The 56,472-nt window shown below is 70.4% G+C and carries 52 protein-coding genes and 1 pseudogene (1 of these 53 only partly in view); 30 read left to right on the top strand and 23 right to left on the bottom strand.

Features of this window, described 5'->3' with window-relative positions; genetic code table 11:
* Both ACFWW9_RS14390 and ACFWW9_RS14385 read left to right on the top strand, forming a co-directional pair.
* A protein-coding gene (locus tag ACFWW9_RS14390; RefSeq protein ID WP_390376383.1) for a hypothetical protein crosses the window boundary here: on the top strand, window positions 1-1,062 show its 3' portion. It extends 666 nt beyond the left edge of the window; only the last 1,062 of its 1,728 coding nucleotides appear in the window; the start codon falls outside the window, past its left edge; the stop codon is at window positions 1,060-1,062.
* 109 nt (window positions 1,063-1,171) lie between these two features.
* Complete coding sequence (locus ACFWW9_RS14385) at window positions 1,172-1,447, top strand: hypothetical protein (RefSeq protein ID WP_390376380.1); 276 nt, start codon at window positions 1,172-1,174, stop codon at window positions 1,445-1,447.
* Window positions 1,448-1,469: 22 nt separating this feature from the next.
* Here the strand turns inward: ACFWW9_RS14385 and ACFWW9_RS14380 are convergent, their stop codons facing one another.
* The 8 genes from ACFWW9_RS14380 to ACFWW9_RS14345 all read right to left on the bottom strand — a co-directional run bounded on the left by ACFWW9_RS14380 (window position 1,470) and on the right by ACFWW9_RS14345 (window position 7,733).
* Window positions 1,470-1,787 carry a hypothetical protein gene (locus tag ACFWW9_RS14380; RefSeq protein WP_390376377.1) on the bottom strand — a complete coding sequence of 106 codons (318 nt, stop codon included), beginning with the start codon at window positions 1,785-1,787 and terminating at the stop codon, window positions 1,470-1,472.
* On the bottom strand, window positions 1,784-2,374 hold the full coding sequence (locus ACFWW9_RS14375) for a toll/interleukin-1 receptor domain-containing protein (protein ID WP_390376374.1): 591 nt from the start codon (window positions 2,372-2,374) through the stop codon (window positions 1,784-1,786). The genes ACFWW9_RS14380 and ACFWW9_RS14375 overlap by 4 nt, the downstream gene beginning before the upstream one ends.
* Window positions 2,375-2,572: 198 nt before the next feature.
* Entirely contained in the window at window positions 2,573-4,951 is a 2,379-nt protein-coding gene (locus ACFWW9_RS14370) for an ATP-binding cassette domain-containing protein (protein ID WP_390376371.1), read from the bottom strand.
* Window positions 4,952-4,973: 22 nt separating this feature from the next.
* Window positions 4,974-5,384: a VOC family protein gene (locus ACFWW9_RS14365; protein WP_390376367.1), complete on the bottom strand. Its 411-nt coding sequence runs from the start codon at window positions 5,382-5,384 to the stop codon at window positions 4,974-4,976.
* Between the two features lie 10 nt (window positions 5,385-5,394).
* The gene (locus tag ACFWW9_RS14360) at window positions 5,395-5,838 is read right to left on the bottom strand and encodes a helix-turn-helix transcriptional regulator (protein WP_390376364.1); all 444 of its coding nucleotides are present in this window, start codon (window positions 5,836-5,838) and stop codon (window positions 5,395-5,397) included.
* A gap of 115 nt (window positions 5,839-5,953) precedes the next feature.
* Window positions 5,954-6,739, bottom strand: coding sequence for a hypothetical protein (locus tag ACFWW9_RS14355; RefSeq protein ID WP_390376360.1), 786 nt, complete (start codon window positions 6,737-6,739; stop codon window positions 5,954-5,956).
* A gap of 42 nt (window positions 6,740-6,781) precedes the next feature.
* Window positions 6,782-7,510, bottom strand: coding sequence for a Crp/Fnr family transcriptional regulator (locus ACFWW9_RS14350; RefSeq protein ID WP_390376358.1), 729 nt, complete (start codon window positions 7,508-7,510; stop codon window positions 6,782-6,784).
* An 88-nt stretch (window positions 7,511-7,598) separates the two neighbouring features.
* Window positions 7,599-7,733 (bottom strand): hypothetical protein, encoded by a 135-nt coding sequence (locus tag ACFWW9_RS14345; protein WP_390376355.1) that lies wholly within the window; start codon window positions 7,731-7,733, stop codon window positions 7,599-7,601.
* Between the two features lie 98 nt (window positions 7,734-7,831).
* On the opposite strand from ACFWW9_RS14345, the gene ACFWW9_RS14340 reads away from it, so the two are divergent.
* The 4 genes from ACFWW9_RS14340 to fxsT are packed head-to-tail and all read left to right on the top strand — an operon-like array spanning window position 7,832 to window position 15,576.
* The gene (locus ACFWW9_RS14340; protein ID WP_390376352.1) at window positions 7,832-8,722 is read left to right on the top strand and encodes a hypothetical protein; all 891 of its coding nucleotides are present in this window, start codon (window positions 7,832-7,834) and stop codon (window positions 8,720-8,722) included.
* Between the two features lie 58 nt (window positions 8,723-8,780).
* A complete protein-coding gene (locus ACFWW9_RS14335; RefSeq protein WP_390376349.1) occupies window positions 8,781-10,271 on the top strand; it encodes a hypothetical protein in 1,491 nt (496 codons plus the stop codon).
* Window positions 10,268-11,305, top strand: coding sequence for an AAA family ATPase (locus ACFWW9_RS14330; RefSeq protein WP_390376346.1), 1,038 nt, complete (start codon window positions 10,268-10,270; stop codon window positions 11,303-11,305). The genes ACFWW9_RS14335 and ACFWW9_RS14330 overlap by 4 nt, the downstream gene beginning before the upstream one ends.
* Window positions 11,306-11,340: 35 nt before the next feature.
* The gene (gene fxsT / locus ACFWW9_RS14325) at window positions 11,341-15,576 is read left to right on the top strand and encodes an FxSxx-COOH system tetratricopeptide repeat protein (RefSeq protein WP_390376343.1); all 4,236 of its coding nucleotides are present in this window, start codon (window positions 11,341-11,343) and stop codon (window positions 15,574-15,576) included.
* Between the two features lie 6 nt (window positions 15,577-15,582).
* On the opposite strand, the gene ACFWW9_RS14320 is transcribed toward fxsT, so the two are convergent.
* Complete coding sequence (locus ACFWW9_RS14320) at window positions 15,583-17,241, bottom strand: aKG-HExxH-type peptide beta-hydroxylase (protein WP_390376340.1); 1,659 nt, start codon at window positions 17,239-17,241, stop codon at window positions 15,583-15,585.
* Between the two features lie 79 nt (window positions 17,242-17,320).
* Window positions 17,321-17,620, bottom strand: coding sequence for a hypothetical protein (locus ACFWW9_RS14315; protein WP_390376337.1), 300 nt, complete (start codon window positions 17,618-17,620; stop codon window positions 17,321-17,323).
* Window positions 17,621-17,816: 196 nt separating this feature from the next.
* On the opposite strand from ACFWW9_RS14315, the gene ACFWW9_RS14310 reads away from it, so the two are divergent.
* Window positions 17,817-18,950: a serine hydrolase domain-containing protein gene (locus ACFWW9_RS14310; RefSeq protein ID WP_390376334.1), complete on the top strand. Its 1,134-nt coding sequence runs from the start codon at window positions 17,817-17,819 to the stop codon at window positions 18,948-18,950.
* Here ACFWW9_RS14310 and ACFWW9_RS14305 read toward each other — a convergent pair.
* The 3 genes and pseudogenes from ACFWW9_RS14305 to ACFWW9_RS14295 form a co-directional block, all read right to left on the bottom strand.
* The gene (locus tag ACFWW9_RS14305; protein WP_390376331.1) at window positions 18,947-19,765 is read right to left on the bottom strand and encodes an alpha/beta fold hydrolase; all 819 of its coding nucleotides are present in this window, start codon (window positions 19,763-19,765) and stop codon (window positions 18,947-18,949) included. The two genes, ACFWW9_RS14310 and ACFWW9_RS14305, sit on opposite strands and share 4 nt — an antisense overlap.
* A gap of 9 nt (window positions 19,766-19,774) precedes the next feature.
* On the bottom strand, window positions 19,775-20,524 hold the full coding sequence (locus ACFWW9_RS14300) for an ABC transporter permease subunit (protein ID WP_390376328.1): 750 nt from the start codon (window positions 20,522-20,524) through the stop codon (window positions 19,775-19,777).
* Window positions 20,525-20,567: 43 nt separating this feature from the next.
* Window positions 20,568-21,221: pseudogene (locus ACFWW9_RS14295) on the bottom strand (ABC transporter ATP-binding protein); the annotation flags it as partial.
* A 142-nt stretch (window positions 21,222-21,363) separates the two neighbouring features.
* Here ACFWW9_RS14295 and ACFWW9_RS14290 point away from each other — a divergent pair.
* Window positions 21,364-22,452, top strand: coding sequence for a sensor histidine kinase (locus tag ACFWW9_RS14290; protein ID WP_390376325.1), 1,089 nt, complete (start codon window positions 21,364-21,366; stop codon window positions 22,450-22,452).
* Complete coding sequence (locus ACFWW9_RS14285; RefSeq protein ID WP_390376322.1) at window positions 22,449-23,105, top strand: response regulator; 657 nt, start codon at window positions 22,449-22,451, stop codon at window positions 23,103-23,105. The genes ACFWW9_RS14290 and ACFWW9_RS14285 overlap by 4 nt, the downstream gene beginning before the upstream one ends.
* A gap of 2 nt (window positions 23,106-23,107) precedes the next feature.
* On the opposite strand, the gene ACFWW9_RS14280 is transcribed toward ACFWW9_RS14285, so the two are convergent.
* Window positions 23,108-23,611, bottom strand: a complete 504-nt coding sequence (locus tag ACFWW9_RS14280) for a GNAT family N-acetyltransferase (RefSeq protein ID WP_390376319.1) — start codon at window positions 23,609-23,611, stop codon at window positions 23,108-23,110.
* 275 nt (window positions 23,612-23,886) lie between these two features.
* Here ACFWW9_RS14280 and ACFWW9_RS14275 point away from each other — a divergent pair, with 275 nt between their 5' ends.
* Window positions 23,887-24,888, top strand: a complete 1,002-nt coding sequence (locus ACFWW9_RS14275; protein ID WP_390376317.1) for a hypothetical protein — start codon at window positions 23,887-23,889, stop codon at window positions 24,886-24,888.
* A 1-nt stretch (window position 24,889) separates the two neighbouring features.
* Here the strand turns inward: ACFWW9_RS14275 and ACFWW9_RS14270 are convergent, their stop codons facing one another.
* The gene (locus ACFWW9_RS14270; protein ID WP_390376314.1) at window positions 24,890-25,459 is read right to left on the bottom strand and encodes a TetR/AcrR family transcriptional regulator; all 570 of its coding nucleotides are present in this window, start codon (window positions 25,457-25,459) and stop codon (window positions 24,890-24,892) included.
* A gap of 99 nt (window positions 25,460-25,558) precedes the next feature.
* On the opposite strand from ACFWW9_RS14270, the gene ACFWW9_RS14265 reads away from it, so the two are divergent.
* The 4 genes from ACFWW9_RS14265 (at window position 25,559) to ACFWW9_RS14250 (ending at window position 30,184) form a co-directional block, all read left to right on the top strand.
* Entirely contained in the window at window positions 25,559-26,593 is a 1,035-nt protein-coding gene (locus ACFWW9_RS14265; RefSeq protein ID WP_390376448.1) for an aldo/keto reductase, read from the top strand.
* Between the two features lie 70 nt (window positions 26,594-26,663).
* Complete coding sequence (locus ACFWW9_RS14260; protein ID WP_390376311.1) at window positions 26,664-27,134, top strand: SRPBCC family protein; 471 nt, start codon at window positions 26,664-26,666, stop codon at window positions 27,132-27,134.
* 138 nt (window positions 27,135-27,272) lie between these two features.
* Window positions 27,273-27,479 carry a hypothetical protein gene (locus ACFWW9_RS14255; protein ID WP_390376308.1) on the top strand — a complete coding sequence of 69 codons (207 nt, stop codon included), beginning with the start codon at window positions 27,273-27,275 and terminating at the stop codon, window positions 27,477-27,479.
* Window positions 27,480-28,084: 605 nt separating this feature from the next.
* Complete coding sequence (locus tag ACFWW9_RS14250; protein ID WP_390376305.1) at window positions 28,085-30,184, top strand: putative bifunctional diguanylate cyclase/phosphodiesterase; 2,100 nt, start codon at window positions 28,085-28,087, stop codon at window positions 30,182-30,184.
* On the opposite strand, the gene ACFWW9_RS14245 is transcribed toward ACFWW9_RS14250, so the two are convergent.
* Both ACFWW9_RS14245 and ACFWW9_RS14240 read right to left on the bottom strand, forming a co-directional pair.
* Window positions 30,171-30,590: a nitroreductase family deazaflavin-dependent oxidoreductase gene (locus ACFWW9_RS14245; RefSeq protein ID WP_390376302.1), complete on the bottom strand. Its 420-nt coding sequence runs from the start codon at window positions 30,588-30,590 to the stop codon at window positions 30,171-30,173. The genes ACFWW9_RS14250 and ACFWW9_RS14245 overlap by 14 nt on opposite strands.
* Before the next feature lie 54 nt (window positions 30,591-30,644).
* Complete coding sequence (locus ACFWW9_RS14240; protein WP_390376299.1) at window positions 30,645-30,905, bottom strand: hypothetical protein; 261 nt, start codon at window positions 30,903-30,905, stop codon at window positions 30,645-30,647.
* A gap of 137 nt (window positions 30,906-31,042) precedes the next feature.
* Here ACFWW9_RS14240 and ACFWW9_RS14235 point away from each other — a divergent pair, with 137 nt between their 5' ends.
* From ACFWW9_RS14235 to ACFWW9_RS14225, 3 genes are all read left to right on the top strand, one after another.
* Entirely contained in the window at window positions 31,043-32,185 is a 1,143-nt protein-coding gene (locus ACFWW9_RS14235; RefSeq protein WP_390376296.1) for a sensor histidine kinase, read from the top strand.
* Window positions 32,173-32,841 carry a response regulator gene (locus ACFWW9_RS14230; RefSeq protein WP_390376293.1) on the top strand — a complete coding sequence of 223 codons (669 nt, stop codon included), beginning with the start codon at window positions 32,173-32,175 and terminating at the stop codon, window positions 32,839-32,841. The genes ACFWW9_RS14235 and ACFWW9_RS14230 overlap by 13 nt, the downstream gene beginning before the upstream one ends.
* A gap of 140 nt (window positions 32,842-32,981) precedes the next feature.
* A complete protein-coding gene (locus tag ACFWW9_RS14225; protein ID WP_390376290.1) occupies window positions 32,982-33,758 on the top strand; it encodes an alpha/beta fold hydrolase in 777 nt (258 codons plus the stop codon).
* Window positions 33,759-34,132: 374 nt separating this feature from the next.
* Here the strand turns inward: ACFWW9_RS14225 and ACFWW9_RS14220 are convergent, their stop codons facing one another.
* The 3 genes from ACFWW9_RS14220 to ACFWW9_RS14210 are packed head-to-tail and all read right to left on the bottom strand — an operon-like array spanning window position 34,133 to window position 38,757.
* Window positions 34,133-36,697 (bottom strand): helix-turn-helix transcriptional regulator, encoded by a 2,565-nt coding sequence (locus ACFWW9_RS14220; protein WP_390376289.1) that lies wholly within the window; start codon window positions 36,695-36,697, stop codon window positions 34,133-34,135.
* 37 nt (window positions 36,698-36,734) lie between these two features.
* A complete protein-coding gene (locus tag ACFWW9_RS14215) occupies window positions 36,735-37,712 on the bottom strand; it encodes an aldo/keto reductase (RefSeq protein ID WP_390376287.1) in 978 nt (325 codons plus the stop codon).
* Window positions 37,713-37,737: 25 nt separating this feature from the next.
* Window positions 37,738-38,757, bottom strand: a complete 1,020-nt coding sequence (locus ACFWW9_RS14210) for an LLM class flavin-dependent oxidoreductase (RefSeq protein WP_390376284.1) — start codon at window positions 38,755-38,757, stop codon at window positions 37,738-37,740.
* Between the two features lie 54 nt (window positions 38,758-38,811).
* Between ACFWW9_RS14210 and ACFWW9_RS14205 the strand changes: the two genes are divergently transcribed.
* Window positions 38,812-39,318, top strand: coding sequence for a MarR family winged helix-turn-helix transcriptional regulator (locus tag ACFWW9_RS14205; RefSeq protein ID WP_390376281.1), 507 nt, complete (start codon window positions 38,812-38,814; stop codon window positions 39,316-39,318).
* A 16-nt stretch (window positions 39,319-39,334) separates the two neighbouring features.
* On the opposite strand, the gene ACFWW9_RS14200 is transcribed toward ACFWW9_RS14205, so the two are convergent.
* A complete protein-coding gene (locus tag ACFWW9_RS14200; protein ID WP_390376278.1) occupies window positions 39,335-40,537 on the bottom strand; it encodes an MFS transporter in 1,203 nt (400 codons plus the stop codon).
* Entirely contained in the window at window positions 40,534-41,757 is a 1,224-nt protein-coding gene (locus tag ACFWW9_RS14195) for an acetyl-CoA carboxylase biotin carboxylase subunit family protein (RefSeq protein WP_390376275.1), read from the bottom strand. Before ACFWW9_RS14195 ends, ACFWW9_RS14200 begins: the two co-directional genes overlap by 4 nt.
* 298 nt (window positions 41,758-42,055) lie before the next feature.
* Between ACFWW9_RS14195 and ACFWW9_RS14190 the strand changes: the two genes are divergently transcribed.
* From ACFWW9_RS14190 to ACFWW9_RS14135, 12 genes are read left to right on the top strand one after another with little or no spacing between them, the layout of a single operon-like run.
* On the top strand, window positions 42,056-44,584 hold the full coding sequence (locus ACFWW9_RS14190) for a PEP/pyruvate-binding domain-containing protein (RefSeq protein ID WP_390376445.1): 2,529 nt from the start codon (window positions 42,056-42,058) through the stop codon (window positions 44,582-44,584).
* Window positions 44,581-45,792 carry a hypothetical protein gene (locus ACFWW9_RS14185; protein WP_390376272.1) on the top strand — a complete coding sequence of 404 codons (1,212 nt, stop codon included), beginning with the start codon at window positions 44,581-44,583 and terminating at the stop codon, window positions 45,790-45,792. Before ACFWW9_RS14190 ends, ACFWW9_RS14185 begins: the two co-directional genes overlap by 4 nt.
* Window positions 45,793-45,811: 19 nt before the next feature.
* Entirely contained in the window at window positions 45,812-48,481 is a 2,670-nt protein-coding gene (locus tag ACFWW9_RS14180) for a DUF6001 family protein (protein WP_390376269.1), read from the top strand.
* On the top strand, window positions 48,478-49,029 hold the full coding sequence (locus ACFWW9_RS14175) for a DUF6031 family protein (protein WP_390376265.1): 552 nt from the start codon (window positions 48,478-48,480) through the stop codon (window positions 49,027-49,029). Before ACFWW9_RS14180 ends, ACFWW9_RS14175 begins: the two co-directional genes overlap by 4 nt.
* 10 nt (window positions 49,030-49,039) lie before the next feature.
* Entirely contained in the window at window positions 49,040-49,450 is a 411-nt protein-coding gene (locus ACFWW9_RS14170) for an SRPBCC family protein (RefSeq protein ID WP_390376262.1), read from the top strand.
* Window positions 49,447-50,508 carry a hypothetical protein gene (locus ACFWW9_RS14165; RefSeq protein ID WP_390376259.1) on the top strand — a complete coding sequence of 354 codons (1,062 nt, stop codon included), beginning with the start codon at window positions 49,447-49,449 and terminating at the stop codon, window positions 50,506-50,508. Before ACFWW9_RS14170 ends, ACFWW9_RS14165 begins: the two co-directional genes overlap by 4 nt.
* 10 nt (window positions 50,509-50,518) lie before the next feature.
* Complete coding sequence (locus ACFWW9_RS14160) at window positions 50,519-51,055, top strand: hypothetical protein (protein WP_390376256.1); 537 nt, start codon at window positions 50,519-50,521, stop codon at window positions 51,053-51,055.
* Window positions 51,052-51,597 carry a deoxycytidine triphosphate deaminase gene (locus ACFWW9_RS14155; protein ID WP_390376253.1) on the top strand — a complete coding sequence of 182 codons (546 nt, stop codon included), beginning with the start codon at window positions 51,052-51,054 and terminating at the stop codon, window positions 51,595-51,597. The genes ACFWW9_RS14160 and ACFWW9_RS14155 overlap by 4 nt, the downstream gene beginning before the upstream one ends.
* Window positions 51,597-52,922, top strand: coding sequence for a cation:proton antiporter (locus tag ACFWW9_RS14150; protein ID WP_390376250.1), 1,326 nt, complete (start codon window positions 51,597-51,599; stop codon window positions 52,920-52,922). Before ACFWW9_RS14155 ends, ACFWW9_RS14150 begins: the two co-directional genes overlap by 1 nt.
* Complete coding sequence (locus tag ACFWW9_RS14145) at window positions 52,919-54,169, top strand: ATP-grasp domain-containing protein (protein WP_390376247.1); 1,251 nt, start codon at window positions 52,919-52,921, stop codon at window positions 54,167-54,169. The genes ACFWW9_RS14150 and ACFWW9_RS14145 overlap by 4 nt, the downstream gene beginning before the upstream one ends.
* Before the next feature lie 13 nt (window positions 54,170-54,182).
* Window positions 54,183-54,917, top strand: a complete 735-nt coding sequence (locus ACFWW9_RS14140; RefSeq protein ID WP_390376244.1) for a phosphodiesterase — start codon at window positions 54,183-54,185, stop codon at window positions 54,915-54,917.
* Window positions 54,918-54,928: 11 nt separating this feature from the next.
* A complete protein-coding gene (locus tag ACFWW9_RS14135; protein ID WP_390376241.1) occupies window positions 54,929-55,696 on the top strand; it encodes an HAD hydrolase-like protein in 768 nt (255 codons plus the stop codon).
* On the opposite strand, the gene ACFWW9_RS14130 is transcribed toward ACFWW9_RS14135, so the two are convergent.
* On the bottom strand, window positions 55,693-56,301 hold the full coding sequence (locus ACFWW9_RS14130) for a TMEM175 family protein (RefSeq protein ID WP_390376238.1): 609 nt from the start codon (window positions 56,299-56,301) through the stop codon (window positions 55,693-55,695). The genes ACFWW9_RS14135 and ACFWW9_RS14130 overlap by 4 nt on opposite strands.
* Between the last annotated feature and the right edge of the window lie 171 nt (window positions 56,302-56,472).

The following is a 56,472-nucleotide window of genomic DNA, read 5'->3' as shown; positions in this document are numbered from 1 at the left end:
ACCGGCGAGCCGAAGCGAAGGGCAGCCTCGGCCCAGTCGTTGATGACCGAGCTGAAGGCGCTGCGGCGAGGGCGAGGTGTTCAGGTGCCGGGCCTCCACCGGCAGGTCGGCCCCGCACTGCGCGAGGCTTGCGGTATCGACGAGTCCGACGGCGCCGACGTGGTCCGGGAAAAGATCCGCGCCTGGGTGCTCACCACGGTCCACGCGTTTCCCGAGGAACTCAAGCTCGCCGTCACGACCCCGCTGGCGCTGCACGACGAGGCGCAGCACGCATTCCTCGCGCACCGGATCCAGTGGTTCGCCGACAAGATCGGCCGGGATTCGCGCACCACCCGTCGTCGCATCGACGAGGGGCTCACCCGACTCGTGGAGGCCGCCGCGAGGGAACACGCCCCGCTGACGACCAGGCCGTTCGCTACGGAAGACGGTTGGCACACCACCGTGTTCGAGGCGCTGCTGCGCTTGGACCGCTCGTCGCCGACGTGCACCGAAAGACGCACCATCCAGGCCGATCGGGATGGCATCGACAAGGTCACCTGGTCCCTGACTCTCCCCCCGGCCACGCCTGACGGGGGACCGGGTGACTTGGACGTCCAAGTGCTGCAAGGGGTCGAGTTGATCTCCGCCGACCGGCTGTCACCCCGCCGCTTCCTCCTGCACCTGAGGTTGCCCCGAACGCTCACCGCCGGTGAGACGCACCAGTTCTCACTGGAGGTGGGGATCCCTGTGGGCCAACCGATGCGCCCGACCTACACCTTCTGGCCGGAACGGGTATGCGAGCGGTTCCGGCTCGCGGTCCGCTTCTCCCAGGACGCACTCCCCACCGCGGTGTGGCGGACCGACGGCGCGTTTCCTGGAGACACCGATGACATGGTCGAGAGCGACGACCCGCTGACGATCAACGACATCGGCGAAGTCGAGGTGTCCTTCGAGGACCTCGAGGAGCACAGGGGATACGGCGTGCAATGGCGACCGGGAGGACAGGACTCACGGGTCCCCGGTCCCCCGCGCCTCGTGCCGCTCTCCGTCCACGGCGGCACGAGTGCCGCGTCAGGAACCTAGAAGACCTCCGCGCCGATTTCCGGATCACGGCGGCGCCGCAACGATCGATGCGGGCGGGCGGCCACCCGCAAGCAGTCCACATCGTGACGTCAAGAACCCGAGGAACACCATGCCCGCACCACACCTGTCCCGCGTTCCCGCGCAGCGCGTCGAGCACGCGGCGAAGACTTCGCTGTCCTACCCCGCCGTTCTGCTGGTCGGCGCGGTGTTCGGGTTCGCCGCGCTGCTGATCCTCGCGGCAGGCTGCTCGCCGCTCGCCGCGGTCGGTCTTGCGGTGCTGGGTGCGGGCAGCACCCTCGCGCTGGTCGGCATAGGCAAGGGCGTCGCCGCCGTGGGCCGCCAGCTAGTCGGGCCGGGCCGAGTCCCGGACGGAGATGCGGTGTAATCGGTGGGCGGTGGACATCACGTCACAAGCGCTGGCGGAACCACCTGCGGATCAGGCTCACGGTGATCACGAAGAGGAGCAGGGCGATGCCTGCTCGCCAGAGGTCACCGGAGTCGCCCTCGCGGCCGGTGTAGGCGCTCTTGCCGTAGAAGAAGTAGGCGATGTCGACGACGAAGAAGACCAGGATCGTCCACCCCGTCCAGGTGCGGACCTTGTTGGCGTAGGTCTGGCTGACGCTGACGTTGCCGCCCTGGGAGGCGATGACGGTGCCGCGGCCCCTCGCCCTGTTGCCCTGGTGGTAGTGGTTCCCCGCGCCACCGGGGTTCTGCGGGTTGCTCATCGTGAATCCCGGCCTCCGTTGTTGAAGGTGAAGACGTGGTTACCGCCCTGGGTGGCGATGACCCTGCCGTTGTCGCTGGCCGTGTTGTGCTGCACGTACTGGGCCACCTCCACTTCTGACCCCGCTTGGTCCTCGTGAGCGGAAATGCCCGCGATCAATCCTCGAAGATCGGATTCGAAGGACTTCTGCCGAACCTGCCAGTAAGCGCAATTGCTCAGTTGCGCGATGACCGCGGGCAACTGGTCGAAACTCGGCAGTGGCGTGTTGTCGAGGAGCACCGGAACCACCGGGATGTCCCGTTCAAACGCCATCTGGAGTTCGGTCCGGACCCAGTCCTTCGGGTTGTCCAGTCGACGCCTGCCGAACGCGTCCTCGACATCCAGCCAGGTCGGCCCGATCACCGCCAGAACCTTGTCGCAACGTTCCAACGCTCGCCGGATCTTCTTCGGGTACAACGCTCCCAACGCCAACGAGTCGCGGTCGCGGAACACGTTCTCAGGGCCGAAGTGCCGCGCCAGCCGGTCGGCGATCGCCGCAGCGGAATGCACGCTGTCGACAGTGCGGTAGTTGACGAAGAATTTGGGCATGACACGCCTTTCGTGTTGTGACGGTTGATCGACAAGTCGCCAAAACCGACTCATGCCTTCGTCATCATCACGAACGCCACTATAACCAGCGGGCCAGTGAATGCGACCTGCCAATTAGTGGACAAATACGGCCCGCCCGATGATCGTTCCGGTACCCGCGCCGCTGCCGGGCCCGCGCTCGGGCCCGGCACGCACAGGTCAGAGGCCTACGTAGGTGGCGAGGTGTTCGGCGGTGAGGGTGGAGCGGGATTTGACCAGGTCTGTGGGGGTGCCCTCGAAGACGATTTTGCCGCCGTCGTGGCCTGCTCCCGGGCCCAGGTCGATGATCCAGTCTGCGTGGGCCATTACTGCCTGGTGGTGTTCTACGACTATTACGGATTTGCCGGAGTCGACTAGGCGATCCAAGAGAGCCAAGAGTTGGTTCACGTCTGCCAGGTGTAGGCCTGCTGTGGGTTCGTCGAGGACGTAGGTGCCGCCCTTGCCTGCCATGTGGGTGGCTAGTTTGAGGCGTTGGCGTTCGCCGCCGGACAGGGTGGTGAGGGGTTGGCCGATGGTGAGGTAGCCGAGGCCTACGTCCGACAGTCTGGTGAGGATGGTGTGGGCCGCGGGGAGTTTGCCTTCTCCCTCGGCGAAGAAGTCCTTGGCTTCGGCTACCGGCATGGAGAGGACCTGGCTGATGTCGCGGCCGCCGAAGTGGTAATCCAGGACTGAGGTGTCGAAGCGTTTTCCCTCGCAGACCTCGCACGGGTTTGCGACTCCGGCCATCATGCCCAGGTCCGTGTAAACAACGCCTGCGCCGTTGCAGTTGGGGCAGGCGCCCTCGGAGTTGGAGCTGAACAACGCCGGCTTGACGCCGTTGGTTTTGGCGAAGGCCTTGCGGATCGGTTCCAGCAGGCCGGTGTAGGTGGCGGGGTTGCTGCGGCGGGAGCCTCGGATCGGGGTTTGGTCCACCGAGACGACGTCCTCGCTTGCGGGGATGGAGCCGTGGACGAGAGAGCTCTTGCCGGAGCCTGCTACGCCGGTGACCACCACCAAGACACCCAACGGGATGTCTACGTTGACGTTCTGGAGGTTGTGGGTCTTCGCGCGGCGGATCGGGAGTTTGCCGGTGGGTTTGCGGACCTGTTCCTTCAACGTTGCGCGGTCGTCGAAGTGGCGGCCGGTGATGGTGTCGCTGGCTCGTAGGCCCTCGATGGTGCCTTCGAAGCAGACCGTGCCACCTGCTGTGCCCGCGCCGGGGCCCAAGTCGACGACGTGGTCGGCGATGGCGATCGTTTCGGGCTTGTGCTCCACGACCAGGACCGTGTTGCCCTTGTCCCGCAACTGTTCCAGCAGCTTGTTCATGCGCTGGATGTCGTGCGGGTGGAGGCCGATCGTCGGCTCGTCGAAGACGTACGTGACGTCGGTGAGCGACGAGCCAAGGTGGCGGATCATCTTGGTGCGCTGGGCCTCGCCGCCGGAGAGGGTGCCCGAGGGGCGGTCCAGGGAGAGGTAGCCGAGGCCGATCTCGACGAACGAGTCGAGCGTGTGGCGCAGGGTGGCGAGCAGCGGGGCCACCGACGGCTCGTCCAACGCGCGCACCCACTCGGCCAGGTCGCTGATCTGCATCTGGCACGCGTCGGCGATGTTGACCTTGCCGATCTTCGACGAACGGGCGCCCTCGTTGAGGCGGGTGCCGTCGCACTCGGGGCACGTCGTGAACGTGACCGCCCGTTCCACGAACGCGCGGATGTGGGGCTGCAACGAGTCGACGTCCTTGGACAGCATCGCCTTCTGGATCCTCGGGATGAGGCCCTCGTACGTCAGGTTGATGCCCTCGACCTTGATCTTGGTCGGTTCCTTGTGCAGCAGGTCGTTCAGCTCGCGCTTGGTGAACTTGCGGATCGGCTTGTCGGCGTCGAAGAAGCCGCAGCCGTTGAAGATGCGGCCGAACCAGCCGTCCATGCTGTAGCCGGGGATCGTGAGGGCGCCCTCGTTGAGGGACTTGCTGTCGTCGTACAACGCCGTCAGGTCGATGTCCGTGACCGAGCCGCGGCCCTCGCAGCGCGGGCACATGCCGCCGGTGATGCTGAACTCGCGCCGCTCCTTCACGGTGCGGCCGCCGCGTTCCAGCGTCACGGCGCCCGCGCCGCTGATCGAGGCCACGTTGAACGAGAACGCTTGCGGGGAGCCGATGTGCGGCTTGCCGAGCCTGCTGAACAGGATGCGCAGCATCGCGTTGGCGTCGGTGGCGGTGCCGACCGTGGACCGCGGGTCGGTGCCCATCCGCTGCTGGTCCACGATGATCGCGGTCGTCAAGCCCTCCAGCACGTCCACCTCGGGCCGCGCCAGCGTCGGCATGAAGCCCTGGAGGAACGCGCTGTAGGTCTCGTTGATCATCCGCTGCGACTCGGCGGCGATCGTGCTGAACACCAACGAGCTCTTGCCCGAGCCGGACACGCCGGTGAACACCGTCAGCCTGCGCTTCGGGATCTCGACGCTGACGTCCTTGAGGTTGTTCACGCGCGCGCCGTGCACGCGGATCAAGTCGTGGCTGTCGGCGTCGTGCGGCGTGTCCGTCCTCGTGGCCTTGCTCATCGTGTCTCCATCCGTGGGCGGGTCAGCGGATTTGCTGGATGCGGATCAGGTTGCCCGCCGGGTCGCGGAAGGCGGAGTCGCGGATGCCGTACGGCTGCTCGGTCGGCTCCTGCACGACCTCGGCGCCCTGGGCCTGGAGCTTCGAGAAGGTCTCGTCGAGGTCCTTCGTGGCGAAGTTGATGGCGGCGTACGTGCCCTTGGCCATCATCTCCACGATCGTGCGGCGCTCCTCGTCGGTCACGCCGGGGTCGACGGCCGGCGGGTGCAGCACGATCGAGGTGCCGGGCTGGCCGGGAGGACCGACGGTGATCCAGCGCATCCCGTTGTAGCCGACGTCGTTGCGGACCTCGAAGCCGAGCGTGTCGCGGTAGAACGCGAGGGCGGCGTCCGGGTCGTCCTGGGGGAGGAAGGTCGAGTGAATGCTGATGTCCATGTCGGCAACACTAAGACGGGCTCGGGGACCGCGCTTCTCGATTCCTGACCGGTCTGGTCACCTGCTTCGAGACGCACGACGGCATGCCCGCGGTCGAGCGGGCGGCCTCGGTCCGGTAGGTGCTGGGCGGCACGCCGACCAGTTCGGTGAAGCGGGTGCTGAACGTGCCGAGCGACGAGCAGCCGACCGCGAAGCACACCTCGGTCACGCTCATGTCGCCCCGCCGGAGCAGGGCCATCGCCCGTTCGATGCGGCGCGTCATCAGGTAGGCGTACGGCGACTCGCCGTAGGCGACCTTGAACTCGCGGCTCAGGTGCCCGGCGGACATGTTCACGCCTCGGGCTAGCGCCTCGACGTCCAACGGCTGGGCGTACTCGCGGTCCATCCGGTCGCGGACGCGGCGGAGCCTGGCGAGATCGCTCAGGCGCTGCGCCGCGGCGGGTCTGCTGGTCACGCCCGCGATCGTGCCACACGACCGGGGCTACCGCGGGGCGTCGGCCGGTCCCTCCACCGGGGAGGGACCGGCCGGAGGCCGTTCGCGCCGACCCCTCGCGGCGCGACCGGACCCGTCAGCCCGCTTCGCGGATCTTGTGGACGGTGCCCGTGCCGACGCCGCTGGTCTCCAGGGCGCGTTCGACCGCGCGGGGCGTGCCGACGCACAGGAAGCCGGGGTAGGCGACGCCCTTGACGGACACCCGCGTCGGGCGGAAGCGGGTGGGGAGGAGGCCGTGGAAGCGGCTGGCCACGACGTCCTCGTAGAGGCGTTCGGAGATGACCAGGACCAGCGGTGACGCGGTCTCCTCCGCCAGCGCCTTGCGGACCGTCTTCGAGTCGAGCAGGCGGCAGGTGACCACCGGGGCGTTGCCCGCCAGGCCGAAGTGGCCCGCGGCGAGCGTGCCGTGGTGCATGGCGACGCGCAGGCGCACCGCGGGCTCGTCCGGGTTCGTCCTGATGTGCTCCGACAGCGCCTCGGAGAGCTGGTCGGTGAACTCGGCGACCACCCACGCGGCGTCGGTGTCGGCGGGCAGCACGGCCAGCTCGCCGTCACCGCGGAGCTGGCGGTACCACTGGTCGCGGTCCAGGCCCGTGCGGTGGGCCGCCAGCGCGAGGATCTCGCTCAGGCGCGTCTGCGCCAGCGCCTGGTCGAGGGTGTCCAGCCTCGAGTAGTTCTCGATGTCGACGGCGACCACCAAGCGGTAGACCAGTTCACCGTGCTGCGCGGTCATCGACCTCAGCGGCTCGGCCGGGACCTGCTGGTCGACGCTGTGCTCGACGAGGTCCAGGCGGCCCCGCACCCCCGTGGTGGGGACGGGGACCGGGCGGGTCCGCGGGATTCCGATCGTGTACTCGTCCATGCGTGCCAGCATCATCCCGATCACCCGCACCGAACAGGGGAATCACCGGGGTTCGCCGTTGCCGTGCGCGAGAGCGTTCAACGCCGACCGGTCCATCACGGTGATGGTGCGGTAGCCCATGCGGATGACGCCCCGGTCCCGGAGGGTGCGCAGCTCCTTGCGGGCGGTGTCCTCCTCGACGCCGACGAGGGCGCCCAGCTCCTTCTGCGTCAGCCCGATGTCCAGCGTGATGCCCTCCGGGACGGCGCGGCCGTACGCCTCGGCCAGCTCGTCCAGGATCCGCGCCAGGCGGACGAACGCGGAGTAGCCGTTGAAGTCGACCCTGCGCTTGTCGGCCCACCGCAGCGTCTTCATGATCATCCGACTCAGCGCGAGGTTCGCGTCGGGGAAGTCGGCCAGGTAGTTCTGGAAGTCCGCCGACTGGATCACCCGGACGTGCGCGTCGCCGCACGCCGTCACGGTCGCCGACCGCGGCTCGTTGCTCAGCGCGGCCATCTCGCCGATCACGTCCCCGCCGACCTTGATGCTGAGCAGCGCCATGCGCCCGTTCTCCAGGCTCACGGTCGCCTTCACCACGGCCTGGCACAGCAGCACGACGTGCGACGACCGCTCGGCCTCCCGCATGATCACGTCCCCGTGCCGGAAGGTGCGGGGCACCCCCAGCTCCAGCAGCGCGCCCTGGCTGCGCGGTGACACCATGTCCAGGTAGGTCCCCGTCGGCCAGTGGCCGGGATCGGGGAACTGACGTCCCATCTGAGTGATCGACCTCATCCAGCACCTCATCCGTTCGAGGAGCGCCCCGGCGCCGCGGCGACAGATCCACTTCGGGGCCCAGTCTCCCGGTTCCCGCGAGCCGTGATTAGTGGTTTTCCGGGTATTCCACCCGAATGGCGAACAGGTCGATCACGCCGGTCGAGCGGCCCGCGTCGCGGGTGCGCGAAACGGCGGAAATCGGCCTTGGTCCTGCCGGGCGATCATTCATCCGGACGCTCACGCTACCGCCGTATTCGCGGTTACCGTGTGGTTGCGCGCACTACGAACCGATCGAGGTGACCGTTCGTGTTATCGCATGAGCTCCCCCTGCACCACACCATGGTCGCCCTCGACGTCCAGGGCTACGGCGCACCACCGCGAACGGACTTCCACCGGTCCGCGGTCCACGACGGCCTCAACGAGGCCCTGCGCCGGGCGTTCGCGGCGGCGGCCGTCGAATGGGATTCCTGCGTCTGGCAGGACGGCGGTGACGGCGCGCTGATCCTCATTCCGTCGGCTGTGCCGAAAGTCGTCGTGCTCACCCACCTGGTACGTCATCTCACGGACGAGGTGCGCGAGCACAACGAGGCGTCTTCGGACGCGGCTCGCATTCGACTGAGAGTGTGCCTGCACTCGGGTGAAGTACGCCGAACGGACCACGGTGTGGTGGGCAGCGGCATCATCCTCGTCAGCCGCCTGCTCAACTCCGCAGAACTGCGGGAAGAACGGACGAATTCCCTCGATCCGATTACGCTCGCGGTGACGGATGGATTCTTTCGCGACGTGGTCGCCCACCATCCCGCGGCGGAACCCGAGAAGTACCGGGAAATTCGGTTCGAGGAGAAGGAGATCGCCACCAGCGCCTGGGTCAAGAACGCGGTGGCCGTGCGGAAACCCGACGCTCCGGCACAGGTCGCCCCACCGGCGGGTCGAGACGAAGACCAGCTGAACTCACTGGTGGACGCGCTGATGGAGGTGCCGAGCATGGCGGACGACGTGAGCCGCCGCGCGGTGCTGGCCCGGCTGCCCCGCCACATCGGCAGCGCGATCCCCTACCACCCACGAGCGCGGTTGCACGTTTTCGAAATCGTTCGGACCTGCCAGGATTACGAGAACGGCGTCACCGCCCTGATCACCGCGCTCCGCACCTTGGAGGGGGACTCCGTGCCGGTGCTCCGGGCGGAGGTCGCGGCGCGCAAATGGCTGGACGAGCAGGGCGACATCGGCTGATCAGGCTCGACCCCGGTAATTGGACCTGGCTCGGTTTTCACCCACGGGAGGCGCAAACATGCGGACACCACGAGAACCGGGGCAGGAAATCCTGTGGCAACTGGTCACCGCTCTCAGCAAGATCCCGGTGCTGACCGAACTGCACGGTCGAAACCTGGTGCTGCGAATGCTGCACGCCGAACTAGGCGAAGTCCTCCCGGTCGAGGAGAACGGATATTCGCTGAACCACCTCTACGAGATCGCCGCCGCGTGCCGTCAACGCCCTTTGGGTCTGTCCGCGCTGGTGCGAGTGGTCGGCAGGCTCGACAAGGGATCCCGTCACATGGCGGAAGTGCGGAACACCGTGCTGGACATGACGGTCCTCCCCTATTGGTCCGCCGAATCACGCCACAACGTGATAGGACTGCTGCGCGAGGTGACCATCGAGGACATCGACGAGGTCTACCGGAACGTCGCCGGACCGACAGCGCCGCCATTACCGGGGAATTCGACCTACCTCGACGCCTTCAGCCTCTTGGAAACGCTCAACGCGCGTCCCGACGGCCTGCCCAAGCCGATGGTGCTCATCGAGCACCTCGCCGCGAAGGCGCGCCCGGACATCGCGCTCGAACTCCACCGGTGGACGAGCCAGCAAGCGGAGCTCACCGGGTTGACCGACGAGCTGACCGCCGCCCGCGCGGACATCCGCAACGCCAAGGCGCCGATCACCAGCTCCCGCGAGCTGCACGGGTACCTGGTGTTCTCGCTCCAGCGGATCGGCACCTCGGGCAACAGCTTCGAACTGGTGCACTGGCGCCAGCTCGGGTTGCAGAACGGCTGGTTCCCCCACCGCGCCGCCGAGTTCGTCGGCGACCTGGTCGCCGTCAAGTACCAGGTCGCCGCGCTCATCGAGCACATCGAGGGCCACTGGTCCGAGTTCGAGCCGACCTACCGGGTGGAGTTCGTGCTGTCCGCCGAGCTGCTGAACCTCGACGTGGACCAGTGGCCGTGGGAGACGGACCCGCTGCTCCCCCAGCTGCTCGGCACCCGGTACTCGGTCGTGGTGCGGAGCCTGGAGCGGATGGGCACGCAGAAGTGGCACCGCGAGTGGCGGGCCCGCTGGCGGGAGCTGACCGCGCAGCTGGAGGGCACCGGTGTGATCACCGAGGAGTCGACCTGCTGGGGCGGGGACGTGAGCCCGTCGGGGCTGCGCAGGCTGACGGCGGCGTTCGACCGGCGACCCACCGCCGTGTCGCTGGTCCTCGGCTCACCCCCGCGCGCGGAGTCGTCGGGTCGGGACGAGATCGCGGTCGCGCTGCGCGCGGGCGCGCCGATGATCCTGTGGCACCGGGAGGACTGCGACCACGGGTTCGTCCGCACCGCCCGCGAGCTGCTGCACCTCGGCGGGGAGAGCCACCTGCTGGAACGGGTCCGGTTGGCCCGCGCCGACGCGTTCGCCGACGAGCCGGAGGGCGAGCACCGCGCCCGCGCGCTGACCCTGCTCTACGACGATCCCCATCGGATGGTGGTGCCGCTGGGTCCCACCGCGCCGGAAGGAGCGGTCGCGTGAGCACGGGCGAGGCGACCGGTCCCCGGTGGCACCTGTACCGGGGCACGGCGGAGAAGGCGTCCGAGCCGATCTCCGAGTGGCCCCCCGCTCCGCCGTGGCGGCGGTTCGCCGGGCAGGGCTCGGCGGGGCGGCCGGACGACGACGGCGGGGAGGCGGACCGGCACGTCGGCACCGCCCTGCGCACCCTGCGGATCCCGCACCCGCGCGAGGTCGACATGGTCAACGCCGCCATCAGCCTGCGGCGACCACTGCTCGTGACGGGCGATCCCGGCACCGGGAAGTCGACCCTGTCGTACCTGGTCGCCAGGGAGCTGGGGCTGGGGCCGGTCCTCCGGTGGCCGATCACCAGCCGCTCACGACTCGGCGACGGCCTGTACAGCTACGACGCGATCGGACGCGTCCAGGCGACCGGTGCGGGCGACCGCGACGGTGCGGGCGACACCGACATCGGCAACTACCTGCACCTCGGCCCGCTGGGCACCGCGCTGCTGCCCTACGACCTTCCGAGGGTGCTGCTCATCGACGAGTTGGACAAGGGCGACATCGACCTGCCCAACGACCTGCTCACCGTGTTCGAGGAAGGCCAGTACGAGGTCCAGGAGCTGGAGCGGATCAGCGGCAGCAGGCCGGAGGTCCAGGTCAGGACCGCGGACCCCGGCGGCATGGCGACCGTGGTCGGCGGGGTCGTCCGGTGCCGGGAGTTCCCGGTGGTGATCATCACCAGCAACGGGGAGCGCGAGTTCCCGCCCGCGTTCCTGCGCCGGTGCCTTCGGCTGCACGTCGACCCGCCCGGCTACGAGCAGCTCGGCCAGATGGTGGCGGCCCACTTCGGCGCGCTCGAGGGGGTCGAGCTGAACCGGCTCATCACCCACTTCCTCGAGCACAGCCAGGTGGTCGGCGGGTTGGCCTCCGACCAGCTGCTCAACGCCGTGCACCTCGCCGTGCAGCTGGCCACGTCCGGCGAGTACCGGCAGGACAACGAGTGGGACGAGCTGCTCAAGGCCGTGTGGCACCCGCTGGTCGCCGAGTCGTGACGGACGCGCCGCGGGACGGGCAGGGGTGGACGCGCGTGCGAACCGCGGTCGCCCAGTCGGTCAGGTCGTCGGCCGATCCCGACGCGGGCACGGCGACCGACGCCCTCTCCCTGCGGGAGTTGCGCGACGCGCTGTGGCTCGCCCTGGTGCTGGGCGGCGACGACTCGCTCCCGCCGCTCGACGACCGGTCATGGCGCACGTCACCGGGGAAGCGGCCCGAAACCGGGGAGAACCCGCCCCTGGGCCGTGGCGGCGGTGCGCCTGACGACCGCTCCCGCGGCGAGCGCGACGGCGTGCGGGGTCCGCACCTCGACCAGTGGGCGATCGGCGCCAGGGGTGCCGCTCGCGGCAGGGCGGGAGAGGACGCGGACGGATCGCATCCGGCGTCCTCGGCGTGGCCGACGGTGCCCGCGCTGCCGGACCGGCGGCACATCACCGGCGCCCTGCGACCGCTGATGCAGGGATCGCCGTCACCGCGCGACGAGGAACTGGACGAGGAGGCGACCGCGGTCCGGGCCGCCCAGGACCGGCTGTGGGTACCCGAGCTCCGCGCCACCCGGTGGCACCCGCTGGAGGTCGCGCTCGTCGTGGACCGGTCGGCGTCCATGGTGATCTGGCAGCAGACCGCGCGGGAGTTCCTCCACCTGCTCACCCACCAGGGAGCGTTCCGCGACGTTCGGCTGTGGCACGCGGACTTCTCGACGCGGTCGCCGTCGGACCTGCGGCTGCACCCCGAGACCGCCGAGGCGAAGGCGACGAGCTGGACGCGCCTGGCGGACCCGACCGGGAGGCGGCTGGTGCTGGTGCTGACCGACGCGGTGGGCGAAGCGTGGCACAGCGGGGCCGCGGCGCACGTGCTGCACCGGTGGGGCCAGAAGATGCCGGTCGCGGTGGTCCACGTCCTGGAGCAGCGGCTGTGGCACTGGGGCGGGCTCGCCACGCGACGGGTCCGGCTGTCCTCCCCGACGGTCGGCGCTCCGAACGCGCGCCTGCGGATCTCCCCCGCCGAACCCGACTTCGCGTTCCCGGACAGCGCTACTCGCGGGGCGATGGCGGTGCCGGTGCTCGAACTGTCCGGTGCGTGGTTCGCCGGGTGGGCGCGGCTGCTGGCCTCACCCGGCTCCGAGTGGACCGAGACGACCGCGGCGCTGGTCCACCCGTCGGACGGGGTCGTGTGGGAGACCGTCCCCGAGCCCGTCGTGGACGATCCGCCCGACGCTCGGGAGCGGATCCTCAGTTTCCGCACGGTCGCCTCGGCCGCGGCGTTCCAGCTCGCGGGCCTGCTGGCGGCGGCGCCGCTCGACCTGCCGACGATGAAACTCGTGCAACGGGTGCTGCTGCCCAACACCGGGCTGTCGGTCCTGGCCGAGGTGCTGCTCGGCAGGCTGTTGGTGCGCGACCGCGGCGAGGGCCCGCAGGACGTGTTCTACGACTTCCACGTGGGCGTGCGCGAGGAGCTGCTGGCGGGCGCCAACCGCGCCGACACGGTCCGGGTCGCCCGCCTGGTCGCCGACCACGCCCCTCCTGGCGCGACGGTCCTGCGCAACCTGGCCGTGGCGCTGGACCAGCCGAACACCGAGCTGCCCGACGTCTCGCTGGAGAACCTGCGGCACGTCCGCGTGCAGGAAGCGGTGTTCCGCGCGCTGTCCGGTCCCTACATGCCCAGGGCGAAGCGGCTGGCCGCGCTGCGCTCCGAGCTGGGGACCGAAGAGGGTGGCCAGAGGGGCGCGGCAGGGGTGTCCACCGCAGGAGGCGACATGAGCACGCGAGAACCGCAGGGTGGATCCCCCGAACGTCCGCTGGTGTGGGGCAAGGTCCCCCTGCGCAACAAGGACTTCGTCGGCCGGGAGGCGCTGCTGGAGCAGCTGCGCCGCAGGCTCGCCGAAGGCGGTGCGACGGCGGTCCTGCCCGAGGCGCTGCACGGCTTGGGCGGCGTCGGCAAGTCCCAGACCGTGGTGGAGTACCTGCACCGCCACGAGTCCGAGTACCAGCTGGTGTGGTGGGTGTCCGCCGAGCACCAGGCGCAGATCAAGACGAGCTTCGTGGAACTGGCGGGCAGGCTGGGGCTCATGGCGGGGGCCGCGGACGCCGCGGTGCCCGCCGTGCTGGAGGCGTTGGCCTCCGGAAAGCCCTACGGGCGTTGGATAGTCGTGTTCGACAACGCCGAACGGCCGGAGGACCTGGCGCGGTTCCTGCCATCCGGTTCGGGCCACGTCGTGGTGACCTCGCGCAACGCCGACTGGAGCGGGCACGCCCACTCGGTCGAGGTCGACGTGTTCACCCGGCGGGAGAGCATCGAGCTGCTGCACCGGCACGACAGCGACCTCGACGACGGCGAGGCGAACACGCTGGCCGAGGCGTTGGGCGACCTGCCGCTGGCGATCGAGCAGGCCGCGGCGTGGCGGGCGCAGACCGAGATGCCGGTCGCGGAGTACCTGGAACTGCTGCGCCGCAACAGGGACGAGCTGATCGCGTCGGGGGCGTCCACCGACGACCAGCTTCCGGTCGCCGCCGCGTGGAACGTGCCGCTCAACCGGCTCGGCCGCGAACACCCTGCCGCGTTGCAGCTGCTGCAGATCTGCGCGTTCTTCGGCCCGGACCCCATCTCGCTGAACCTGTTCCGCGGGGTGCGCGACGCGCCGGTTCCCGTCGAGCTGGCCGAGGCGCTGAACATCCCGATCATGCTCGACAGGGCGATCCGCGAGATCAAGAAGTACAGCCTCGCCAAGATCGACCACCGGAGCAACACCATCCAGCTGCACCGGCTGGTGCAGTCAGCGGTGAAGAACCGGCTCAGCGAACGAGGTCGGGAGAACATGCGGCACGTGGTGCACGTGCTGCTGGTCAACGGCGACCCGCAGGTGCCGGACGTGGCCACGAACTGGCAGGACTACGGCGAGCTCCTGCCGCACGCGGTGGCGTCGGAGGCGATGGACTGCGAGTACCCGTGGGCAAGGGCGATGATGGTCAACTTCGTGAAGTACCTGCTGGCCAGCGGCGACTACGACGGGGCGATCGACCTGTCGGCGCACGGGGTCGAGGTGTGGCGGTCGAGGCTGGGCGAGAACAGCCTGGAGACGCTGGACATGCGCAGGCTGCACGCGGTCGGGCTGCGGCGCTCCGGCAAGGTCCAGGAGGCCGTGCTGCTCAACCGGAAGACGTCCGAGGCGATGCGGGCCGCGGTCGGCGAGGACCACGAGCAGTACATCGGCATGATGGACGTGGTCGCGGCGGACCTGCGCTCGCAGGGGCTGTTCACCGAGGAGCTGGCACTCCAGCAGCAGGTGCACCGCAGAGCGCGCCGCGTGCTCGGCGTCGACGACCCGAGCACCCTGCGGTACGCGCTCAACCTGGCGGGCTGCTACCGGCTCATGGGGGCGTTCGACCGGGCGAAGAAGCTGGACGAGGAGACCCTCGAAGCCTTCACCGCGGTGCTCGGCTCGGACCACCTGTGGACGCACCGGTCGCAGACAGCGCTCGCCACCGACCTGCGTGAACTGGGCGACTACGAGACGGCGCGAGTGCTGCAGGAGGCGACCCTGCGGCGGCAACGGGAACTGTTCAGCGATGACCACCCGTACACGATCGGCGCGAGCCGCAACCTGGCTGTCGCGCGCTGCCGGACCGGCGACCACGAGGGTGGGCTGGAACTCGCGGAGGAGTGCTTCACCCGCTACCGCAAGAGGTACGGCGAGCGGCACCTCGACTCGATCACGTCGATGATGACGCTCTCGGTGGACCTGAGGCACCTCGACGACATCGCCAGGGCGACGGAGATGGCGGAGCGGAGCCACCTCCTGTTCGCTGAGATCCGGGGCACGGTGCACCCCCACACCCTGATCGCCGCCACCAACCTCGCGGTCAACTACCGGCTGTCCGGCCAAGCGGAACGGGCGAGCGAGATGAACGCGGAGGTGATCACCGCGTTGCACCGCTTCTTCGACAACGACCACCCGTTCGCGTTGGTGGCCGCGACGAACCTCGCGAGCGACTTCGCGGCCCTCGGCGAGCACGCGCGGGCGCGGGACATGGACGCGGACACCCTCGACCGCTCCACGAGGGTGCTCGGCGCGGACCACCCGTCCACGTTGGCCGTGGCGCTGAACCTGGCCATCGACCTGCGGCACCTGGGCGGGGCCGAGGAGTCCTCGGTGTTGCAGGCCAGGACGGTCGACGGGCTGCGCCGGGTGCTCGGCCACCGGCACCCCACGACCGTCCTGGCGGGCAAGTTCACCAGGGCCAACTGCGACATCGACACGATGCAGCTGTGACGGGGCTCAGGAGCGCCCGGCCGCCAACCACTCGACCAGCCGCACGGGATCCGGACGGGTTCCGGTGCGGGCGGAGACCTCCCGGTGCAGCGCGAGGACGACCTCCGGTTCGCGGAACAACAGGTCCGAGCCCAGGGTGAGGGCGAGGCCGACCCACGCCTGCTCGTCGTCGGCGTCCGCGACGACGCGCCGCCGGTAGGACACCGCGGCCTCGTCCAGGTCGCCTCGGGCGTAAGCGAGGTCGGCCTCGTCGACGCCCTCGGTGTTGGGGACCTGTCGCAGCGCTTGAGCCTCTAGCAGTGGAACGCGATCGGAGAACGCGCAGTTCAGGTCGTGGTCGACCGTGGTGCGCACCGCGAGGTCCGCCGGGGCACCGCCGGTCGTGGTCCAGGCGTCGACGAGGGCGGCGATGTCGGCCGGGTCGGCCCGGAGGTGCTCGACCCGCCACAGCGCGCGGCGGTCGTGGACGATCTTGGCGACGGGACCCGACCGGTCCTCGGGCGCGAGCTCCGCCTCGCAGACGGCGAGGCGGCGCGACAACGTCTCCAGGAACAGGGTTCCCCACTCGTTGAGCGGGGCCGTGGCCCTGATCTCCTCGATGGCCGAACGCACCTGGAGAGCTCGCAGGACGAAGGCGAACTCCGCCCGTGCCGCCAGGCCCTCGGAGACCTGGCCACGCCGTGCGCACCAGAACTCGACCACGCTGGTGAACGCGTACACGCCGTGGAGCACTCCGTCCAGAGGGCGAGGGCTATCACGCCACGGCGCGAAAAACCGCTGGTCACCGGCGTCGTGCAGGGTCACGGCCTCGAAGACCGCGTTGAGCTTGGAGTGCTGGAGTTCGTGGACCAGCGCCTCGGCCAGCTCGTCCGCCGAAGACTTCTCGGACAGCGCGATCGCCCCGAACGCGGCGGACGACGACGCGGCCACCAGGCCTTCACGGCGGAGCGGCACGAGGCTCAGCAGGCCGTTCGACAGCTCGGTGGCGTAGCCGGGATTCCAGTCCAGGATCACGGACCAGGCGCGGTCCAGTTGCCCGGACCACTCCTTGAACTCGACGTCGGTGAGCGGATCCGGAGTGGAAGGGCTGTCGACGAAGACCCGATGGGGATCCCAGTCGTCGAACACCACGTCCAGCACCGCCCCCGCTGCTTCGGCGCGGTGCTCCCGAATCTCGTGGAACGTGCCGTCGCCCCGGACGGCGAGCACGTCACCGTCGAGACCGAGTTCCAGCCGGGAGCCCGTGCGGGTGAGCCGGACGAAGGCCGTGGAATCGCCGACGGACACCGTGAAGGTCCCCACCGTCGGCAGGGTGACGACACCGCGCACCACCGGCACCTCGGTCGAGAAGTCCACTCCGGTACGGATCGCCGCCGCCGCCGCGATGACGTGCAGCACGCCGATTTCCGCGCGGTTCGCCGGGCTGTCGACGAAACCGTCCACCACCCGTTCGACGGCTCGCCGGAGCCGCAGTCCGACAGCGGGGAACATGATGATCTCGTCCACCACGGCGGGGTCGATCGCCTCCGCGTCGAGGACGAGCCCCCACGCCGCGTCGAAGTCCATCGGCAGGCCGGCCACCACGACGTCGGCGCGCACCAAGCGGAGAAAACTCAGGAGGAGCGCCTTGCGCTGACCGTTCTCGATTCGACGCAGGACGGTCATGGTCTCAGGGGAAACCGGACCTTCGCAGATTTCCTTGAACGCGGCGAACGATAACGAGGAATCTTCCGATCCGCGAATGTCAGACACGCTGTTCCTGCACAAGATCAGAAATCTTGCCCTTGCGGACCTCGGCGCAAATTCGAGAGACTGCCTCATCAAGAATGGGCGATTCGATCGACCCCAGGTCGCGCAAGGTAAGAAAAGCAAGGTCGAACACACGCGCCCCTGCAGCAGGGGGAGAAATCGCCGTCACTGAATGGCCTTGCCTCTCGAGCCGCACTTCGGAAGGCGCCATCATACAACCCCGGCGAGGCAGGAGTGTACAACCCCGACGAAACAGCGGGGCGGGCGCAGGTCCCTCGGGCGTCTTCTTGGCCATGGGCCCACCGGAGAGCGAAGTCGACCGCTCGCTAAATCCAGTTAAACAAATACACCGCCCACCCGCAGTAGTGCGGACCTCTGCCTCAAGGCGACCTGCGGAGGTCGTCGGCCGGCGCGAGGCTGTCACCGGGGTGATCGATGAGTTTCCGTCGCCAGGCGAGTCAACACTGGGACGGACGAGCGAAGGTGGAGTCATGGCGAAGTTGCGCGAAGTCCTGGAGGCCCATGTCGGTGAGGGGGCTGTGCCTGGGGCGGTGGGGTTGGTTGCTCGGGGTGGGCAGGTTGAGGTCGCGGTGGTGGGGGATGTGGATGTCGAGGGGTCCGCGGGTATGGCGCGGGACTCGATTTTTCGGATTGCGTCTGCCAGCAAGCCCGTTGTCGCGGCCGCGGTGATGTTGTTGGTGCAGGACGGGGTGCTCGGGTTGGACGAGCCGGTGTCGCGGTGGTTGCCGGAGTTGGCCGAGCCGGTGGTGGTGCGGACGCCTGCCAGTGCTGTGGACGACGTGGTGGCTGTTGAGCGGCCGGTCACGGTGTTCGACGTGTTGACGTTCCGGTGTGGGTATGGGTTTCCGGATGACTTTTCGCTGCCTGCCGTGCAAATGCTGTTCAGCGAGTCGCTTCAGGGGCCGCCCGAGCCGCAGGGGATGCCGGGGCCGGACGAGTGGATCGCGAAGTTGGCGCGGGTGCCGATGTTGAGCCAGCCTGGTGACAAGTGGCTTTACAACACCGGGTCGGACATCGCGTCTGTGCTGGTCTCGCGGGTGGCCGGGGTGTCGTTGGGGGAATTCCTGGCCGAGCGGGTGTTCGCGCCGTTGGGGATGGTGGACACCGGGTTCTTCGTGCCCGAGGAGAAGCTGTCGCGGTTCACCAGCTACTACCAGCCCGGTGAGAACGGGCTGGAACTGCTGGACCGGCCGGACGGGCAGTGGAAGGTGCCGCCGCCGTTCGAGTCGGGGGCGGGCGGGCTCGTGTCCACGGCGGACGACTGGCTGGCGTTCGGGCGGATGCTGCTGGGTGAGGGGCCCGCGCTGTTGACCGAGGAGTCGCTGCGGCTCATGACGTCCGACCACCTGACGGCCGCGCAGCGCGAGGCGTCGACGCTGTTCCTGGAGGGGCAGGGCTGGGGGTTCGGCGGATCGGTCGACGTCGCCGCCACGGACCCGTGGACCGTGCCCGGTCGGTACGGGTGGGTCGGCGGCACCGGGACGGCCGCCCACGTCGTCCCCTCCACCGGCGCGGTGACGGTGCTGATGAGCCAGTTGGCGATGACGGGGCCGACGCCGCCCACGCTGATGCGGGACTTCTGGACCTACGCGGCGACCGCCTAGCCGCGGGAGAGCCACTCCAGCGCGGGTTCGACGCGGTCGAGGATCGAGACGTGGCCGTCGCGCGGGCTGAGCCACAGCTCGGCGCGGGGACGGCAGCGGTTCGCCAGCCACTCGCCGTGCTCGCTGGGCACCATGCGGTCGAGCACGCCGTGCACGAAGAGGAGCGGCGCGGTCACCTCGGCGGGGTCGAAGCCCCACGGTCCGACGAGGGCGAGGTCGTCGTCGACCAGGCCGTCCAGGCTCGCGTTCATGGCCGCGCCCGCGTTGTCGCCCAGCGAGGTCCACGGGCCCGCGAGGGCGGCGTGGTCGGCGTCGGTGAACACCTCGGGGTCGAAGGGGGCGTTCGCCAGGTGCGCCTCCAGCGCGGCGCGGCCCGCGACGGACGCGCGCAGCTCGGCGACGCCCGCCGGGGCCATGCCCGCGAACCAGTCCAGGCCGTCGGCGGACAGCGGGGCCGGGCCGGAGATCGACACCACGCCGACCACGCGGTCACCGAGCAGCGCGCCGCACGCCAGCGCGTGCGGGCCGCCGCCGGAGTGGCCCGCGACGGCGAAGCGGTCCAGGCCGAGCGCGTCGGCGATGGCGGCCACGTCGCCGGCGACCGCCGCGATGTCCCGGCCGGGCAGCCGCGTGGAACCGCCGTAGCCCGCGCGGTCGTGGGCCAGCAGCCGGACGCCGTGCTCGGCCGCCGCCTCCAGCATGGGAGCCAGCAGGTCGCCGGTCTGCGGCGAGCCGTGGTGCCAGAACACCGGCAGGCCGCCGGAACCGCTGTCGTGCACGCGCAGCGTGCGGCCGTCCGCCAGGTCGAGTTCCACCCGGCGAGGCTACGCGTCACGTCCGCGCAGCACGAGGTAGCCGCCGATCAGCGACACCGCCGTCCACGCGGCCAGCACCAGCAGCCCCGCCCACGGGCCGATCACCGGGTCGGCCTGCTGCCCCACCTTCACGATCGACGAGCCCGCCTGGTCCGGCAGGTAGTGCGCGACCTCCCGCAGGCCCGGCACGACGGTCGCCAACGGCGACAGGACGAACACGAACGACAGCACGACCGTGAGCGCCAACGCGGTGTGCCGCAACAGGGTTCCGACGCCGAGGGCGAACAGGCACAGCAGCGTCAGGTACAGCGGGGTGCCGAGCACGACCCGGATCGCGCCGTCACTGCTCCACGACGGCCCGTACTTGCCCAGCGTCCAGTGCGCCGTCAGGAAGGTCGCGAACACGGTGGCGTAGGAGAGGACCAGTGCGACCGACGCGCACACGGCAATCTTGGCCGCGTAGAAGCGCCCACGGCTCGGGACCGCGGTCAGCGACGTGCGGATCATGCCGCCGCCGTACTCGCCGCAGATCACCAGCACGCCGAACGCCGCCAGCGCGAGCTGCGCGTACAGCACGCTGACCATCGCGTCGGTCACCGGCTCGAAGTCCTCGCGCACCAGCGGCAGCCCGCGCTCGAAGGCGATCCGGACCGACGTCAGGCTCACCACGCCGAGGCCGACGGCGATCACGAACACCAGCGCGAGCGTGATCACCGTGGACCGCAGGGTCCGGATCTTCGTCCACTCCGCCCTAAGCACCGGTGCCTCCCGTGAGCCGGAAGAACGCGTCCTCCAACGAGTCGGCGCGGTCGACGAACTCTGCCGTGCCGGTGTCGGCGAGCAGCCTGCCGCGGCCGATGACGACCAGGTGGTCGGCAGTGACGGCCATCTCGCTCATCAGGTGGCTGGAGACGAACACCGTCCGTCCCTCCCCGGCCAGGTCTCGCAGCAGCGTCCGGATCCAGCGGACGCCCTCCGGGTCGAGGCCGTTGACCGGCTCGTCCAGCAGCAGCACCTCCGGGTCGCCGAGCAGGGCCGCGGCGAGGCCCAGGCGTTGGCCCATGCCCAGCGAGAACGTCCGGGTGCGCCGGTCGGCGACGTCGGCGAGCCCCACCAGGTCCAGCACCTCCCCCACCCGGCGCAGCGGGATCCGGGCCGCGTGGGCCAGCCACGTGAGGTGGTTGCGGGCGGTGCGGCCGTCCTGGCGGGCTCCGGCGTCCAGCAGGGCGCCGACGTGCCGCGCGGGTTCCGGCAGGTCGCGGTAGGGCTTGCCGCCGATGAGGGCGTCGCCGCGGGTGGGACGGTCCAGGCCGAGGAGCAGCCGCAGGGTCGTCGACTTGCCCGCGCCGTTGGGGCCGAGGAACCCGGTCACCCGGCCCGGTCGCACGGTGAACGTCAGGCCGTCCACGGCGGTGGTCCGCCCGTAGCGCTTGGTCAGTTGTCGCAACTCGATCACCGGACGAGCCTCCCGTGGCGGCGGAGCCCGCACATCGGTCCCGCGGTCGACCGGGAAGGCGTTGGCGGGGCCGGAAATCCGCCTCCGGGACGTCATTCCCCAGGGGGAGGTGGCACGGGCGCGCGCCCAGTACCGTGACGCGGTGGCCGACTTCCGACACCTGCGCCCCGGCGAGTTGGTGGCGGTCGACTGCGCGGCCGCCGTCGCGTTGACGGGGCTGTACGCGGTGCTCGCCTGCCCGCTGTGGCTCGCCGCGGCGCTGGCGCTCCCGGTCGCCGCGCGCAGGCTGTGGCCGGTGCCGGTGTTCGGGGTCGTCGCGGCGGTGTCGGTGGCCGCGGAACTGGCGGGGCTGGTGCGGGAACCCTTCCTGGCGGCGGCTTTCGCGCTGTACTGGGTCGCCGTGACGCGGCCGGGGCCGTGGCGCGTGCCGACCGCGCGGATCGGCGCGGCGGGTGTCGTCGTGCTGCTCGGGAGCCTGGTCGTGGGGTCGCCGGTGCCCGGCGGGGTGTACCCGTTCCTCGGGCTGGCGCTGCTGGCGATGGCGTGGACGGCGGGGCGGGCGGTCCACGAGCGGCGGGCGTACGCGGCGCGGGCGGCGCACCGGCTGGCGACCCGCGCGGTGGCCGAGGAACGGCTGCGGATCGCCCGCGAACTGCACGACGTGGTGGCGCACAGCATCGGCGTGATCGCGGTGAAGGCCGGCGTGGCCAACCATGTGCTGGCGGTCCGGCCGCAGGAGGCGGGCGAGGCGCTGCGGGTGATCGAGACCGCGAGCCGGTCGGCGCTGGCCGAGATGCGGCACCTGCTCGGCGCGCTGCGGTCCGGCCCGGTCGACGAGCCCGACCTGAAACCCGCGTCCGGGTTGGCGGCCCTGCCCGAACTGGTGGCGCGCGCGGAAGCGGCGGGGGTCTCGGTGGACGCGCGGATCCACGACGTCGACGGGCTGCCCGAGGGGATCGACCGGTCGGCGTACCGGATCGCGCAGGAGGCGCTGACGAACGTGATCAAGCACGCCGCGCCCGCCCGGTGCGCGCTCGTGGTCGAGGTGGACGGCGGTGAGCTGCGGATCGACGTGACCGACGACGGGCGGACGACCGCGCCGTCGCCCGAGGGGCACGGGCTGATCGGGATGCGGGAACGGGTCGCGCTCTACGGCGGCACGTTCAGCGCTGGTCCACTGCCGGGCGGCGGCTTCGCCGTGCGGGCGCGAATCCCTTGCGGGGCACCGTGATCCGGGTGCTGATCGCGGACGACCAGGCGTTGCTGCGGGGCAGTTTCCGGGTGCTGGTGGAGACCGAGCCGGGGCTGACCGTCGTCGGGGAGGCGGAGAACGGCGCGCACGCGGTGGAACTGGCCCGCGAGCACCGGCCGGACGTGGTGCTGATGGACGTGCGGATGCCGGTCCTGGACGGCATCGAGGCGACCCGGATCATCCGCGCCACCACCGGGTCACGGGTGCTGGTGCTGACGATGTTCGACGTGGACACGTCGGTGTTCGCCGCGCTGCGGGCGGGCGCGAGCGGCTTCCTGCTCAAGGACGTCCCGCCCGCCGACCTGCTGCGGGCGATCCGGGTCGTGGCCGACGGCGACGCCCTGCTCGCGCCGACCGTGACCCGGCGGCTGATCGCGGAGTTCTGCCGCAGCCCGGAGAACCCGCCGCCCGCGCCGGAACTGGCCGGGGTGACGGCGCGGGAACGCGAGGTGCTGGTGGAGGTCGCGCGCGGCCTGCCGAACGCGGAGATCGCCCGCAAGCTGCACATCAGCCAGGCCACCGTGAAGACCCACCTCAGCCACCTGTTCGACAAGCTCGACGTCCGCGACCGCGTGCAACTGGTGATCATCGGCTACGAGACCGGCCTCGTCACGCCCGCCCGGCGGGCGTGAGGTCAGGTCAACTCCTTGGCGTACCAGACCTCGGCGTACGGGCCCTCGGAGTAGGCCGGGACCTCGGCGTAGCCGTTCTTGAGGTACAGCGCGCGGGCCTCCACGAGGTCGAGGCGGGTGTCCAGGACGATCCGCTCGGCTCCCAGGTCGCGGGCGGCGGTCTCGACGGCCGCCAGCAGCCCGGCGCCGCCGCCGGTGCCGCGGCGGTCGGGGCGGACGTAGACGCGGGTCAGTTCGACGGTCGTGGGGTCGAGGACCTTCAGGCCCCCGCACGCCGCCGCGACGCCGTCGTGGCGGCCGACGAGGAACACGCCGGTCGGGGGTGCGAGGTGGTCGCTGGGCATGGTGGCCAGGCCGTGCTCGATCTCCTCGGACGTCGAGTCGCGGTCCTCGTGGAGGCGGTAGTAGCGGTCGGAGACGTCGACGAGGTACTCCCGGAGGAGGGCGAGGGACTCGGCGGAGTCGACGGGTTCGAGCGCGAACGCCCAGGACTGGTCGGTGGTCATGGCGGTCAGTCTCGCCGGGGGCCCGGTCGTCGCGCGCGCCATTTACCGGCGGTAATTCGTGGATTCCCGCCGAAGTGGAAAACCGCGTCAATCCGGGTAAACAGACTCGATCGGGTGACTTCGCGTGGATGAATTCGCATCGGTAACGCGAGCGACACGACCGGCGACATAGCGCTCAGAACACCGGCGGGATTTCAAGGACGAAAGCCTGCCAGCCACATCGACACGGCGCGGTATCGGATTAGCCGACCGCGCAGTCCCCGCACGGAGGGCCGATGGCCACCTCATCAAGCACGCTCATGGGCGAACTCAAAGCACTGCGCCGTGGCCGCGGAGTGCAAGCGCCGGGGATCGACCGACTGGTCGGCCCGGCATTGCGCGCGGTGTGCGGAATCGGCGAATTCGACGGCGCGGAGGTGGTGAGGGAAAAACTCCGCACCTGGGTCGACTCGATGGTCCGGTCCTTTCCCGAAGACCTCCGGCTCGCCGTCACGACGCCGCTCGCCCTGCACGAGGACGCGCAGCACGCGTTCCTCGCGCACCGGATCCAGTGGCTCGCCGACCTGGCCGACCGCGACTCGCGCACCATCCGCCGCCGCATCGACGACGGCCTGACCAGGCTGGTCGAGGCCGCGTCCAGGCACGCGGCCCGCGACGCCGCCCCGGACGGGTGGCACATCCAGCAGCTCCACGTGCTGCTCAGGCTGGACGGGGCCGCGCCCGCGTGCACCGAGCGGTGGACGATCGCGGCCGAGCGCGACGGCGTCGACGAGATCCCGTGGCCCGTCACCGCGCGGGGCGAGTTCTCCGGCGACCACGACATCCGCGTCGTGCACGGCGTTCTGCTCACCGACGGCGGACTCCGCCTCCCCCGACCGCTGATGGCCGGGGAAACGCAGGAATTCTCACTCGACGTGCGGATTCCCCGAATTCACCAGGTGCGCCCGGTGCACCAGTTCCGCACGTCCCGCCGGTGCGACCGGTTCGACCTCGTCGTGCGATTCCACCCGGACCGTTTGCCGACCGGGGTTTCCACCCTCGGCGAGCAGGGTGAACCGCTGGCCGTGAACTCGGTCGGAGAAGTCGAGATGTCGTTCCGCGACACCATTCCCGGCCGTGATTACGGAATCCGCTGGACGCCTCGGGAAACGGCGGCCCCCAGACCGCCGACGGTATTGGAACCCCGCGGAACCCGGTGCGCGCACGCCGACTGCGCGGACGAACCGGTGGGCGGGCACTCGTCGTGGACCGCCCACCTGGGCCAGACCGGGAGCTGACTCACCGGAGGGCGGCGTCGACCAGCAGTTCGGCGATCTCGCGGGCGTCCCGCACGGGGGCCCCGTCGTCGAGCGAGGTGGCCAGCGCCGTCGCCCCCTCGAACAGGACGGCCAGACGCCTGCCCAGCTCCTCGGGGTCGGCGGCGCCGGCCTCGGCGGCGGTCTCGACCAGCCGCCGGGTGAACGCCCGCTTGTGCTCGGCCACGGCCTCGCCCACCCCCGGCAGGTTCCCGGCCGACTCGACGGCCGCGTTGTGGAACGCGCAGCCGCGGACCAGCCCGGCCGCGGGCTCCACGAAGATCGCCAGCAAGCGTTCGCGAGGGGTGAGGTCGGCGCGGTCGACGCCCTGCTCCGCGGATGAGGTCTGACCCGCCAGGTACTCCGCCACCAGCGCGTTCTTGCTCGGGAAGTGCTGGTAGAAGGTGCGCTTCGAGACGTGCGCGAAGTCGGTCAGGCGCTCCACACCGGTCGCGTGGACGCCCTCCTCGTAGAACAGCGTCGCCGCCGCCCAGAGGATGCGGTCGCGGGCGCCGCGGCCGCCGCGCGGTTGGGCTTCGGGGATGCGGGCCACTCTTCGAGTATACCGATCGTTGTACTTCGCCGTCGACGTGAGCTACCGTCGATGAAGTACAACGATCGTTCTACTTGAGAGGTGAGCCCCGTGCGGCACATGACCTTCGGTCGCAACAACGGACTGCGCGTCCCCGAGTACGCGCTCGGCGCGGGCATGTTCGGCACCCGCTGGGGCACGGGGGCGGACCTCGACGAGTCGCGGCGGATCCTGGACCGCTACGCCGAGGCGGGCGGGACGTTCATCGACACCGCCGACAGCTACCAGTTCGGCCAGTCCGAGGAGGTCCTGGGCGAACTGCTCGAGGACTCCCGGTCCCGGTTCACGGTGGCCACGAAGTTCACCATCGGCACCGAGCCGTCCATCCTCGGCACCGGCAACAGCCGCCGCAGCATGACGACCGCCGTCGAGGCCAGCCTGCGCCGACTCCGCACGGACCACCTCGACCTGCTGTGGACGCACTTCCCGGACACCGTCACGCCGGTCGACGAGATCGTCCGCACCCTCGACGACCTGGTCCGCGCGGGCAAGGTCCTCTACGGCGGCCTGTCGAACTTCCCGGCGTGGCGCACCGCCCGCGCCGCCACGCTCGCCGACCTGCGCGGCCTGTCCCCCATCGCCGCCGTCCAGTACGAGTACAGCCTGGTCGAGCGCACGGCCGACCGCGAGGTCGTGCCGATGGCCGACGCGCTGGGCCTCGGCGGCGCGCAGTGGTCACCGCTCGCGGGCGGGCTGCTGTCCGGCAAGTACCGCGAGAGCGACGCGGGCAGGCTCACCACGTTCGGCAACGTGATCCACACCGAGGACACCGCCCGCAAGACCGCCGTGATCGACACCCTCCTGAAGGTGGCCGACACCCTCGGCGTGCCCCCGGCCCAGGTCGCCGTCGCCTGGCTGCGCAAGCACAACGAGCGGTGGAACACCCCCGCGGTCACGATCATCGGCCCGCGCACCGTCGACCAGCTGGACGGCTACCTGGCCGCCCTGGACCTCGACCTGCCCGACGAGCACTACGCGCTGCTCGACGAGGTGAGCCGCCCCGACCTCGGCCAGCCGCACGAGCAGATCGCCGCGAACCGCGACCGCCACCTCGGCGGCCCCGGCTTCCGCACCCCGGTCATCACCGTGGCGTGAACATGGCGAGGTGGGCGCGTGACCGCGACGATGGTGGGGTCGGTCTCACCGGAGCAGGGAGCGCTTGTCGATGGACAACACGGAGTTCGTCTACACGACCTACATCAACACCACCGCCGAGGAGTTGTGGGAGGCGTTGACGGACCCGGCGTTCACCAGCCGGTACTGGGGTGCGACGTTCGAGTCCGAGTGGACGCCGGGGGCGTCGATGAGCTGGACCGAGGGCGGGCTCAAGACCGTGGACCCGGCGCAGGTGGTGCTGGAAGCCGAGCCGCCGTACCGGTTGGCGTACACGTGGCACACGTTCACGCCGGAGTTCGGCGAGGTGCACGGGATGAACCCCGAGGTGGTCGCGGCGATGGCGGAGGAACCGCGGTCGAAGGTCGCGTTCGACGTGGCGCCGCACGAGAAGATCGTCAAGCTGACCGTGACGCACGACGGGTTCGAGCCCGAGAGCACCGTGCACGCGGGCATCTCCGAGGGCTGGCCGCTGATCCTGTCGAGCCTGAAGTCGCTGCTGGAGACGGGGCAGGCGCTCTGACGTAGACCGAACGGCCCACCGCGCGCCGAAACCCGAGCAGTCGCCCCCGGTAGTTCCTCGGGTGGCCGGGAAACCGCTCGCGCCGACCGTCGACACCGCGTTCGGCCGGAACGGGAGCCTGGTCGTCGACCGGACGCCGTGCTGCTGGCCGAGCACGTGCCGGTCCCCCTCGACCCAACCCGTGCGCTGCTGCGCGCCAACCCCGAGTGGGGGGCCGAGGAGTTCACCGCGGAGTCGGTGCCGGCGTGGCCGGTCGACTGGCCGAACTTCCTCGACGAGTACCCCTCCGTTACCGGTGACCTGGAGTCCTGGCCGCACCGGTCGGCGGTGGTGTTCGGTGACTGATCGAGGTCCGATGCACCCGCTCGGATAACTCGTTGGTCCGGTTGTAGCATGCACGCTTCGCCGTCATCGGAAATCTCGGGAGCCAGCCGCAAGGTGCGATCGCCATGTCCTTCCTGACTGTTTCCGCGCTGCCGCTCGCCGCATTTTCGGTCGAGCCGCAGGTGGCGGACGTGAACGTTCACGCGGGGCGTTGTCCGAAAACACCGTTGTGGGTGTCGATTTCGCGAAACGTGCACGGGAAGAGGGGCCTTCCGGTGGGAAGGACACCGCATTCCGCACGATCGCGGACCGATCACGTCGGCGTGCCCGACGCCACCCGGCTGACCTGCCGCGATCTCCGTACTATTGCGCTGACCAGCGACAACGTGACCGGCGTCCGAACGCCAAATGAGACGCGACCTCTGGAGTCCCGGACCGCCGGGACGTGGGGGTGGACCACTTCCCCGAGCTGATCCGAATAACGTCGATCACTTCACCATTGGCCAGGTGCCATGCGCACAGGTACCTTTTTGCTGGGCACGGGTATGAACACCGAGGTGCACTGTGGGAACACTTTTTCTTTCGCTGCCTATGTACCGCGACGTCGACTCCTCCGGTGCGCCCGCATGACGGCGCCGATACCGTCGACGTCATTGCCCGTGTCCTCGTCCCGCACCCGTTCGGGCCACCGGGTGAAACTGGCCCGCGCGTGGGCGAATTCGCTGGACGGGACCGCTTTCATCCCCCTGGAGAACGCCGCGTTCCGGCTCCGGCTGGAGCACGTCGTGGACCGGCTGGTCGACGCGGTGCTCGCCGAGCGGCTCGCGGAGGACCGCGTGCGGTCGACGGGCCGCGACCTCGTGGCCTGGGGCTGCACCGGCGCGCAGAGCCTCCAGGTGACCATGGAGGTCCTCGGCAGGGGGCTGCTGGAGTTACCCGGTGCGGCCAAGCGCGCCGAGCGGATCGTGCTGGTCCTCGGCTCGTTGGCCGCCGGGTACACCGAGGCGCTGCGGATCTCGACCATGGAGCAGCAGGAGAGCATGAGCCAGGCGCTGCTCAAGGCCCTGCACGAGTCGCGGCGGCAGGCGCGGGCGGTCGAGGCCGAGTTCGAGGACGTGGTCGAGAACTCGGTCAACGGGATCGTGCTGACCGACCGGGACGGAACCTTCTTGCGCGCCAACGACGTGCTGGGCGAGATCCTCGGCCACACGCGGGACGAGATGGACGGCCTGTCGCTGTTCGACCTCGTCCGCCCCGCGGAGGAGCGGCAGCTCCGGGACGCCTACGCCACGCTCGTGACCGGGGCGGCGCACCGCGTGCAGTGCGAGTTGCGGTTGCTGCGCAAGGACGGCGACAGCGCGTGGGCCACGGTGACGGTGACCGCGCCGGGCGGCGCGGGGCCGACCGGCCGGTTCGTCGTCGTGGTGGAGGACCGCACCGAGCTGAACCTGCTGCACGGCCAGCTCAACCACCAGGCGCTGCACGACATGCTGACCCGGCTGCCGAACCGGCAGTACTTCACCACCAGCCTGGAACGGGTGGTGCGGCACGCGTCCCCGTCGACCGGCATCACCCTGTACCACCTGGACCTGGACGCGTTCTCGCTGATCACGCACGGCCTGGGCCGCCGGGTGGGTGATCTGCTGCTGGACAGCGTCGCGCACAGGCTGGAGGGGCTGTTCGAGGGCGAGGACGCGATGGTCGCGCGGTTCGGCGCGGACGAGTTCGCCGTGCTGGTCGAGAACTCCCCCACCACGCCGGACGCGGCGACGACCGTGCGGCGGATCAACGAGGAGCTGTCCGAGCCGGTCTACGTCGGCGGGCACGCCGTCGCGTCGCCCGCGAGCATCGGCGTCGTGGACCGGCCGCCCGCCGGGATGGACGCGGCGTCGCTGCTGGAGGCCGCGGAGATGACGCTGGCCAGGGCGAAGCGCAACGGCCGCGCGCAGTGGGCGCTGTTCGACCCGTTCCAGGACGACCGCGACCGCGAGGTGTTCGGCCTCGCCGTGTCGCTGCCGGGCGCGTGGGAGAACGGCCAGCTCAGCGTGGAGCACCGGCCGCTGGTGCGGCTCGCGGACGGCGAGGTCGTCGGCCTGGACGCGGTGCTGTCGTGGGAGCACCCGTACCGCGGCCTGCTGCCGCACGAGCGGTGCGCGGAACTGGCCGAGGAGACCGGGCTGATCCTGCCGCTGGGCGGCTGGCTGCTCGGGTCCGCCTGCCGCGACGCGGAACGGCGGCGCGCCGACCTGGCCGACTCCCCGCCGCCGCACGTCGGGCTCACGCCGAACCAGGCGTCCGACCCCGACCTGCTCGGCCGGGTGCTGGGCGTCCTGGACGACACCGGGCTGCCCGCCGACCGGCTGTGGCTCGGGATCCCCGCCGCCGCGCTCGCCCAGGACGGCGGCGAGGCGGCGGAGAACCTGCGACTGCTGGCGGGCGCGGGCGTGGCGACGGAGATCCTGGACTTCGGCACCTGCCCCGCCGACCTCGCGCACCTGGAGGACCTCCCCGTGCGGGCGGTCCGGATCGCCCGGCGGCTGGTGCGCAGGCAGGCCCGGCACGCGGGTGAGGACTCCCTGGTCACGGCGGCGCTGCGGGAGGTGCTGGCCGTCGTGCGCCGGACCGGGACGACGGTGATCGTCGACGGCGTCGACACCCCCGAGCAGGCCGAGTGGTGGCGGTGCGTGGGCGCGGACGTGGCTCAGGGGGCGTTCACGGCGGGGTGACCCGCCGCAGCACCACGACCGGCAGGGTCCTGGTCGTGGACCGCTGGTAGTCGGCGTAGCCGGGCGCGACGGACACGACCAGGGCGAACAAGCGGTCGCGGTCGGCTCCCTCAGCGGGTTCGGCGTGCGCGGCGAACACCTCGTCGCCGTGCTCGACCGTCACCCCCGGATGGGCGAGGACGTTGTGGTACCAGGCCGGATGCCGGGGCGCGCCCCCCGCGGAACCGACGACCAGCAGGCGCTCGCCGTCGTGGACGACGCCGAGCGGAACGGTGTGGGGCCTACCGGACCTGGCTCCGGTGGTGGTGAGCAGGACCAGGTCGGCGGCCTCGAACGGACCACCCACCCGACCGCCGTTGGCGCGGAACTCTTCGATGACCTGACGGGTGAAGTCTGCGTAGCTCAAGGGATCGGACTCCCGAGACGGTGCCTCCATGAGTCGGCGTTCGCTTCACCGACGTCACGCGACATCGCCATTCGACCCGTTCTCGTCCTCCCGTGTCAACCCGGCGGCGGCGAGCAGCACGAGCCCGCCGAGCGCGGCCACGGCGAGGTTCGCGTACAGCTCGTAGCCCACCAGGAAGTCGAACCGCGGGATGACGAAGCGGTTCACGGAGTTGAGCAGGAAGCCGAAGAACGGCTGGAACGCCAGGTGGTCGATCGTGCCGCTGACACCCAGCGCGAGCAGGACGACACCCACCAGTTCGAGGGCTTTGCGCATGGGTCCGACGTTAGCCGGCCGTCTCCCGGTCCGGGATCGTCCGTCGGGCTGGGTCGGCTCGTACCCAAGTAGCCGAAAAGTCCGACTTAGGTATCGAACGCACGAGAACGGCGAACGCGGTCGGTACGTTCGGGCCCATGGAAGGTTCGGCGCGTCGGCGCACCCCGCGGGACTGGGCCGTGGACATCACGCTGTTCCTGGCGTCGGTGCTTTTCGGCGTCGTGATCGGCGGGGACCGCCTGGTCAACGGGTGGCTGCCCGACCCGGCGTGGCTGTTCCCCGTGGACGTCACGACCTGGGTGATCGCCTCCGTCGGGCTGTGGTGGCGGAGGCGCTGGCCGGTGCAGTTCGCCGCGCTCGTGCTCATCTTCGCGGCGTTCGCCGAGCTGTCCGCGCTGGCGATGCTGATCGCGCTGTTCACCCTCGCCATCCACCGGCCGCCGCGGGTCACGATGACCGTGTTCGCGGTGTTCCTGCCGACGACGGTGCTGTCGGTCGTGATCCGGCCCGAACCCGAGATCCCGTTCCAGCTGCTGCTCGCGTTCGGCATCGCCCTGCAAGGAGCGGCGATCGGGTGGGGGCTGTTCATCCACCACCGGCGGCAGCTCATCGTGACGCTGCGGGACCGGGCGGCGCGGGCCGAGACGGAAGCGCACCTGCGGGCCGAACAGGTGCAGCACGAGGTGCGGGAAGCCATCGCGCGGGAGATCCACGACGTGCTGGGGCACCGGTTGTCGCTGCTGAGCGTGCACGCCGGGGCGCTGGAGTACCGGCCGGACGCGCCCGCCGCGGACATCGCTCGCGCGGCGAAGGTGATCCGGGAGAACTCGCACCAGGCGTTGCAGGACCTGCGCGAGGTGATCGGGGTGTTGCGAGCGCCGGTCGGGGAGCTGCCGCAGCCGACGTTCGCCGATCTGGCGCTGTTGGTGGAGGAGTCGGCTGGGGCGAACATGCCGGTGTCGTTGCGGTCCTCGGTGGTCGGGGAGGTGCCGGACACGACCGGTCGGGCGGTGTACCGGATCGTGCAGGAGAGTTTGACGAACGCTCGGAGGCATGCGCCTGGGTCCGAAGTGGACGTTTCGGTGTCGGGGTCTGGTGAGGCTGGGATCACGGTGGCGGTGGTCAACGGGAGGTCTGTTTTGGCGGCTTCTCCCGGTGCGGAAGGGCGCGGGTTGTTGGGGTTGGCGGAGAGGGTGGCGTTGGCGGGGGGAACGTTGGAACACGGGCCTACCGGGGCGGGTGGGTGGCGGGTCGAGGCGTGGCTACCGTGGCCGACGTGACCGAGATCAAGGTGCTCATCGTCGACGACGATCCGTTGGTGCGGGCCGGGTTGGTGATGATGTTGGGTGGGGCTCCGGACCTGCGGATCGTCGGAGAGGCCGGGGACGGGTCGAAGGTGCTGGCGCTGGTCGATCGGCTGGTGCCGGACGTGGTGTTGATGGACATCCGGATGCCGGTGGTGGACGGGTTGGCGGCCACCGAGGCGTTGCGGGCTCGGGGGCGGGCTCCGGAGGTGATCGTGTTGACGACGTTCGACGCGGATCAGCACGTGTTGCGGGCGTTGCGGGCTGGGGCGGCCGGGTTCCTGCTGAAGGACACGCCGCCTTGGGAGATCGTGGAGGCGGTGCGGCAGGTGGCTCGGGGGTTGCCGGTGTTGTCGCCCGCCGTTACCCGGCGGTTGATGGCTCGGGTCGCGGAGAGTGGGCAGGATCGGCGGCGGGACGTGGCGTTGGGGCGGTTGGGGTTGTTGAACGCTCGGGAGCGGGGAGTAGCCATGGAGGTGGGGAGGGGGCGGTCGAACGCGGAGATCGGGAGTGCGTTGCACATCAGCGTGCCCACGGTGAAGACGCACGTGTCGAGTGTGTTGACGAAGCTGGATTTGAACAACCGGGTGCAGATCGCGTTGTTGGTGCATGACGCTGGGTTGCTGGAGTGAGGCCTCGTGTGAACGGGTGAGGGAAAGGTGCGGGTGAGGCGGGCTGGGGCTCGTGGGGTTCCGGTGTTCGTGCGATGGGTTTCGTGGGGGGCGCGGCGTTCGATGGTGGAACTTGACCGGTTCTGCTGAGGGAGAGCGTTGTGAGGTTTCGGAAGATCGCGGCTGTTGTGGGTGCTGTGGCTGTGATGGGGGTGTCGGTGGTTGGGGCGTCTGCCTCGCCGGTGGCTGTTGCTGCCAAGCCGACTGTGGTGTTGGTGCACGGGGCGTTCGCTGACGGGTCCAGTTGGAACGGGGTCATCGAGCGGTTGCAGCGGGATGGGTACGACGTTGTCGCGCCTGCTGTGCCGTTGCGGGAGTTGGCTTCCGATTCGGCGTACGTGGCTGATGTGGTGCGGAGTGTGGGTGGGCCCGTGGTGTTGGTCGGGCATTCGTACGGGGGTGCGGTGATCAGTCAGGTTGCCGCTCAGGTGCCTGGAGTCAAGGCGTTGGTGTACGCGGCGGCGTTCATCCCGGTGGCCGGGGAGTCGTTGGGGCAGTTGAACGCGCAGTTCCCCGGGTCGTTGTTGGGGCCGGATACGACTCGGACCGTGGGTGGGGATCTGTACGTGAAGAAGGAGAGTTTTCGGGCGGTGTTCGCCGGGGATCGGTCTGCTCGGGACGCTGCGGTGATGGCTGCTGCTCAGCGGCCTGTGGTGGGGGCTGTGTTGGGGGAAGCGGCTGCGGCTACGGCGCCTGCTTCTGTGCCTGACTACGCGATTGTTGCCACGGAGGACAAGGCTATTCCGGCTGATGCTGAGAGGTTCATGGCCAGGCGGGCTGGGGCTTGGACGGTGGAGGTTCGGTCTGCGCATGACCTGCCTGTGTCGCATCCCGAGGTTGTTGCTTCGGTGATCGAGAAGGCTGCTCGGGGGAGGTAGGGGTGAGGGTCTTTGGAGAGGTGGCTTCACCCCGATCGCGCGATTATTTCGATGCTTTTCCGTCTTTGTCAAGGCTGGAAAGACGCCTTGACAAAGACGGAAAAGCACGAAGGGCGCTCAGGATCGGGGTGAGGCCGGGGGTCTGGGCGCCGCCCTGGTTGCGTGCTTTTGTTTGAAGTGCGGTGGGAAAGTGTGAAGGTCTGCGTGGCCGAGTGGTCACGTGGCCGGGTGGGTCAGCTTGGGGTCTAGTGCGGCTCTAGGGCTGGTGGTCATGCTTGTGGTGACGGGTTGGCCAGGCCAGTCATGTGGGTCGTGTGCGAGCCAGGTTGGTCCTGTGGGTTGCTCGTCTTTGCTTGGTGCCCCGCCTGCTCCTGTTAGGGAGTGGGCGGGGTTTCTCGTTGGAGGACCAAGCGAGTCAGTTGTACTCGGGAATTGATTTCCAGTTTGGTGAAGACCGCTCGTAGGTGGGTGCCTACTGTGCTGGGTGAGACCACTAGTTCTTCTGCTGCTGAGCGGTTGGTGTGGCCTGCTGCCACTAGTAGCGCTATGCGGCGTTCTGTGGTGGTGAGGGCGTCCCAGCCTGTTTCCGGGCGTTTTGGTGTTGGGGACCAGCGGCGGCGGCGGGCTCCTGTGGCGTGCAGGATTCGTTGCACTCGTGCTGCCGGGGCTGTGGCTTCCAGGGCTGCGTAGCGGTCTCGGGACTGGTCCAGGAAGGTGATTGCCGTGGGGCGGTCCGAATCCAGGAGTGCTTTGCCGTGTTCCTCCTCTGCGCGGGCCAGGAGGAGTGGGCGTGGGGATGCTTGGAGGAGTTTCAGGGCCTTGGTGTGGTCGCCTGCCGCTAGGGCTGCTGCGCCGTCCAGGCTGGGTACGCCTGGGGTGCGGGTGGCGAGGGTTGCTAGGGCCTTTGCTGCTGTGGGGGCTGGGAAGGCTTGGAGCAGGAAGTCTGCTTTCCACGGGATTTCGGTGTTTTCCACGAGGTCCACAAGGGACTCCGAGGTGTCGATCAAGGCTCGTAGCAACGGGTTGTGGCCGTTGTGGTGTTCTGCTGTGGCCAGGTGGGTTCTTGCTGCTGGGAGGTCGCCCTGGAGCAGTGCTGTGGTGACGAGGATGTGGTGGACCTCGTTGTGCAGTGCGTGGTCCAGGAGGTCGTCCATCAGTCTGACCGCGTCCTTGGCGGCTGTGCGGGCCTCGGTGATGTTGCCCTCGCCCAGGTTCAGGTGGGCGCGGAGCCAGGCCAGGCGGGCTGATTGCCAGGAGTCCGTTGTGGAGGCTTGGTCGAGCCATTCGCGTGCGGTCTGGAAGTCGTCCAGGTGGGAGAGGGCTACTGCTCGGCGTAGGCCGAGGAACATCGGGGAAGGGCAGCCCAGGTCGTGTTCGGCGGACGTCGCTTGGGTGAGGGCTTTGGTGTACAGCTCTACGGCTGTGCGGTGGTCGTCGTTGTGGTCTGCCTGGCGGGCTGCTGCCGCGTAGGTGATGGCTGCCGCTACCGGGTCGTCGGGGATTTCTGTGGTGGGGGTGCCCAAGGCGGCTGCGCGGAAGGCTTGGAGGCGGGTGTGGAGTGGTGGGCTGGTGCGGGGGTCCGGGGTGGTGGTGAGGGTCTCGTGCTGGTTGGTGGCGAAGCGCCACGGGGCCAGGAGGAGGTGGACCGTTGCCTGTTGGTCCGGGGTGAGGGGGCCTGCCAGGAGGTGGTGGGAGAACGTTGCGGCGTCCTGGTGGTGGCGGGCGGTGACGAGGATCGAGATGACGTCCTGGCCCACCTCGCCCCAGAGGGGGTCGTCCTGGTCCAGGAGTGCGAAGGCCTCGCGGATGAGGTGCATCGACGTGATGGCCATGGTGCCGAGGATTTCGTGTGCTGCTCGGCGGAGGACGTCCACCGCTTTGGTGTCGCCGGGGGTGGCGGTGGCGAGGATGTGGGGGGCCGCTTCCGCGTGGCCTCTGCCGGTGGTCAGGAGGTGGTCCACGAAGGTGCGGTGCACTGCCGCGCGGGCCGATGGGGGGATGTCGTCGTAGACGGCCTGGCGGAGGAGGTCGTGGCGGAAGGTGACGGTGGTGCCGTTGTCCGTCAGGAGGCCTGCGCGGATGGCTTCGCGGAGGGGGTCCGTCAGGGTGGTTGGTGGGCGGTCGAGGAGTTCGGCGGCGTCGGTGAGGGTGAACGCGGTGCCCAGGACCGCGCCGGTGCGGAGCAGGGCGCGGCAGTCGTCCGAGGTGGTGGCGGTGCGGCGGCGGATGCCGTCGGACAGGCTGCCCGCTGTCGGGTCGAGGATGCCCGTGAGGAGTTGGACCAGCAGGAACGGGATGCCTGCCGCGCTGTGCAGTCTGCGGGTCAGGTCCTGGTCCGCTCGGTGACCCAGGTGGTCCTTGGCGATCTCGGAGGCCGCCGAGTCGGACAGCGGGGGCAGGGCGATGCACGTGGCGTGGTCGGTGTTGGCGAGGACGTGGTCGACGGGGCCGTTGTCGACCTCCCTGGTCGCCAGGAGCCAGGTGATGGGGCTGGCCGCCAGGCGGGGTACCAGGACGCGGAGTGCGAAGGTGCTGAGCGGGTCTGCCCACTGGGCGTCGTCGAGGACGAGGAGCAGGGGGTCGCGTTCCGCTCGGCGTTCCAGGAGGGCGGCCAGGTGTTCGGCCAGCCAGAGGGGTTGGGCGGTGAGGGGGGCCAGGGCGAGGAAGTCGGTCGAGGTGAGGGCGGGGTCCGGGCCGGAGCGGAGGGCCGGGCCCAGTGACGCGAGTGGGGTGACGTCGTCGCCAGGCCGGGCCGTCGAGGTGCCCACGGCCCGGCCCTGGCGGCGAGCTTGTTCCACGACCTCGCGGACGAAGGCGGTCTTGCCGATGCCGGGCTCGCCCCGGACCACCACGAGGGTGCCCGCGCGCAGTGCGCGGAGTGCCGTGCCCAGTTCGGTCGAGCGGCCGCGCAGCGGGTGGGAGGCGGTCTCGGTGCTCACCCGGCCGACTGTACCGACGGGGGTCCTGTTGAGACGGTCAGAAGGCCTCGGAGGCGTGCGGCACGTAGTGCTCCTCCAAGCGGGTGATCTCCTCGTCCGAGAGGGCCAGGTCGACGGCGGCCACGGCGTCGGTGAGGTGGTGGTCCTTCGTCACGCCGACGATCGGGGCGGTGACGGCGGGCTTGTGCAGCATCCACGCGAGCGCGACCTGGGCGCGCGGGACACCGCGTTCCTGCGCGACCGCGCCCACGGCGTCCACGACCCTGCGGTCGGTGTCCTCGGTCTGCCGGTACAGCTTCTTGCCGAACACGTCGGTCTCGCTGCGGGCCGTGGTCGTGCCCCACTCCCTGGTGAGCCTGCCGCGCGCGAGCGGGCTCCACGGCAGGACGCCGACGCCCTCGTCGAGGCAGTACGGGTGCATCTCCCGCTCCTCCTCGCGCATGATCAGGTTGTACTGGTCCTGCATGGAGACGAACCTGGTCCACCCGTTGAGGTCGGCGACGTGCTGCATCTGGGCGAACTGCCAGGTCCACATCGAGGACGCGCCGAGGTAGCGGACCTTGCCCGCGCGCACGAGGTCGTGCAGCGCCTCCATGGTCTCGGTGATCGGCGTGTTCGGGTCGTAGCGGTGGATCTGGTAGAGGTCGATGTAGTCCGTGCCGAGCCTGCGCAGGCTCGCGTCGACCTGGGTCATGATCGCGCCGCGGGACAGGCCGGACCCGTTGGGGCCGGGACCCATCCGGTTGTAGACCTTGGTGGCGACGACGACGTCCGAGCGGTCGGCCAGCTCGCCGAGCAGCGTGCCGACGATCTCCTCGCTGGAGCCGATCGAGTACGAGTTGGCGGTGTCGAACGTGGTGATGCCCGCTTCGAGCGCCTGCCGGAGGAACGGCCTGGCCTCGTCGATCCCCATCGACCACTCGTGGGTGCCCTTCGCGGGATCGCCGAAGCTCATGCAGCCGAGGACGATCCTGGACACCTCGAGCCCCGTGCCGCCCAAACGCAGGTAGTCCATCCCATGCCTCCCGTTCGTCCGCGCCTCAGCCCAGCGCCGCGCGCACCGCGGGCAGCACCTTCGAGCCGAGCAGCTCGATGCCGCGCATCGCGTCGGCGTGCGGGACGCTACCCAGGCTGATCTGGGCGAGGAACCGCTGGTGCCCGAACAGCTCGTGCTGGTGGAGGATCTTCTCCACGATCTGCTCGGGGCTGCCCACGAACAGCGCGCCCTCCAGGCCGCGGCCCGCCTCGTAGCCCGCGCGGTCGATGCGGAACCGGCCGCGCGACACCGTGTGCAGGTAGGTGCGGTAGTGGTCGAAGAAGGTGTCGGCGGCGGCCTGCGAGGTGTCGCCGACGAACGTGTGCGACGTGATCGCGATCGGCGCCTCGGCGTGGCCTGCCTCGGCGGCGGTGGTCCGGTAGAGCTGGGCCAGCGGGACGAACTGGCGGGGCCTGCCGCCGATGATGGCCAACGCCATGGGCGTGCCGAGGCGACCCGCGCGCACGACGGACTGCACGGTGCCGCCGACGCCGATCCACACCGGCAGCCGGTCCTGCACCGGGCGCGGGTAGACCTCCTGCGCGTGCAGCGGGGGTCGGAAGCGGCCGGACCACGTCACCTCGGCGTTGTCGCGGAGGCGGAGCAGGAGGTCGACCTTCTCCTCGAACAGGGCGTCGTAGTCCTCCAGCCGGTAGCCGAAGAGGGGGAACGACTCGGTGAACGCGCCACGCCCGGCCATCACCTCGGCGCGGCCGCCGCTGACCAGGTCGAGCGCGGTGAAGTCCTCGAACACCGACACCGGGTCGGCCGAACTGAGGACGGTGACGGCGCTGGTCAGGCGGATGTCCTCGGTGCGCGCGGCGATGGCCGACAGCAGCACGGCGGGCGAGTTGGCGGCGAAGTCGGACCGGTGGTGCTCGCCGATGCCGAACACCGACAGCCCGGCCTGGTCCGCCAGCTCGCCGAGCTCGATGACGTCGCGCACCCGCTGCCGGGCGCTGACCACCTGCCCGGTGTGCGGGTCCTCGGTCAGCTCCACGAAGGTGAACACGCCGATCTCCATGACCCGACGATAACGCACAAGCTTGACGCTTCAACCGCGATGTACGCTGGGAAGATGACCGCAGAGACACCCCGTTGGCTCACAGCGAACCAGCAGGCTGCCTGGATCGCCCTCAGCGGTGTGCTCATCAAACTGCCCTACGCGCTCGACGCGGACATGCGCGGCCGGACGGGGTTCAGCCACTTCGAGTACCTGGTGCTGAGCGTGCTCTCCGAGACGTCGGACCGCACGCTGTCGATGAGCGACCTGGCGTCGTTGAGCAACGCGTCGCTGTCGCGGATGTCGCACGTGGTGACCCGGCTGGAGAAGAAGGGCTGGGTCAGCCGCTGCCCCAGCGCGGAGAACGGGCGCGTCACCAGGGCGCGGCTGACCGACGCCGGGTTCGAGGTGCTGGTCGACGCGGCGCCGGGGTACGTGAAGACGGTGCAGGAACTGGTGTTCGACGCGTTGACCCCCGAGCAGCAGGAGCAGCTGTCGGTCATCTCGACGTCGATCCTGGCCAAGCTCGACCCCGGCGGCGAGTGGCCGCCCGCCGCCGCGCGCCCGCGCCCCGTGGAGTGACCGTCCGAAGTGGACGCTACTTCGTCGCTCCCACCGCCCGGATCCCGTACCAGGCCGGGATGAGCGCGAGCACGGACGCCGCGCCGAACACCAGCCACGACGTCGGGCCGAGCTGGACCCACAGCGCGACGCCCACGACCGGGCCCAGCGCGGAGCCGACGCCGAACATGGCGTGCGCGGACCCGAGGTAACGCCCCCGCAGGTGCTCCGGCCCGGCCTTCGCCGGGTAGGCGAACATCGTGGGGCCCTCGATGATCTCGGCCAGCGACCACAGCAGCGTGCCGATCACGAACACCGCCAGCCCGCCGGGCAGCGCGTAGAGCGCGAGGCCGCCGCCGAGCAGGGTGAAGCCGATCGCCAGCACGATCCGCATCGGCCAGTGCTGCACGACCTTCGTCATCAGCAGCTCGAAGCAGATCACCACGGCCCCGTTGACCGCGACCACGACGCCGTACCAGAACACGTCCAGCCCGGCGTCGCGCATGGCCAGCGGCAACGTGCTGAGGTACTGCACGTACACGGCGGCGTTGATGAGCATCGCGATGAGGTACGCCACGAACCGGCGGTCGGCCAGCACGGCGAGGTAGCCGGTCGACGTGCCGGGCTCGACCTTCGCGGGCGCGGACACCCCGCGCGGCAGCGCGAACAGCGCGATGGCCGCGTACCCGAGCGAGGCCAGCGCCTCGCCCCAGAACAGCAGGTCGTACGACACGGTGAGCAGCAGCGCGCCGACGACCGGCGCGGCGGTGGTGCCGACGTTGAGCGCCAGCCGGTACATGGCGAACACCATGACCTGCCGGTGCTCCGGGGTCAGCTCCGCCAGCAGCACGGCCGAGGCGGGCCGGTAGAGCTGGCTGATCACGCCCACGGCCGCGACCGCGAGCAGCAGCGCCCAGTAGACGTGCACGTACAGCACGCCGAGCAGCAGCACCGACGTGCCCGCCATGCCGAACACGATGGTCAGCCGCGGCCCGATGCGGTCGGTGAACGTGCCGCCGAGCAGCACGCCCAGCACCGACCCCGCGCCGTACGCGCCGAGCGCGAAACCGCCCTGCACGTCGCTGAACTCGCGGGAGGTCATGTACAGCACCAGGAACACCTGCATGAAGGCGCCCAGCTTGTTCACCAGCACGCCGAACAGCAGGGCCTTCACCGCGAACGGCGACTCGCGGATCGTGACCCAGATGCCCGTGTCGGAGCGGGGGGCCTCCGTGGTCACCGGGACGTCACCACGAGCGCGGCCTGCGCCCCGTCGAGGGCGGCCCGGCACTCGTCCGCGGTCGGCGCCACGGCCGTGGCGAAGGCGACGCGACCGGAATTGATCCCCTTCGGAGGAGGAGACACAATCGTTCCCGGAGCCACGAGCGTTACAGCCGAATCAATTTGGGACGGTAGTGCCAAATTGTCGAATTCGACGGACTCGATCACCGTCTCGTCGTTCTCGACGTAGAAGAAGCGGACGGCGGCGACCAGTTCCCGATCAACGGCGATCTCCTGTTCGAGATCGCACGAAACAGCGGCGGCGATCAATCCCGGATCGATACCCGAGGACCGCATCCCAAGATATGGAATGAGGTCCCCGCCGAGCCTCCCGTTGACCTCGATGACCTTCAACCCGTTCGGCGTAACCTTGAACTCCGCGTGCGTCCAGCCGTCGGTGAAACCGAGGGCCGAATGGGTGTCCTGCAACACTCGGAGGACTTCGGGATCACGAAGCAGAGGGTCGTGGTGGGTCACCACGTGGCCCACCTCCTCGAAGTACGGGGCGTAGGCCAGCTCCTTGCGGGCGACGAACAGGCCCTGGACCACGCCGCCGCGGACCACCGAGTCGATGCTGATCTCCGGCGCGTCCAGGTACTCCTCGACCAGCACGGACTCGTCGTAGCTCGGCGCGTGCGGCACGGTCGCCTCGGCGGAGAACGTGAAGTGCGAGGCCAGCTCCTCGGGGGTGCGCACGAGGATCACGCCGTAGCTGGCGGCGGCCGCACGGGGTTTCACGACGACCGGGTAGCCGATCTCGGCAGCGGCCGCCAGAGCCTTGTCCACCGTCCCCACCAGCGCGAACCTCGGCTGCGGCACGTTCGCGGCGGCCAGCGCCGACCGGGTCGCGTGCTTGTCGCGGCAGCGCCACACGGCGTCGGGATCGGTCGTCGGCAGCCCCAACGCGCGCGCCACGATCGCCGCCTGGTGGATGCGGGCCTCGTCCCAGCTCAGCACGCCCGCGACCGGCGTCGACGCCGCCACGGCGCGGGCCGCCTCCAGCAGCACGTCGGCGTCGGTGTTCGGCACGACGGTCGCCGCTTCGACGTACGCGTTCTCCCAGGTCGGCTCCACCGTGTTCAAGAGGTGGATGCGATAGCGCGTGGTCATCGACTCGAACAGGTACTCGCGGAACCGGCGAGGACCGGTCGAGATCACGAGCAGCAGGGGTCGGGTCATGTGTTGTCTCCGAATCGTCAACGCGCTACGCCACTCGGCCCACAGGAACATCCCATACCGGGGTGCGCATTACCTGATAGCACCTATCTATCACGTGAATCGACCCATGGGCCTCACCCTTATGGACCAGTGAACTGCGTCACAGCGAAAAATCTTCCGCGTACCAGGGATGTTAACGTAGGGTCTGCCACGGGATAATTCGTGATCTACCGCGAATTAACCTGGAGTACACCGGGGCCCATCCCGAACAGAATTCCACCCCACTCCGGTCGCCACTAGGGCGGTCGGAGTTTTCGAGCTGCCCGAATCAGAACGTCAACTGGGGGGTACAGCCATTATTCTGACCGGTAGTGAGATCGAGAGAGAATGGGCGAACGGTCGCATCACGATCGAACCGTTCGTCCCCGAGCAGGTGAACCCCAACAGCTACAACTTCCGGCTGGGCCGGACCCTGCGCACCTACCGCAACTCGCCGCTGGACCCTCGCCACCCCAACGAGTTCGACGAGATCGAGATCCCGGACGAGGGCTACGTGCTCGAACCGGGGCGGCTCTACCTCGCGCACACCGTCGAGGTCCTGGGCAGCGACCACTACGCGCCGACCTTCGCGGCCCGGTCCTCCGTGGCGCGGCTCGGGATGTTCATCAACCTCTCCGCGAGCCTCGGCGACATCGGCTACAAGGGCCAGTGGACGTTGCAGCTCTACACGTTGAACCGGGTGAGGGTGTACCCCGGCATCAACGTCGGCCAGATGATGTGGTGGCGTCCGCAGGGGGAAGTCGTGCTGTACGAGGGCAAGTACCAGGGCGCGACCGGGCCGCGGTCCAGCGACATCCACATCGACTTCGACAAGCAGATCGCCCGGCAGCGGTTCCCCGGCCTCGGCGCCAGCGGCGACCGGGCCGAGGTGGGCCCGAAGTTCGCCGCGCTCGCCACGAGCAGCCGCGACTTCCGCGTGCCCGACGCGTTCTGCGTGCCCGCCGGTGAGTTCACCGACGCCCGGACCGCCGAGCAGACCGCGGCACTGGAGGACGCCTTCGCCGACCTGCGCGCCACGGTCGGCGCGTTCTACACGGAGTCCGTCGCGCGCATCCAGTCGATCGGGGCCGAGATCCGCTTCCCCGAGGACGCGCACGCGCTGCTCCGCCTGCGGCTCAAGGAGGTGTTCGGCGACATCGCCGACCGGCGGTTCGCCGTGCGCTCCTCCGGGTTGGAGGAGGACACCGAGGGCAGCAGCCTCGCGGGCGTGCACCACAGCGTGCTCAACGCCCGCGGCTTCGACGAGGTCGTCGGCGCGATCGAGCAGTGCTGGGCCTCCTACTACGAGGCTCCCGCCGTCGCGGCACGGGTCCGCGCGGGCAGCCACGACGCGTCGCCGCGGCTCGCGGTGATCGTGCAGGCGATGATCGAGCCGACGCTAGCGGGGGTGGCGTTCACCGGGCTGGACGCGGACTTCCCCGACCGCGTCGTCGTCGAGCACGTCGAGGGTCTGGCCGACCAGCTGGTCGCCGGCGTTGCCGTGCCGACCAGGACGGACTCGGATCACCTCGCCACCGCGCCGAACCCCGTGCTGGAGGAGGTCGTCGCGCTCGCGAACGCGTTGCGCGAGAAGCGCGGCCACCACGTGGACGTCGAGTGGGCGGCCGACGAGCGGGGCGTGCACCTGATCCAGGTGCGGCCGCTCACCGCCACGATCGACCGGCCGCGCAGCAGCGCCGAGCCGGTGGCGCAGGCCGTCCGGATGTACTTCGAGGACGTGCCGCAGTCGTTCCACCTCGGTGACGTGGCGGCCGTCTACGGCGGGTACGTCGCCAAGCGCGGGCCCGCCTACCGGATGGCCGCCGCCAACGGCGCGACCACCGGATCGGGCTGGGTCCTCCAGTTCAACGGCCTCGGCCTGCACGACGAGACCACGGCCGCCGCGCTGCGGGCGGTGCTGGCGACGGGCGCGGCGAAGGAGTGCGTGCTCGACCTCGGCGACCACCTGCGGCAGATCGTGCTGCCCAAGGACGAGGTCCTCCCCCGGCTCGCCGAGCTGGCGGGCGCGCGGCCGGAGGGCACCGAGCTGCGGTCCGCCGTCGTGCGGGACTTCATCCGCGGCGAGCTGGGCATGATCTCCCGGCTCGCGGGCGACGGGCTCGTCGTCGAGTACACGCCCGAGGGCCTGATGGCGCTCAACCGCGGCACCGCGGGCGGCGAGACGATCGTGCTGAACGACCTGGAGCGGCCGTTCGACGCTCCCGGCAACGTGACCGCCGCACCCGAGGGCGCCGCGCTGCTGCCGCACCTCGCGGGGCTCGGCAGGCTGACCGCCGCGATGCACGCCAAGCACGGCGCCGTGACGCTGGAGTGGGTGTTCGAGCAGGGCGAGCCGTACTTCGTCGACTACTCCGTGCTGGGCGCGGACGAGGTCACCGTGTCGTCCGCGGGCGTGGTGCAGATGTCGCCGGGCACGGCGCACGGCACGCTGCTGCGGTTGGAGGAGGACGAGCTGCTGGCCAGGCTGTCCATCGGGCCCGCCGTCAGCATCAACAAGTCCACCGACGTGGCCGAGTACGACGGGCTCGCGCGGATCCTGGACAAGGTCAGCTCGATGCAGGAGCGGCCGATCGTCCACGCCAGCAGGCCGTACGCCGTGCTGTCCGTCCTCATCGGACACGTCGCGGGCTTCGTGTTCGACCAGGGCTCGACCCTGGGCCACCTGGCCATCCTGCTGCGCGAGGCGGGGGTTCCCGCCGTGGCCGCGGCCGGGTTCACCGGCGACGGCGAGGTCGTCATCAGCGACGGCACGGTCATCCTGACGAGTCACCGGGGAGAAGGATCTTGAGCACCGACAGCGCATGGCTCGTGCTGGGTGGGCTGCACCACCTCAACGGGTCGACCGCGCCCGCCCCGAGCGACCCCCTGGTCCTGGTGCCGCTCACCGCGCCCGTGCACCAGCACTTCCCGTCCAACACCGTCGTGCTGACGTGGGCCGACCTCGGCGAGGTCGAGCTGCACGCCCGCACGTCCGGGTCGGCGGAGGGCGGGCACGGCAAGGCGGACGCCGCCGACCTGTTCCCGCACATGCTGCCGGGCGAGGTCCTCACCGACCTGGTGAGCGGACTGTCCTCGGAGGACGGACGACCGCGACCGCTGGTGCCGCTGTGGTACCTGGCCGTCCGCGACGGCGAGCTGCACGTGCACGCGCAGACCCGGTTCCGCGCCGAGGACGCGTGCTTCATCCGGGTCACGCCGGAGCCGATCGCCGTCACGGACGTCGAGGACCTGGAGTGGCTGCCGGAGGCGGTCGCCCGGCACGCCGAGCAGTTCCTGTTCCTCAACAACCACCAGCGCTACTACCGCAAGTGCTTCCCCGGCAAGGAACTCGAGTACAAGTACACGCTCGCGCCGCCGGTGGACGTGTGGACGCTGACGGTGCGGATGTACCAGCGGCTCGTCGAGGGCGGCCTGCCCGGCTACCTGATGGAGTACCGCGACGAGTTCCAGGCGTGGGACTACGCGAACCACCTCTACCAGGTGACCGCGCCCGAGGAGGACCGCGGCTACGTGTCGTTCATCCCCACCACGGACGGCAAGAACCTGGTCAAGCGCAAGTGGTACAAGAAGGACACGTTCAACCGGCGGGAGAGCCACACCTACGGCGTCGTGCCGGAGCACGGGTTCGACGAGTACATCCGGTCCGAGCTGGGCGTGTCCGCGACGAAGCTGCCGCCGTTCCGCCGGATCCGCTACGACGTGAACTTCGAGTCGGCGCGGACCGGGCACGTGTACGGGATCTTCTTCGACCACGTCAGCCTGGTCGACGCGCCCGAGGTCGTGCTGAACCAGTGCGAGCTGGAGTACCTGCGCAGCCGCACGGCGGTCGAGCCCAGCGAGCAGGACGTGCTGGACGAGATCGGCGAGATCGCGACCTGGCTGGAGGCGTTCCTGCGGGAGCACGGCCTGACCGACGAGCGCGGCTACTACTCGAAGCTGACGTTCCTGCTCGACTCGGTCGCCGCCCGCCCGGAGCTGGCCGTGGAGGTGTCCTGATGGGCGCCGGTCCCCGCCGATGACGGTCTACTGGTTCGTCTGGGACGCGGCCGCCGCGTGGGTCGTGGACGAGCTGGACGCGGAGGGGTCGCTCCCCCACGTCCGCGCGCTGCGGTCCGCGGGCGTCCGCGCCGCCGGACGGCCTCCGTCGCCGAACTGCCAGACGCCGCCGTCGTTGGCGACGCTGTTCACCGGCACGTCGTCGCAGGAGCACGGCGTGACCGGGTTCTCCGTGCCGACCGGGCTCACCGAGCACCGGTCGGGGTTCGACCCGACCTACCCCGCGCGGCCGCCGGTCTGGCGGTCGCCGGGGGTGCGCGGCGCGTTCGTGCACGCCCCGTGGGTGTTCGACGCGGACGGCGGGCTCGGCCCGGACGTCGAGGTGGCGATCGAGGCCTACAGCGGCAGGCTGGCCAGGCACGACCGGCTCTCGGTGGCACCGGGGCAGGTCGTGGACTGGCCGGTCGCCGACCTGCCGGTCCGGGTCGAGGCGACCGCGGACGGCGTGGTGCTGCGCGCGGGCGGAACAGCCCACGCGCTGGGGCACGACTGGACGCCGGTGCGGCTCACGCCGTCGCAGGGGTTCTGGGTGCGCCGGGTCGGCGAGGACGCGCTGGTCCGCACGGGCACGTGGACGGTCCGCACGGGCGGCACGAACGCCGCGCTGGCCGAGCGGCTCGCGAACGCCCCGGTGTTCGCGGGCGAGAGCGTCGGCTCGCTGTACCGCGCGGGCCTGTTCGGGCCCCGCCTCGCCGAAGGCGGCGACGGCACGGCGGAACAGGAGTTCCTGACGTCCGTGGACCGCGTGGTCGAGTCGTTCACCGCGGCGGCCGAACTGGTCGTCGAGGGCCACGACGCCGACCTGGTCGTGGTGTACCTGCCGTGGACCGACGACGTCGGCCACGAGGTGCTCGGCTGGTGCGACCGGCACGCGGCCACGTACCGGCCGGACATCGCCGACCGGGTGCGGGACCTGCTGCGGCACTGCTACCGGGCCGCGGACGCCGTGCTGGGCACGGCGCTGCGGCGCGCGGGCGAGCACGACACCGTGCTGCTCAGCGCCGACCACGGCATGGTCGGCAGCACCGACCTCCTGCACGTCAACGAGGTGCTGGTCGCCGCGGGGCTCGCCGAGGCGGACCCGGCGCGCTCGCGGGTCGTGTACCACCCGGCCAACAACGGGTCGCTGCGCGTCAACCGCGCGGTGGTCCCGACCGAGCTGGTCGACGCCACCATGCGGCGGGCGATGGCCGTGCTGCTCGACCTCGGGCCGTCGGTGGTGACCGGGTTCCTCGACGAGCGGGCCCGGCCGATCACCGAGCCCGCCGAGATCGTCTACCTCGTTCTCCACGACGACTACCAGCCCTCCGCCGTCCTCGACGGCGGCCCGGCGCTGCGCCCCATGGTCAAGACCGGGTCGCACGTGGTCAACACCGGCAGCGACCGGCTGCTCGCGACGGTCGCCGCCGCGGGCCCCGGCATCCCCGCCGGTGTGGACCTCGGCACCGTCGACAACACCCTGGCCGCTCGGATCGCCCGGCACCAGCTGGGCCTGGGCGACCGGCCGACCGACTTCCCCTTCAGGAGCAAGACCTTGAGCGACACCCTGGAAAGCCTGCTGACCGTCCCGCCCTCCGAGTTGGTCGCGACCCGGCACCGGTCCGTGACGACCTTCCTCGCCGAGCGCGACCTGGAACCCCGGTGGCTCAACGCCTTCATGCTGCAACGGGTCGGCGACGGCGAGCTGCTGCTCACCAGCTCCCCCGTGCACGGCCTGGCGAACGAGACCAGCGACCTGGACTTCATCCGGATCCAGGAGGGCGCGATCGACGGCCCCCGGATCTCGACCAAGATCTTCGAGCGCGGCCACCACCTGGAGGTCGTGTCGTTCGCGCGCGGCGAGCTGAAGCGCAACCTCGACGAGCTGGCCGCGCTCGCGGCCCAGTCGCCCGGCGAGCTGGTGGCCGGGTTCCGCACGTGGGACAAGAGGTTCGAGCCGCGGCGCAAGCAGACCGAGCGCATCGTCAACGGCATCACCCTCGACGGCCACGCGCCGTACCTCCAGAGCCTGCCCGCGCTGGGCAAGGTCTGGTCGCGGGCCGCGCTGCACACCGCCGTGGAGCAGGTCGCGCACCTCTGCTTGGCCGAGGCAGCGGGCGAGCTGCGCGGCCGGGTCGGCTACGCCTACAACGTGCTGCTGCACCTGATGGACTCGGTGCTCTCGCTGCACGGCGACGTCTACACGACCCGCAAGTGGTACCTGTTGCGCTGGGCCAGGTTCGTCCGCACCGGCAGGTGGCACGACGACGCGTACCGCGCGGCGGGCGAGGCGATCGAACGCGCCCGCAAGTCCCTCTCGGCGGCGTTGACCGCGGGGACGTCGGTCCGACTGGCCGAGGACTACGTGGCGCTGGTGTCGGCGGTCGCGAGGGCGGCCGGTGTCACCGAGGACGTCACCGTGCGGACGGCGCTCGCCGAAGGCGCCGCGTACCACCACTTCCTGCCCGGCTCGGAGCTGCTGTCCGCCGACGGGAGCAGCGTGCTGGTGACCGGGCGGGTCGACGAGACCCCGGTCGCGCTCGCCGCGCTGCCCGGTGTCGCGGCCTCGGACGCCACCACAGCCCTGCGCGCGGTGCGCGCGGGCGTCGCCAGGACCACCGTCGAGTACCAGGACCGGAGCGGGGCATGACCGAGACGACGATCGCGAGCCGGGTGCCGGTGTACCCCGGTCTCCGCGCGGGCCACGGCACCGCGACCCCCCAGGCCGTGACGACCTGGTTGCAGGTCGCGTGGCTGATGCTGGCCGAGGGCCGCGCCTACGTGGAGGACCTCGAAGGAGGGACCTCGCAGCCGCAGATGCAGCAGGCCGCGAAGCTGCGGATGCTGGAGCAGCTCGTGGACATCGACAACCGGCTCGCGGGCCGGGTCGCCGCCGCCGACGGGCACTGCCTGGCGCTGGGCCTGGAACACGGCCTGAGCGAGCTGGCGAGCACCACCGGCGAGGAGCTGGGCGACATCTTCGGCGTCGACGAGGAGTTCGGCGGCGACAGCTGCCGGGTCGACGACATCTTCGTGCTGTGGCAGCGGTTGCTCGACGGCTTCCCCGGCGAGCTGCCGGACCGGCTCGTCGCGCAGGGGCAGCGGGACATGCTGCTCACGCTCCAGAAGTGGGCCGAGCTGGCCCGGTCCGCCGGGTTGGACGTCGGCCTGCTGACGTCGTTCATGAAGGATGCCTGAGGGGATGGCGATGAACACGGTCGTGGCGGAAACGCCGATCAGCGGGGTGCCCGAGGACCGCGTGTGGGCGGCGGTGCGGAACGTGCCCGCGCTCGCCGACCACGTCCTCGAGGTGACGACGACACCCGAGGGCGACGAGCGGTGGAGCGCCCTGCTCAACGGCAGCCAGGTCGACTGGGTGCAGCGCTGGAGCCCGGTCGCCGACGGGCGGCAGGACTTCGAGCAGGTCACCGGCGACCTCGCCGAGCTGCGCGGCACGTGGACCGTCGCGGACACGCTGAGCCTGCGCATCGAGTTCCACCTGGGCATCGACGGGCTGGCCCCGCTGCTCGACCCGATCTGGACGCAGTCGTTCCAGGCGCACGCCGACGCGCTGGTGCGCGCCGTCGCCGCCACCAGCCGAGAGGGCGCCACGCCGTGACCGAGTACCTCAACTTCCTCGGCACCACCGTGCGGTTCGACGTCGAACCCGACGCCGAGCCCGCGTTCGCGCCGGTGCGGAAGTTCTTCCGCCACCTGGTGTCCGCCGACGCGGCGGGCGTGCCCACGTTCCGGATCGCCGTGCGGGCCTACGACCCGGACCACGACGTCGCGCCCGAGGTGTGGGAGACCGAGCAGTCGGTGATCCGGCGCAGCAACGCGGCCGAGTTCAACTTCGACGCGCACGTCGTGGACGTGGGCGAGCGCAGGCGGTACGTCAACCGCACCACGCTGCTCGACGCGCCCCGCGACGCGATCAAGGACAACGGGTTCGAGCTGGCGATCACCGCCGGGTCGACCGTGCAGGTGCTGGACTTCGTGCGGGACCTGGTGATCCGCCACGAGGAGTCGCGCGGCACCGTCGTGCTGCACGCCTCCGGCCTGCGCGACGACGAGAAGGCCGTGGTCATCGCGGGCCCGAAGGGCGCGGGCAAGACCACGACGCTGCTGTCGGCGCTGCGCAGTCCGAAGTGGACGTACTTCACCGGCGACAAGCTGTTCGTCGAGGTCGTCGACGGCGTGGTGATGGCGCACCCGTGGCGCGACTACCCGTACGTCGGCGTCGGCACGATCCTGGCCGACCCCCGGCTGACGGAACTGGTCCGCGAGTCGGTCGACGCCGGGGTGGAGGAGCGTGCTCCCGGCGAGAAGCTGCTGATGGACCCGGACGTGTTCGAGGCGTGGCTGGGCGTCGAGTTCTCCGCCGCCCCCAAGCGGCTGGCGGCGCTGTTCCTGCCCGAGGTGCGGCCGAGCGAGCCGCTGCGGACGTGGCGGGTCACCGACGACAACGAGCGCTGGGCGCAGCTCAACAAGATCGTGGACCGGCAGGTGGACACCACGTTCTTCACCTGGCAGTCGCACCTCGTGCCGGACTACACGGCGTTCTACGCCTCGCTCGCGAAGCTCCGAGGGCACCTGGACGACGTGCCCATGATCCGCTTGCGCGGCACCCTCGACATCGACCCCGACGCCGTCCTCGGAGACGCCGAAACCCGTTAGGAGACAGGACATGCGCTTAGCCATCATCGGACTGGCGGGCTGCGGCAAGTCCACCACCGCCGGGCTGGTCGCGGAGTTCGCGGCCGAGCGGGGCCTGACCTGCTCCACGGTCAAGCTCGCCAAACCCCTCTACGACCTCCAGGCGCAGGTGTACCGCAGGTCCGGCGTCGAGCTGGCCGACGGCGTGCAGGACCAGGTGCTGATGGAGGCGCTGGCCGACGCCATGCGCCGGATCAACCCCCGGTCGCTGGCCGACGACTTCCTCGCCAGGCTCGGCGCGACGGACGCGGACGTCGTCCTCAACGACGACCTGCGCGACCCGCACGTGGACGCGAAGGCGTTGCGCGAGGGCGGTTTCCGGGTGCTGCGGGTCACCGCGTCGCCGGACGTCCGGGAGAAGCGGCTAGCCGGTCGGGGCGACACGTCCCGTGCTGACAAGTCGACCAGCCAGCTGGACCTGATCGAGCCGGACGCCGTGCTGGACAACAGCGGGTCGCTCGACGAGCACCGCGCCGCCGTCCGCGACCTGGTCGGGAGCTGGCTGTGATCCTCACCGGCAAGGACATCCACCGCGAGGTGCTCGCGGGCCGCATCCACATCGACGACTACGACCCGGAACGCCTGGAGCCCAACAGCTACGGCTTCCGGCTGGCCCGCGAGATCATCTCCTACGACGACGAGGTCATCGACTCGCGCACGCCGATGCGGTCGACCACGCTCGTCATGGACGACGAGGGCACGACCCTGTTCCCCGGCCGCTTCTACCTCGGCGGCACGATGGAGACCATGGGCAGCCCGCACTACGCGGCCACGCTGTACGCGTGCCGCTCGGTGTCGACGCTCGGGATGTGGATCCAGTTCTCCGCGCCGCTCGGCCACAGCGGGGCGCTCTTCCCGTGGACGCTGGAGATCGCGGTCGCGGAACCGGTGCGGGTCTACCCCGGCATGATCATCGGTAAGCTGGCGTTCTGGGCCATGCAGGGCGACGCGATCGGCTACGACGGCAAGTACACCGGGTCGCGGTCGGCGGTGCCGTCGAGGCTCAGCCTGGACGTCACGCCGCTGCCGCAACTGGTGGCGGGCGCCTGATGTCCAACACCGAGCTGTTCCGGCTGCTGTCCGCGCTCGTGCTGCTGCTCGTCGCGGCCCACCTGCTCGGCAGGCTGTTCGGCAGGTTCCGCCAGCCCGCCGTGATCGGCGAGATCCTCGGCGGGCTGCTGCTCGGTCCCACCCTGCTCGGCCAGGTCGCCCCGGCGGCGAGCGAGTGGCTGTTCCCGAAGACCGGGCCGGTGGCCTCGGGGCTCGCGCTGGTCTACCAGCTCGGCCTGCTGCTGCTGATGTTCCTCACCGGCACGCAGATGCGGTCGGTGGTGGGCCGGGACAACGTCCGCGCCGTCACGGTGATCTCAGTGGTGGGCATGGTGATCCCGTTCGTGCTCGGCCTCGGGTTCGCCGCCGTCACCAACCCGGCGCTGATCATCGGCCCGGCCGACGGGCGGACGTCGCTCACCCTGGTGATCGCGGTCGCCATCGCCATCACCAGCATCCCGGTGATCTCGCGGATCATGCTGGACCTCGGCATCCTGCGGACCCCGTTCGCCCGGATCGTGCTGTCCATCGCGGTGCTGGAGGACATCGTCCTCAACGTGGTCATCGCGATGTCGCTCGGCCTGGTGAACAAGGGCAAGACCGGCGAGTTCGGCCTGGTCTCGCTGCTGGGCATCACCTCGCAGACGGCGACGATCGTCTACCACGCCGTGGTGCCGGTGCTGTTCCTCGCGGTGGCCGGGTTCGTCGGCACGCGGCTGCGGGCGCGGTTCACCGGCACGGGCGAGCCCGCCTCCGTGCTGGCCCGCAGCGTCGTGCTGGTGCTCGCGGTGTCGGCGCTGTGCGTGTTCCTCGGCATCGTGCCGCTGTTCGGCGCGTTCGTGGTCGGACTGGTGTCCCGGCGCGGCGAGGGCGGCGGCGAGGCCCGGCACGTCGAGGTCGTCCGCGGCTTCTCCACGGCGTTCTTCATGCCCGTCTACTTCGCGGTCATCGGCCTCAAGCTCGACCTCGTGCACGACCTGGACCCGTTGTTCACGGCCTACTTCATCGCGTTCGCCTGCCTGGTCAAGGCCAGCAGCGTGTACCTGGGCGGCAGGCTGTCCGGCACTCCCCCGATACCCTCGCTGAACCTGGCGATCGCGTTGAACGCCCGAGGCGGGCCGGGCATCGTGCTCGCCGGGGTCGCGTACGACGCGGGCATCGTGAACGGCCGGTTCTTCACCACGCTGGTGCTGACCGCGGTGATCACCTCGCTGATCGCGGGGTCGTGGCTGGAGCAGGCCGTCGCCCGCGGGCTGGCACCGTTCGACGACACCGGCGTCCCCGTCGAGAAGCCACTGCACACCGGAAGAGGACCAACGCCATGAGCACCGACCGCGTCGTCGCGATCGTCGACGCCTACTCCACGGCGCGCTACTTCGCGCCCCTGTTCCACGCCAAGGGTTTCCGGTGCGTGCACGTGCGCACCGCGCCCAGCATCCCCGCCGTCTACGCGCCCACGTTCGTCGCGGCCGACTTCCGCGACGAGGTCGTGCACACCGGCGACCTGGCCGTCACGGTCGCCGCGCTCAAGGCGTTCGACCCGATCGCGGTCATCGCGGGCATCGAGAGCGGCGTCGAGCTGGCCGACCAGCTCAGCGAGGCGCTCGACCTGCGCACCAACGGGACGGCGCTGAGCCCGGCCCGGCGGGACAAGTTCCTGATGGCCGAGACGATCAAGGCCGCCGGGGTGCCGGTGGCGGCGCAGATCCTCGCCCACGACCGGGACGTGCTGCTCTCCTGGTACCGCGAGTCCGGCGCGGGCCGGGTCGTGATCAAGCCGGTCAAGAGCGCGGGCAACGACGGCATCTACTTCTGCGACGACGAGGCGGACGTGCTGGCGGCGTTCGACGCGCTGGTCGACACCGACAGCGTCCTCGACCTGCGCAACGACGCGGTGCTGGCCCAGGAGTACCTGGAGGGCATCGAGTACTACGTGAACACCGTCAGCCTCGACGGCGTCCACTACGTGACCGACATCCACTCCACCCGGCACCTCAACGTGAACGGCGTGCGGGACCTGCTGGGCGGCTCGCACCTGCTGACCCGCCGAGGACCCGAGCAGGACCAGCTCGCCGACTACGTGTTCACCGTGCTGGACGCGCTGGGCGTGCGCAACGGTCCCGCGCACACCGAGCTGAAGCTCACCGACGCGGGCCCGCGGCTGGTCGAGACGGCGTCGCGGATCTGCGGCGCGGACCTGCCGGTGCTGGTCACCGAGGCCATCGGCGAGAGCCAGCTGGAGTGGACCGTCGACGCCTACACCGACCCGGCGCGGTTCACCGAGCGCGCGAAGGACGACTACGTCATCCAGCGGCACGCCATCTGCGCGAACATGGTGTCGCCGAAGGCGGGCACGCTGGTGTCGTACCCGAAGCTGGACCAGGTGAAGGCCCTGGAGAGCTTCCACGGCGCGGTGGTCAAGGTGAAGCCCGGCGACCGGATCTCGGTCACCAAGGGCGACTTCACCTACCCGATGCTCGTCCACCTGATGAACACGTCGTCCGCTCTGCTCTGGCGCGACTACGCGACAACGCGTTATCTGGACGGCGACAGCTTCTACGAGATCGTCTGAGCAGGAGGACCCCGTGATCACGCTCGCGCACCTCAGCGACGTGCACATCGACGGCAGCGCCCGCAACGAGGGGCGCGCGGCGCGCGTGGTCGACTACCTGGCCGCCCTGCCCGGTCGGGTCGACGCGGTGCTCGTCACCGGCGACCTGACCGAGCAGGGCAGGCCGGAGGACTACGAGACGGTGCTGCGGCTCGTGGCGCCGCTCGCCGTGCCGGTGCTGTTCTGCCCCGGCAACCACGACGAGCGGACGGCGTTCCGCGGCACGCTGCTCGGCCTGTCCGGGTCCGGGCCGGTGAACCAGGCGCACGAGGTGGCGGGGGCGTCGTTCCTGCTGTGCGACTCGGTCATCCCCGGCAAACCGGACGGCGAACTGGCGCAGGAGACCTTGGCGTGGCTGGACTCCGCGCTGGCCGAGGGCGACGGGCCCGCGTTCATCGCGCTGCACCACCACCCGGTGCCGCTCGGCATCCCGGAGCTGGACGCCATGCGGCTGCTCAACCCGGACGACCTCGCGGCCGTGGTGCGCAAGCACCCGCGGGTCGCCGGGGTGCTGTGCGGCCACGCGCACACGGCCGCGGCGTCGACGTTCGCGGGCGTGCCGGTGCGGGTCGCGCCGGGCGTGAAGTCGACGTCACTGCTGCCGTGGGAGCACGACGGCGACCTGACCCTCTACGACACGCCCGTGGGGCTGGCCTTCCACCTGCTCGACCAGGATGTGCTGACGACGCACTTCCGCGCACTGGCCTGAGGAGGCTCCCGATGCCCGCCGTTCTGCTGGACCTGGAAGGCACGCTGTTCGCCAAGGGCGAGCCGCTGCCCGGCGCCGCCGAGGCGGTGGACGCCCTGCGGGCACGGGGTCTCGGGCTGCGCTTCCTGACCAACATCGACTCCCGGCCGCCGGTGAGGGTGGCCGAGGAGCTGGCGGGCTACGGCCTGGACGTCCCGGTGGCGGAGCTGTTCACGCCGGTGTCGGCGGCCCGCGAGCTGTTCGCGGGTCTGCCGGACGCCTCGGTGTTCACGCTCGTGTCGACCGGGCTGCGCGGCGAGTTCGCCCACCTGGCGACGACGGCGCCGTACACCCACGTGCTGGTGGGCGACTGCCAGGACACGCTGGACTACTCGACGCTGGACGGGGCGTTCCGCGCGCTGCGCGACGGGGCGGACCTCGTGGCTCTGCAACGGGGGCGGTACTTCCGCCGCGACGACGGCGACCACGTCGACACCGGCGCGGTCGTGGCGGGGCTCGAGTACGCGGCGGGGGTGGAGGCGACGGTCCTCGGCAAGCCGTCCACCGACTTCTTCGCGCTGGCGGCCCGGTCGCTCGGCGTCGAGGTGGCGGACTGCGTGGTCGTCGGCGACGACGCCACCACCGACATCGAGGGCGGGCTGGCCGCGGGCGCGGTGACCGTCCAGGTGCGCACCGGCAAGTACGCGGCGCAGCACGCGGAGGGCCTGACCGGGCGGGCGCGGGCGGAGGTCGACTCGATCGCCGACCTGCCCGCCCTGCTCGCGACGCTGGTCCCCTAGGCCGGGAACCGCTTGCGGATGAGGAAGCCGAGCGGCCCGGACAGGAACAGCAGCAGCAACCACGTGTAGGTCAGGCCGGGCACGGTCGAGGCCAGCACGAACGCGAGCACCAGCAGCCCGGTGGGGATCATCGCCAGCAGGACGTTCCGCGCCGTGTAGCCGGTGGCGTCACGACCGACCTCCGGGTTGCCGTGGATCATGACGGTCAGCGCCGAGAGGCAGACGCTGCTGGCGAGGATCGTGCCGATGTAGACGAGCGCGGTGAACTTGTCGTCGCTGTACGCGCCGAGCATCTCCGTCGGGAACGGCAGCACCACGATCGTCAGCAGCCACAGCAGGTTCACCAGCGTCAACGGCCTGTTGTACGCCTTGACGTTCTCGAACACCCGGTGGTGGGTGATCCAGTACTGCGCGATGACCACGAAGCTCAGCAGGAACGTGTAGATCTTCGGCTGGTTCTCCGTGATCACCTGCACCGACGTGTGGTGCTCCGCCACGGACTCGGACACGGCGTCCACGAGCGGCAGGACCAGCAGGGTGATCGCGATGGCGACCACCGCGTCGGTGAACAGGACCAGCCGGTCGGGGTCTCGGGATGTCGTCACGGCGACATCTAACCCGATGCCCTGACCAGCGCGGGGGGGGCGGGGGGGGGGGGCGGGCGGGGCGCCCGGCCCCCCCCCCCCTCGCGTCACCCGGTGCCCAGCTTGGCCAGGTACTCGGCCCGGCTCGCCTCGATGCCCTTGGTCAGCTCCAGCACCTCCGGGCTGCTGCCC

The sequence above is a fragment of the Umezawaea sp. NPDC059074 genome, assembly GCF_042738955.1.
GTDB lineage: Bacteria > Actinomycetota > Actinomycetes > Mycobacteriales > Pseudonocardiaceae > Umezawaea.
Note: the sequence above shows the minus strand (reverse complement) of the source record. Positions and strands in the feature narration are given on the sequence as shown.

What these genes read in the sequence shown, in the direction of transcription:
- ACFWW9_RS14385 (WP_390376380.1), top strand. Translation starts at nt 1,172, where the DNA reads ATGCCCGCACCACACCTGTCCCGCGTTCCCGCGCAGCGCGTCGAGCAC.
- ACFWW9_RS14380 (WP_390376377.1), bottom strand. Translation starts at nt 1,787, where the DNA reads ATGAGCAACCCGCAGAACCCCGGTGGCGCGGGGAACCACTACCACCAG.
- ACFWW9_RS14375 (WP_390376374.1), bottom strand. Translation starts at nt 2,374, where the DNA reads ATGCCCAAATTCTTCGTCAACTACCGCACTGTCGACAGCGTGCATTCC.
- ACFWW9_RS14370 (WP_390376371.1), bottom strand. Translation starts at nt 4,951, where the DNA reads ATGAGCAAGGCCACGAGGACGGACACGCCGCACGACGCCGACAGCCAC.
- ACFWW9_RS14365 (WP_390376367.1), bottom strand. Translation starts at nt 5,384, where the DNA reads ATGGACATCAGCATTCACTCGACCTTCCTCCCCCAGGACGACCCGGAC.
- ACFWW9_RS14355 (WP_390376360.1), bottom strand. Translation starts at nt 6,739, where the DNA reads ATGGACGAGTACACGATCGGAATCCCGCGGACCCGCCCGGTCCCCGTC.
- ACFWW9_RS14350 (WP_390376358.1), bottom strand. Translation starts at nt 7,510, where the DNA reads ATGAGGTCGATCACTCAGATGGGACGTCAGTTCCCCGATCCCGGCCAC.
- ACFWW9_RS14340 (WP_390376352.1), top strand. Translation starts at nt 7,832, where the DNA reads ATGGTCGCCCTCGACGTCCAGGGCTACGGCGCACCACCGCGAACGGAC.
- ACFWW9_RS14335 (WP_390376349.1), top strand. Translation starts at nt 8,781, where the DNA reads ATGCGGACACCACGAGAACCGGGGCAGGAAATCCTGTGGCAACTGGTC.
- ACFWW9_RS14320 (WP_390376340.1), bottom strand. Translation starts at nt 17,241, where the DNA reads ATGACCGTCCTGCGTCGAATCGAGAACGGTCAGCGCAAGGCGCTCCTC.
- ACFWW9_RS14315 (WP_390376337.1), bottom strand. Translation starts at nt 17,620, where the DNA reads ATGGCCAAGAAGACGCCCGAGGGACCTGCGCCCGCCCCGCTGTTTCGT.
- ACFWW9_RS14310 (WP_390376334.1), top strand. Translation starts at nt 17,817, where the DNA reads ATGGCGAAGTTGCGCGAAGTCCTGGAGGCCCATGTCGGTGAGGGGGCT.
- ACFWW9_RS14280 (WP_390376319.1), bottom strand. Translation starts at nt 23,611, where the DNA reads ATGACCACCGACCAGTCCTGGGCGTTCGCGCTCGAACCCGTCGACTCC.
- ACFWW9_RS14275 (WP_390376317.1), top strand. Translation starts at nt 23,887, where the DNA reads ATGGCCACCTCATCAAGCACGCTCATGGGCGAACTCAAAGCACTGCGC.
- ACFWW9_RS14265 (WP_390376448.1), top strand. Translation starts at nt 25,559, where the DNA reads ATGACCTTCGGTCGCAACAACGGACTGCGCGTCCCCGAGTACGCGCTC.
- ACFWW9_RS14260 (WP_390376311.1), top strand. Translation starts at nt 26,664, where the DNA reads ATGGACAACACGGAGTTCGTCTACACGACCTACATCAACACCACCGCC.
- ACFWW9_RS14250 (WP_390376305.1), top strand. Translation starts at nt 28,085, where the DNA reads ATGACGGCGCCGATACCGTCGACGTCATTGCCCGTGTCCTCGTCCCGC.
- ACFWW9_RS14240 (WP_390376299.1), bottom strand. Translation starts at nt 30,905, where the DNA reads ATGCGCAAAGCCCTCGAACTGGTGGGTGTCGTCCTGCTCGCGCTGGGT.
- ACFWW9_RS14235 (WP_390376296.1), top strand. Translation starts at nt 31,043, where the DNA reads ATGGAAGGTTCGGCGCGTCGGCGCACCCCGCGGGACTGGGCCGTGGAC.
- ACFWW9_RS14215 (WP_390376287.1), bottom strand. Translation starts at nt 37,712, where the DNA reads ATGGACTACCTGCGTTTGGGCGGCACGGGGCTCGAGGTGTCCAGGATC.
- ACFWW9_RS14210 (WP_390376284.1), bottom strand. Translation starts at nt 38,757, where the DNA reads ATGGAGATCGGCGTGTTCACCTTCGTGGAGCTGACCGAGGACCCGCAC.
- ACFWW9_RS14205 (WP_390376281.1), top strand. Translation starts at nt 38,812, where the DNA reads ATGACCGCAGAGACACCCCGTTGGCTCACAGCGAACCAGCAGGCTGCC.
- ACFWW9_RS14195 (WP_390376275.1), bottom strand. Translation starts at nt 41,757, where the DNA reads ATGACCCGACCCCTGCTGCTCGTGATCTCGACCGGTCCTCGCCGGTTC.
- ACFWW9_RS14180 (WP_390376269.1), top strand. Translation starts at nt 45,812, where the DNA reads ATGACGGTCTACTGGTTCGTCTGGGACGCGGCCGCCGCGTGGGTCGTG.
- ACFWW9_RS14175 (WP_390376265.1), top strand. Translation starts at nt 48,478, where the DNA reads ATGACCGAGACGACGATCGCGAGCCGGGTGCCGGTGTACCCCGGTCTC.
- ACFWW9_RS14170 (WP_390376262.1), top strand. Translation starts at nt 49,040, where the DNA reads ATGAACACGGTCGTGGCGGAAACGCCGATCAGCGGGGTGCCCGAGGAC.
- ACFWW9_RS14160 (WP_390376256.1), top strand. Translation starts at nt 50,519, where the DNA reads ATGCGCTTAGCCATCATCGGACTGGCGGGCTGCGGCAAGTCCACCACC.
- ACFWW9_RS14150 (WP_390376250.1), top strand. Translation starts at nt 51,597, where the DNA reads ATGTCCAACACCGAGCTGTTCCGGCTGCTGTCCGCGCTCGTGCTGCTG.
- ACFWW9_RS14145 (WP_390376247.1), top strand. Translation starts at nt 52,919, where the DNA reads ATGAGCACCGACCGCGTCGTCGCGATCGTCGACGCCTACTCCACGGCG.
- ACFWW9_RS14135 (WP_390376241.1), top strand. Translation starts at nt 54,929, where the DNA reads ATGCCCGCCGTTCTGCTGGACCTGGAAGGCACGCTGTTCGCCAAGGGC.